A 51,848-nucleotide genomic window follows, 5' to 3' on the forward strand; every position below is an offset into this window, starting at 1 on the left:
GCCGTCCTGAAGGTGGACATGGCCGAGGTCAAGCAGGATGTGGCTGAGCTCAAGGTGGACATGGCCGAGGTCAAGCAGGATGTGGCCGTCCTGAAGGTGGACATGGCCGAGGTCAAGGAGGACGTGGCCGGTCTCAAGGTGGACGTCGGTGAGCTCAAGCAGGATGTGGCCGAGCTCAAGGTGGACATGGTCGAGGTCAAGCAGGACGTCGCCGGGCTCAAGCAGGACTTCGGGGTCATGGACGGGAAGCTCGACCGGATCATCCTCTTCCTGGGCATGCCCGCCGCCTGAGAGGTCTCAGGCCGGGCGGACCACCGGGGTGCCGGTGAGACGGGCTCCGGCGGAGCCGAGCTCGGCGAGGGCGGCCTCGGTGGTCGGGGCGGCAACCCCGGCGGTGAGGTCCAGCAGCACCTGGACGGAGAGGCCGTGTGCGACCGCGTCCAGGGCGGTGGCCCGGACGCAGTGGTCGGTGGCGATGCCGACGACGTCCACCGTGTCCACGCCGCGCTCGTCCAGCCAGTCGGCCAGGCTCGTGCCGTCGGGGGCGGCTCCCTCGAAGCCGCTGTAGGCGGCGGCGTGCGCCCCCTTGCTGAACACCTCCTCGACGCGTCCGACCTCCAGGGCGGGGTGGAAGTCCGAGCCGCGTGTCCCGACGACGCAGTGGACGGGCCAGGAGGTGACGTAGTCGGGCTCGGCGGCGAAGTGCGAGCCGGGGTCCACGTGATAGTCGCGGGTGGCCACGACGTGGTCGTAGCCGTGGGAGGCGGCGTGCCGGGAGATGGCGGCCGCCACCTCGGCGCCGCCGCCCACCGGCAGGCTGCCGCCCTCGCAGAAGTCGTTCTGGACGTCGACGATGATCAGTGCGGTTGGCATGGGGCTAGTCAAACACGGTCGGGATCGCGGCGTACCCCCGGGACAGCTGGTGGGCGTTGGGGGGCAGCTCGGCGAGGGACTCGCGGTGCCGCGCGCGGGCCGTCACCAGCCCCTCGCGGCCGACGACCTCGCCGTCCCTGACCAGCGGGACCTGGAGCGGGCGGGCGCCGTCCGGGTGCTCGCCGGAGACGGTGACCACCTCGGCGGCGGCGGTGCCGTCCGGTTCCAGCTCGCGGAAGGCGGTCTTGCGCCCGCCCTGGCTGGGCTTGCCCACCGACTTCTTGGCCACCGGCCGCATGACCCCCTCGGCGTCCTCGCGGGCCACCAGCTTGTACACCATGGCGGCGGTGGGGGAGCCGGAGCCGGTGACCAGCGAGGTGCCGACGCCGTAGCCGTCCACCGGCGCCGCGGACAGCGCCGCGATGGCGTACTCGTCGAGGTCGCTGGTGACGATGATCCTGGTCTTGTGGGCGCCGAGCCCGTCGAGCTGCTCGCGGACCTCGTGGGCCATCTGGGCGAGGTCGCCGGAGTCCAGGCGGATCGCGCCCAGCGTCGGTCCCGCCAGCTCCACCGCGGTCCGTACGGCCTCGGTCACGTCGTAGGTGTCCACCAGCAGCGTGGTGGCGGCGCCGAGGGAGTCGAGCTGGGCCCGGAAGGCCTGCTCCTCGGAGTCGTGCAGCAGGGTGAAGGCGTGGGCCGCGGTCCCGGCGGTCGGGACCCCGTACGTCCGGCCCGCCATGAGGTTGGAGGTGGCGGAGAACCCGCACAGGTACGCGGCCCGCGCGGCGGCCACGGCGGAGGACTCGTGGGTGCGCCGCGAGCCCATCTCGATGAGCGGCCTGGTCCCGGCGGCGTGGACCATCCGCGCGGCCGCGGAGGCGATCGCGCAGTCGTGGTTGAAGATGGACAGGATCACGGTCTCCAGCAGGACCGCCTCGGCGAACGTCCCCTCCACCGTCATGATCGGGGAGCCGGGAAAGTAGCACTCGCCCTCGGCGTAGCCGTCCACCCGCCCGGAGAAGCGGTACCCGGCGAGGAACTCCAGGGTGGGCTCGTCGACCACCTGGCTCGCGCGCAGGAACTCCAGCGTCTCCTCGTCGAAGCGGAAGGCCTCCAGGGCGTCCAGGAACCGGCCGGTCCCGGCGACGACGCCGTAGCGCCGCCCGTCCGGGAGATGGCGGGCGAACACCTCGAAGACCGCCCGCCTGCTCCAGGCGCCGCTTTTCAGGGCGGCCTCCAGCATCGTCAGCTCATAGTGATCGGTAAGCAACGCGGTGCTCATGCTCTTTGTCACGAGTCGAAGACTAAGCCCGGGGTAGGGCAGACTGGTGAATGTGGGTAGCACCGCTCCAACGGAGGTCGAGCGTCCGTCAATCGACGTACGACCCGATCTGCCATGGTTGACGATCGTCTGGAACGACCCGGTCAACCTGATGTCCTATGTGACGTACGTCTTCCAGTCCGTCTTCGGATACTCCAAGGAGAAGGCGGAGAAGCTGATGCTCGACGTGCACCACAAGGGCAGGGCCGTGGTCTCCAGCGGCACCCGCGAGGAGATGGAGCGCGACGCGCAGATCATGCACTCCTACGGGCTCTGGGCGACCGTCCAGCGGGATTCGTGAGCGGACGGCGGGGCCGGTGCCGTCCGTGCCCCCTGTGGCGGACGGGGTCCGAAGGGCGCACGGGATCCGGAGGGCGGACGGGGTCCCAGGGGCGGACGGGTCCTTGGCGCGGTCCGCGAGGAACGGTGGGCGGAAGATGAGTTCGGGATTCAGGCAGGGCCCGGAAGGCGGCGTGATCACGGTCTTCGACGCCGCCGAGGTGTCGATCCTGCGCTCGCTGGTCACGCAGATCCTGGGGCTCATCGAGCCGGGCGAGACCGGCGACGACCCCCTGGAGAAGGCCCTGGGCATCGGCTCCTCCGAGCAGTCCAACGACCCGGTGCTGGCCCGGCTGTTCCCCTCGGCGTACGAGGACGGGGAGGACGCCGCGGAGTTCCGCCGCTACACCGAGGCGACGCTGCGCGAGGGCAAGCGGGCCGACGCCAGGACCATGCTGGACAGCGCCGAGGCCGGCCGGGTCGAGCTGACCAGGGAGCAGGCGCAGGCGTGGATGCGGGCCCTGAACGACGTGCGTCTCGCGCTCGGCACCCGGCTGGAGGTGACCGAGGAGGTGCACGACGAGATCGCCGACATGTCGGAGAACGATCCTCGCTATCCGGCGTACGTCATCTACGACTGGCTGACCTACCTCCAGGACACCCTGGTCCGGGCCCTTTGGTAACTTCCCCCTATGCTCACGATCTCTCGGGAACTGGTCGACCGGATCATCGCGCACGCTCGGGCGGATCACCCCGACGAGGCCTGCGGGGTGATCGCCGGGCCGATCGGCTCCGACTCTCCCGAACGGTTCGTCGCGATGGAGAACGCCGAGCGGTCGCCGACGTTCTACCGGTTCGACTCGATGGAGCAGCTGCGCGTCTGGCGGGAGATGGACGACCGCGACGAGGAGCCGGTGGTGATCTACCACTCGCACACGTCCACCGAGGCCTACCCCTCGCGCACCGACATCTCCTACGCCTCCGAGCCGAACGCGCACTACGTGCTGGTCTCCACCCGTGAGGAGCTGGGCGAGGAGGCCGAGTTCCGCTCGTACCGGATCGTCGACGGGGTGGTGAGCGAGGAGGAGGTGACGATCACCCCCGCGGGGTCCTCACCCGGTACGGACGCGAGGTGAATCGTCCCTTTGGGTAAACTGGTCCTCATGTCGATCGCCGCCCCGAGCCAGGAGGACGTGGTGCTCTCGCGTCCCGGCTCCCGGGCACGGCACGCGGGCGTCGCACCCGTGCAGAACTTCCTGTTCGCGCACACGCCCTCCGTCGTCGTCTACGAGTGTCGCCGGCCGGTTCCGCTGGAATCCCCCGGTGCCCACCGGTGTTCTGATCCGATGGGCTGCACTCCCATGACGACACAAGGAGATTGACCCGCGATGGCCATCGAGGTTCGCATTCCGACCATCCTGCGCACCTACACCGACGGCGCCAAGGCCGTGGACGCCAAGGGCGCCACGCTCGAGGAGCTGATCGGTGACCTGGAGTCCCGCCACCCCGGCCTCAAGGAGCGCCTGATCGACAAGGGCGCGCTCCGCCGCTTCGTGAACGTCTACCTGAACGACGAGGACGTCCGGTTCCTGGGCGGGCTGGAGACCCCGGTCGCCGACGGCGACACGGTCACCGTGCTGCCCGCCGTGGCCGGCGGTTCCCGCTAGCGGAGCGCGACGCCGCCCGTCCCGCGCACCTCGCGGGCCGGTCGGCGCGTGCCGTAGGCCCCGGCCTGCACCACCAGGCATGTCACCCCGAGGCGGAAGCCGTACATCATGCGCTTTGACTCACTGATCGACTCGGTCGGCCGGACCCCTCTGGTCGGCCTGCCCCGGCTGTCCCCCTCGCAGGACGTGCGGGTCTGGGCCAAGCTCGAAGACCGCAACCCGACGGGTTCGATCAAGGACCGTCCGGCGCTGTGGATGATCGAGCAGGCCGAGAAGGACGGGCTGCTCCGGCCGGGCTGCACCATCCTCGAACCCACCAGCGGCAACACCGGCATCTCGCTGGCGATGTCGGCGCGGCTCAAGGGCTACCGGCTGATCTGCGTGATGCCGGAGAACACCTCCGAGGAGCGCCGCCAGCTGCTGCGGATGTGGGGGGCCAAGATCATCTCCTCGCCCGCGGCGGGCGGTTCCAACGAGGCGGTCAGGGTCGCCAAGGGCCTGGCCGCGGAGAACCCCGACTGGGTGATGCTCTACCAGTACGGCAACCCGGCCAACTGGCGTTCGCACTACGAGTCGACCGGGCCGGAGATCCTGGCGGACCTGCCGTCGGTCACCCACTTCGTGGCCGGCCTGGGCACCACCGGCACCCTGATGGGCGTCGGCCGGTTCCTGCGCGAGCACGTCCCCGACGTGAAGATCGTCGCCGCCGAGCCGCGGTACGGCGAGCTGGTGTACGGGCTGCGCAACGTGGACGAGGGCTTCATCCCCGAGCTGTACGACGCCGACGTGCTGACCACGCGGTTCTCCGTCTCCTCCGCCGACGCGCTGCGCCGCACCCGCGAGCTGCTGGACGGTGAGGGGATCTTCGCGGGCGTCTCCACCGGGGCCGCCCTGCACGCGGCGCTCGGCGTGGCGGCCAAGGTCGTCAAGGCGGGGGAGCGGGCCGACGTCGTGTTCGTGGTCGCGGACGGCGGCTGGAAGTACCTGTCCACCGGTGCCTACGAGGGGACGCTGGACGAGGCCGAGGAGCGGCTGGAGGGTCAGCTCTGGGCCTGATCCCGAGCCGGGTCGTCCCCTCCGGGGAGGCCCCGGGAGGACGGGTCCGAGGCCCGGAAGAACCGGAAAGGCCGGCCCCCGATCGGGGGCCGGCCTTTTTTCGTCCGCCGGTACCGGTGAGGGCTAGTTGAACAGCAGCCTCAGCGAGAAGCTGGCCTCGCTGCCGGACTGGGTGCCGCTCATGCCCACGGCGCGGAGCACCTGGAGGTTGGCCCGCTCCTCGCCCTGCAGGGTGCCGAGGTAGAGCTTCTCCACCTTGTCCAGGTCGACATAGGCGGCGAAGGTGGCCTTGTCGGCGTCGGGGACGGCGAGCTGGAAGGTCTCGCTGTCGCCCAGGCCGCCGTCCTTGCCGAGCTCGGCGGCGTAGTCCTGGGAGCCGGCCAGGACGAAGGTCCCGTCACCGGCGACCTTGGCGAGCTGCGGCGTGGCGGCCCCGGAGTCGACGAGGAACTTTTCGATCTTGCCGACGACCTCCTGGGCCTTGGCCGGGTCGGTGACGATCTTCGCGCCGAACCGGGGCTGGTTGCTCTCGATGCCGTTGGCGTCCACGGCCAGGGTGATGTTCTTGCCGAGCAGCGTCACCAGGTCGGCGGGGAGCTGCAGCCCGTACTTCTGCTGGGCCTGGTCGGCGAACTGCTGGAAGCCGGCGTTCCCGCCCGCGGCCTGGTCGGCCGACTTCATGATCTGCGCCCACTGCTTGCCGATCACCTCGCCGAGACCGGAGAAGGAGACCGCGCCCGCGGTGGAGGCCGGGAGCGTGCTGATCCGCGACGCCTCCGGGGTGCCCATGTCCAGGCTCTGGGCGCCGCGGCTGATGCCCGCGAGCTCGACGTACTCGCCGTCGAAGCGCAGGGCGCCCGCGACCCGGACGTTCTTGATCTGGTTCAGGGTGGCCGGGTCCTGGGTGGCCAGCTCGGGGGCCAGCGCCGCGATCTTGCCCGCGTCCATCCAGAAGGAGAGCACGCCGGTCTCGCCGAGGGCGCCCAGGTCGTCGGTGAAGGAGGCGTTCTCGCTCAGCGGCGCGGCCGCCGCGGCCTGGTCGGCCTCGGGCTGGGTGGCGGTGAGCAGCGCGTAGTCGTCGCGGAACGCGATGCCGTACTTCTCCTTGCCCATCAGCTTGGCGATGCCGGCCTTGGCCTGGTCCTGGTCCTTGACCTGGACCGCCACCACGACGCCGGGAACCGCCGCGCCCTTGCCCGAGGGCAGGGCGGCGAGGCCGATGCGGTCGCCGAGCCAGGGCTCGACGTCGGTGGCGTAGTCGATCGCGCCGAAGTCGTCGGCGTTGCCCTTCTTCAGCATGTCGAAGACGGCCTGGCGCGGGTCCTCGCCGGTGAAGGAGTCCTTGGTGACGGTGAACTTCCGGGCGATGCTGAACAGCGCCACCTTCTGGTTCGCCGCGGGGTCGAGGTCGAGCCGCACGTAGCCGATGGCGTTGGAGGGCAGGACGTCGTGCGGCTGCGTGCCGCCACCGCTGAGCATGCTGGCCGCGAAGACGCCGCCGCCGCCCACGAGGGCCACGACCACCGCGGCGATCACCGCGAACAGCCAGCCCCTGCGCTTCTTGGCGGCGGGAGGTCCGGCGGGCGGACCGGCGCTCAGGAAGTCGGGGCCCTGCTGCTGCCAGCCCCCGGCCTGTTGGCCGTAGTTGTTCTGCTGCCCGTACGGCTGGCCCGCCTGCTGCCCGTGCGTCTGCTGCCCGTAGGTCTGCTCGCCGTACGGCTGACCGGCCTGCTGACCGTAACCCTGCTGCTGGTGACCGGCCTGGCCGTAGGGCTGACCGGCCTGCTGGCCGTAGTTGTTCTGCTGCCCGTACGGCTGGCCCGCCTGCTGCCCGTACCCCTGCTGCCCGTAGGGCTGACCGGACTGGCCGGGGGTGTGCTGCCCGTAGGGCCCGCCCTGCTGCGGGTAGGGCTGCCCCTGCCGGCCGCCGGGCTGGGAGTATCCGGCCTGGCCCTGCGGGTGGGCCTGCGTGTGCGGCTGGTCGTTGTGCTGCGCACCCTCATTCCAGCGGTAGGCGATCGTCCTGTCGGGCTGCTGCCCCGGCGTGGGCGTCTGGTCGGGGGGATTGTTGGCAGGCATGCTCACTCACAATGTGGATTTCGCGGATATGGATGAAGTTAGTGCACTTTGCTAGCAGTCCGCTTGCATTGAACTAACTACACGTTTGGTCCGTCTAAATCGCCTCGCGGCCCGTCCCCGGGGCCCCGACCTGCCCGGCCGTCCCGCGCCGACGATCGGGAAGACGCTCCGTGCCGCCGTCCCCGCCGGTTCCGGTCGGGTCACGCTCTCGCCGATCCCGGTGGCCCGCCCGCGGGGCCGGGCCGGGGGGCCGGGGAGGCGGAGGGCGTACGGAATCGGTAAAGTGTCCCCTCTAGAACAAGGTTCGGGAGCGTGGATGACAAAGTTCGACGAGGCGACGGCGGCCATCCGGGTGGACGAGACCATGTACGACGTCTGTCTCGACCCCGGGTACTCGATCGGCGGGCCGATCAACGGCGGCTACCTGATGGCCGTGCTGCTGCGCGCGGTGGTGGACGCCTCCCCGCACGAGCACCCGGTGACCACCTCGGTCCAGTTCCTGCGCGCGGCCCGGCCCGGCCCCGCCCGGGTGCGGGTGGAGCAGATCAAGACCGGCCGTACCGCCACCATGGCGCGGGCGACCCTGCTGCAGGACGACGCGTCCTACATCGAGGCCCTCGTCACCACCGCGACCCTCACGGGCGCAGAACCGAGGTGGACGGACGGCCCGTCGGTGGCGATGCCGCCCGTCGAGGAGTGCGTCCGGCTGCCCGACCCCAGGCCCGAGTCCGGCATGACGCTCAACGCGCAGATGGAGATGGCCTTCGACCCGCCCACCGTCGGCTGGCTCACCGGCGAGCCCACCGGCCGGCCCGAGGCCCGTGCCCACTTCCGGATGGCCGAGCCGCAGGACCCGGACCCGTACGTGCTGGCGCTGGCCGTGGACGCCCTGCCGCCGGTGGTCTTCTCCGCGGGCGAGCGCGGCTGGGCCCCCACCGTGGACCTCACCTGGCACCTGCGCGCCCTGCCCGCCCCCGGCTGGCTGACCCTGATCGGGTCGGGCCGCCTGATCGGCGACGGCTGGTTCGACGAGGACGTGGAGGTCTGGGACTCGGCCGGTCGCCTGGTCGCCCAGTCCCGCCAGCTGGCCCGCGTCGGCCGCGGCTGACGGACCCCGTCCACCCGCGCGGGCCCTGACCTCGCCCGCGCGGCCTGGTCCCACCCGCGCAGAGCCCGGCCCGCGCGGAGCCCGGCCCGCGCGGAGCCGGCCTGCGCGCCCTGGGCCCGCCCCGCCCGCGCGGACCCGGAGGGACGCGCGGGGCAGGGGTTTCCCGCGGGGCGGCCGACGAAAGATGTCATGGAAAGTACACGTCTGCGTCGGTAATCAGCGTTGTGAGGATTCTTACCGTGATCGATCGTCCCAGGTCGCCTAGCCTTGGGAACTGTGTCGCAAGCGAGTATCGGAATCTTTGACAGCGGTGTCGGCGGGCTCACCGTGGCCAGGGCGATCATCGACCAGCTGCCCAGCGAGTCGATCTTCTATGTGGCCGACACGGCACGGCAGCCGTACGGTCCCAAGAGCATCGCGCAGGTACGCGCCTACGCGCTGGAGGTGATGGACCACCTCGTCGAGCACGACGTCAAGATGCTGGTGATCGCGTGCAACAGCGCCAGCGCCGCGGTGCTCCGCGACGCCCGGGAGCGCTACGACGTGCCGGTGGTCGAGGTGATCCAGCCGGCGACCCGCCGTGCCGTACGGGCGACCCGCAACGGCAGGGTCGGGGTGATCGGGACCAGGGCCACCATCGAGTCGATGGCGTACCAGGACGCCTTCGCCGCGGCCCCCGACGTCCGGCTCACCGGGGTGGCGGCGCCGCGCCTGGTGGAGTTCGTCGAGCGCGGGGAGACGATGAGCGACGAGCTCATCGACGTCGTCCGCGGCTACCTGGAGCCGGTGCTCGCCGACCGGTGCGACACGCTGATCCTGGGATGCACGCACTATCCACTGCTGACCGGACCGATCTCCTACGTGGTGGGGGACGGGGTCACGCTGGTGTCCAGCGCCGACGAGACGGCCAAGGACGTGTACCGCATCCTGCACGACCGGGGCCTGGCCGCCGTAGGGGGCGAGCCGGGTCACCGTTTCCGCGCCACCGGTGACGCGGGCCTCTTCGCCGACCTCGGCCGACGGTTCCTCGGGCCGGAGATCCAGGCGGTCGAAGTGGCGACAGTAGGGGATGTTCCGAGTAACGGGCATCGCGCGTGAGGGTGTCCCGGCGCTCCGTAGGGGGAGCGCCGGGCCTGGCGGACGAAGGAGGGCGGGCGGGCACCGGCCACCGGCGCCCGCGCCGTGACGCGCGGCCGTAATCACCGTAGGAGGCCGCCATGAAATTAACGATCGTCGGGTGCTCGGGGAGCTTTCCCGGCCCGGACAGCCCTTCCTCGTGCTACCTGCTGGAGGCCGAGGGGTTCCGCATGCTGCTCGACTTCGGGAACGGCGCTCTGGGCGCCCTCCAGAAGTACATAGGGCTGTACGACGTGGACGCGATCTGCCTGTCGCACCTGCACGCCGACCACTGCCTGGACATGTGCCCGTACCACGTGGTGCGCACCTACTCGCCGCACGGCCCGCTGCCCCGGATCCCGGTGTACGCGCCGTCCGACGCGCGCAGGCGGCTGAACTCGGCCTACGCGATGCCGGACGAGCCCGCGCTCGACACCGCCTTCGACTTCGTGGGCCTGACGCCCGGCGTGTTCGAGGCCGGCCCGTTCGAGGTGACGGCCGCGCCGATGAACCACCCGGTGGAGACCTACGGGTTCAGGGTCTCGTACGGGGGACGGTCGGTGGTCTACTCCGGTGACACCGGCGAGAGCGCCGAGCTGGTCAAGCTCGCCTCCGGCGCCGACGTGCTGCTGTGCGAGGCCTCCCACCTCGACCGGCCCGGCCTGCCCACCGGCCTGCACCTGAGCGGCCGCCAGGCCGCCGAGCACGCCGCCAGGGCGGACGTGGAGACCCTGGTCCTGACCCACCTGGTGCCCTGGAACGACCGCGACGACGTCCTCGCGGACGCCTCGCGCGGGGGGTACGGCGGGCGCATGGAACTGGCGCGGAGCGGGGCCCGGTATGACCTAGGGTGAACGGCATGGCCCGTGCAGATGGACGTTCTCCCGATCAGCTCCGCCCCGTCACGATCACCCGCGGCTGGCTCGCCCACGCCGAGGGTTCGGTGCTCGTCGAGTTCGGCGGCACCAAGGTGCTCTGCGCCGCCTCCGTGCAGGACAGCGTGCCGCGCTGGCGCCGGGGCAGCGGCCAGGGCTGGGTGACCGCCGAGTACGCCATGCTGCCGCGCGCCACCAACACCCGCAACGACCGCGAGTCGGTCCGCGGCAAGATCGGCGGACGGACGCACGAGATCTCCCGCCTGATCGGCCGCTCCCTGAGGGCCTGCGTCGACTACAAGACGCTCGGCGAGAACTCGATCGTCATCGACTGCGACGTGCTCCAGGCCGACGGCGGCACCCGCACCGCCGCCATCACCGGCGCGTACGTGGCGCTGGCCGACGCGGTCGCGTGGATGCGCAAGAAGAAGATGTGCGGCGGCGACCCGCTGATCGACTCGGTCGCGGCCGTCTCGGTGGGCGTCGTCGGCTCGACCGCGCTGCTCGACCTCTGCTACACCGAGGACGTCGCCGCCGAGACCGACATGAACGTGGTGATGACCGGCTCCGGCGAGTTCGTCGAGGTCCAGGGCACCGCCGAGGGCAAGCCCTTCGACCGGGCCGCCCTGGACGCGCTGCTCGACCTCGGCGTCGCCGGGTGCGCGGAACTCACCCGCCTGCAGCGGGAGGCGCTGGCGTGAGCGGCCGCAAGGTGGTGCTCGCCACCCGCAACGCCGGGAAGATCACCGAACTCCGCCGGATCCTGGCCGACGCCTCGGTCCCGGTCGAGATCGTCGGCCTGGAGGAGTTCCCCGAGATCGGCGACGTCGCCGAGACCGGCCTGACCTTCGCGGAGAACGCCCTGCTCAAGGCGCACGCCGTGGCCCGGCAGTCCGGGCTGCCCGCGATCGCCGACGACTCCGGCCTCTGCGTGGACGCGCTGAACGGCATGCCCGGCATCTTCTCCGCCCGCTGGTCGGGCAGGCACGGCGACGACCCGGCCAACCTCGCCCTGCTGCTCGCGCAGGTCTCCGACGTGCCCGAGGGCCACCGGGGCGCGCACTTCGCGTGCGCCGCGGCCCTGGCGCTGCCCTCGGGGCACGAACGGGTCACCGAGGGCGCGTTGCACGGCGTGATCATCGACGCCCCGCGCGGCACGAACGGCTTCGGCTACGACCCGATCTTCGTCCCTGAGGGCGAGAGCCGGACCACCGCCGAGCTGTCCGCGGCCGAGAAGGACGCCATCAGCCACCGGGGCCGCGCCTTCCGCGCGCTCGCCCCGATCCTGGCCGAGGAGATCGCCTGACCTTCGAGGCTCCGGCCTGTCCCGTACGGGCCGGGCGGAGAGGTCGCCCGCCTCGTACGGCCCCGGCCGGAGGGGGCGCGCCCGTGATCCCGGCGGGATCGTCCCCGTGATCCCGGCAGGGAAGGGCGCCCGGCCCGAAAGATCGTCCGACCCGCGTGTCCCGGCCGGGAAGATCGTCCGGCCCGTACGTAATCGGGGCGTAAGATCCGGCGGCCCGCCGAGGGCGTAGCGTCGGGGGTATGCAGAGCAACAGGCGTATGCCCTCGTGGGCCGCGGCGCTGATCGGCCTGGTCTCCGGGATGGTCGCGGTGGGCTTCTCCCTGCTCGTCGCGGGCCTGGTGAACCCCTCCGCCTTCCCGGTCGTCGCGGTCGGCGACTCCGCCGTCGACCTCACCCCGGCGCCGCTCAAGGAATGGGCGATCCGCACGTTCGGCGAGAACGACAAGGTCGTCCTGATCGGCGGGATCCTGGTGGTGATGGCGTTCCTCGCCGCCCTGCTGGGACTCGCCGCCGCCCGCGACGTCCGGTACGGCCTGGCGGGCCTGGCCGCGTTCGGCCTGCTCGGGGTCGTCGCCGTGCTGACCCGTCCCGGCGCGGGCGTGACCGACCTGCTGCCGACGGTGCTCGGTGTCGGCGCCGGCATGCTCGCCCTGCACCGGCTCGTCCGCCGCGCCCTGGTGCCCGCCGACGATCTCCACCACACCCTGCGGGAGAGCCCGCCCGCACTCCGCCCGGAGCCCTCCCCGGCCCTGCGGACCGTCCCGGCGGGGACCACGCCGGTCTCCGCCACGGGGACCGTGCCCCGGACCGGTGACCGGCCCGGCGTCCCCACCTCGCAGGACACGGGCGCCTTTGCGCCTCCGGTCGCGGGCGCGTCCGTCCCGCAGGCCGCGGGCCCGTCCGTCCCGCCGGTCATGCGGGCCGGGAACGACCTGCGCGCGTTCGACCGCCGCGGGCTGCTGACCGGCGTCCTCGGCGGTGTCGCCGTCGCCGGGGCGGCAGGGGCCGCCGGACGCCTGTTCTCCGGCCGGGCCGAGGTGACCGCGGCGCGCAGCGGCATCGCGCTGCCCAGGCCCGCCAAGCCCCTGGCCCCGCTCCCGGCGGGCGCCGACCTCAGGATCAAGGGCCTGTCGCCGTTCGTCACCCCGAACGACGACTTCTACCGGGTGGACACCGCCCTGGTCGTCCCCCAGGTGGACCCGCGGGACTGGACCCTCACGATCCACGGCCTGGTCGACCGGCCCGTCGAGCTCACCTTCGCCGACCTGATGAAGCGCGCCGTCACCGAGGCCGACGTCACGCTCTGCTGCGTCTCCAACGAGATCGGCGGCCCCTACATCGGCAACGCCCGCTGGCTGGGCGTCGGCCTCGCCGGGGTGCTGCGCGACGCGGGCGTCCAGAGGGGGGCGGACATGCTGCTCAGCACGTCGGCCGACGGCTGGACCGCCGGGACGCCGGCCGACGTCGTGATGGACGGCCGCGACGCCCTGCTGGCCTTCGCCATGAACGGTGAGGCGCTCCCGGTCGACCACGGCTTCCCGGTCCGTCAGGTGGTCCCGGGCCTGTACGGCTACGTCTCGGCCACCAAGTGGGTCACCGAGATCAAGGTCACCCGCTTCGACCGGGACGAGGGCTACTGGACGCCCCGGGGCTGGTCCGCGCGGGGGCCGATCAAGACCCAGTCCCGCATCGACCTGCCCGCGGCCGGCTCGTCCGTCCCGGCCGGCCGGACCGCCGTCGCGGGCGTCGCCTGGGCCCAGCACAAGGGCGTGGACGCCGTCGAGGTCCGCATCGACGCAGGGCCGTGGCGCCAGGCCCGCCTCGCCGAGGCCCCCACCGCCGACACCTGGCGCCAGTGGGTCCTCGACGACTGGGACGCCACCCCCGGCAGCCACACCATCGAGGTCCGCGCCACCGACGCCACCGGCTACACCCAGACCGCCGACCGGGCCCCCATCGCCCCGGACGGCGCCACCGGCCGGCACACCGTCCGGGTGGAGGTCACCTGACCGCCTGACCGAGACACCGGCGGGGTACCGGCCGTTGTCCCACGCCATGCCGGAGGCGGGCCTGTAAATGGTCAACTCCTCGTCGCCCCGGTGAGCCCCGTCCTACGATCTGGCTCGCAGGTGACGGGTGACGGGGGAGCCGTGAACGAGTGGAGTGTGCCCGCGGGGGTCTACAACCCCGTGGTGACCGCGGACGGGCAGCGGTGGCGGGACTTCGAGCTGGAGGTCCAGGTGTCGGCCGTGGTGGCGGCGCCGCGCGAACGCGAGCCGATGCGCTGGGGGCCGGCGCGGCTGGACCAGTGCCGGCCGTACGGGCTGGCGGGCGGGCTGGCCAGGCCGGACCCGCAGACCGAGGAGGACATGCTCAAGGCGGTCCCGGTCACCGATCAGGGCACCCCGCGCCGCTTCCCCGACCCGCGCGGCATGTGGATCAGGCTGATCAACGGGAGCGGGTCCGGTGACGACCCGTTCCGCGCCACCAACGCGATCGACTGCGCGCTGTCGGTGCTCTCCACCTGGTACGGCGTCCCGGCGGTGGCCGCGCCCAGGAGGCCCGAGTACGACCGGGTCGGCAAGCCGCTGCTGAGCGGGGAGGCCGGGGGAGTGGCCAGGGCGGAACGCTGGCTGGGGCAGCGCTTCCAGTACGTGGGGCAGGGCAGGCACTCCTACATCCCGATCGCGCAGGCGCTGCTGGCCGGGGGGCACGGCTCGGCCGCGCTGATCGTCAACCGCTGGCCGGCCGGGGGCAGCCACGCGTGGAACGCGGTCAACTTCGACGGCGAGGTGATCTGGATCGACGCGCAGCGGGGGCACATGGCGGTGGAGCCGCCGTACGAATCGGTGACCGGCGTGTTCTGCGTCGTGATCGACAGGGAGGGGCGGCGGCTGTGAACCCGGAGCAGGCCAGGGCGGTGGCGGAGGAGTACTTCAGCGGGGTCCGCGGCACGGGCGCCAACTCCGACATCCGTATTTATGCCTTCAAAGAGGGCTATGTCGCCTGGGCGAACGAGCCGGAGCCGGACGATCCCGGCGTGCTGCCCGACACCGTGGGCGCCGGGTGCGTGGTCATCGACAAGGCCACCGGAGAGATCGTCATCCGGCCGTTGCTCAACCCCGAGACCGTGGCCGAGCAGTGGCCGGGACGCCGCCCCCGATAGGAGACGTCCCGGCCGTACCCGCCCGTCACCCCGCCCGCCGGTCCTCCGGCTCCCGTCCGGCTCCCGTCCGGCTCCCGTCCGGCTCTGCCGGGACGTGCCGGGACGTGCCGGACCGGTTCGGGGTCAGCCGCTCGCGAGCGAGCCCGTCACCGAGGCGCGGGCCGCGCGCCGGGCGGGCAGCACCGCGGCCACCACCCCGGCCAGCCCGGACAGCGCCACGAACGCCAGGATCTGCCCCACCGGCAGTCGGAACAGGACGTTCGTGGTCATCGTCTGCGCCGCGGCCCAGCCGAACACGACGCCCAGCGCCACGCCCACCAGCGCCCCGATCAGGCCCAGGACCAGCGCCTCGACCGAGAGCATCCGCCGCAGCTGCGGCCGGGTCAGGCCGAGCGCCCGCAGCAGCGCCGACTCGCGGGTGCGCTCGTGCACCGAGAGCGAGAGCGTGTTCGCGATGCCCAGCAGGGAGATGAGCACCGCCAGGCCCAGCAGGCCCGTGATGATCATCAACATCATGTCGAGCGTCTCGTCGAACTCGCCCCGGACCTCGGTCGAGCTGATCACCTTCGCCGTCGGGTACGCCTGGGTCGCCCCCTCGACCACCGCGAGCGCCTTGTCGGGGTTCACACCGTCCCGGTAGTTGACCATCACCCGGGAGTCGTCCACCCCCGGGAAGTAGCGGTCGAACTCCCCGGCCGGCACCGTCACGTCGAACAGGTTCGACTCCGCGCCGGACACGCCCGCGATCGACAGGGCGACCGGACCGGCCTCCTTCGTCCGTACGGTGATCCGGCCCCCGACGCCCACCTTGAGGCGCTCGGCGAGGTGCTCGGCGACGAACGCGGTCCCCGGCGTGAGCCGGTCGATCGAGCCCGCGTCGAGCTTCGGGGCGAACCCCGGGGCCGGGGTGAACGTACCCACCTGGTACGTGCCGTCCCCGGACTCCAGGGGGGCGGTGGTCGAGCGGAACGCGACGACCGAGGCGAACTCCGGCCGGACGCGCAGCTCGTCGGCGATCGAGCGGGGCAGGACCGAATCGCGTCCCTGGCTCTGCACCATGTAGTCGACGGGGAACTGCTCGTCGAGCTGCTGGGTGTACGTCGCCCGCACGGTGCCCGTGACGACCGAGATGACCGTCATCAGCGTCACGCCCACGGTGAGCGCCACCGTGGTGGTCGCCGACCGCTTCGGGTTGCGCCGGGAGTTGTCCAGGGCGAGCCTGCCGGGCACGCCGAAGAGCCTGGCGGGGACCCACCCGGCGAAGGTGGAGAGCGGCCTGACGATCACCGGGCCCAGGACCAGCACGCCCAGGAACACCAGCGAGGCGCCCACCATGACCACGAGGAGCGCGGTCTGGCCCGGGTCCATCGTCACCGCCAGCGTCATCACCGCCGCCCCCGCGACCAGCAGCAGCGTCGCGGAGACCGTCCGCAGCACACCGGCCCGGAAGGCGGGCTCCTCCACCTGGGCGCCCAGTGCGGCGACCGGCGCCACCCGCGTCGCCGTCCGGGCGGGCAGCAGGGCCGCGCCGACCGTCACGACCAGGCCGACGACCAGGCCCAGCACGATCGTGCGCGGCGCCAGCGAGGCGCTCGCCATGGGCAGTGGCGCGTCGAGCGCGGCGAGCACGGCCAGTGCTCCGGTGCCCAGGCCGTAGCCGAGCAGCAGGCCCATCACCGACGAGAGCAGGCCGACCACGGCCGACTCCAGCAGGATCGAGCCGAAGACCTGGCCGCGGGTGGCGCCGATGCACCGCAGCAGCGCCATCTCCCGGGTCCGCTGCACCACCAGGATGGTGAAGGTGTTGTAGATGACCAGCGCGGCCACGAACATCGCCACCACGCCGAACATCAGCAGCCCCACGCCGATGATCTCGTTGTCGCCGCCGTTGACCCTGGCCAGGTCCGCGGCGTACGTCTCACCGGTCTTGACCAGGTGGCCCTTCCCGGCCGCCGCGGCGACCGAGGCGCGCAGCGTCTCCTGGGAGACCCCCTCGGCGGCGGCGACGTCGACCTCGGTGAATCCCCGCGTCCCGGTCATCTCGCGGGCCGTGGCGGTGGTGTAGCCCACCGCCCCCATGTACCCGATCTCCTGGTCCAGGCCGCCGTCGAACAGTCCCACCAGGGCGAACGTGTGCCGCCTGTCACCGGCGTCCAGCACGGTGACGGTGTCGCCGACCCGGAACCCCCGCTTCCTGGCGGTGCCCTCGTCGAGCACGGCCTCCCGCCCGTTGCGAGGGACCCGCCCCTCGACGACGACGGTACGGTTCAGCGTCCCCTCGGGGAGCGAGATCCCCAGCGTCGGGTAGTCGCCGGCGGCCTTGCCGTCCTTGCCGATCAGGGCGGACGTCCCCCGCACCAGTCCCTGGGCGTCGGCGACGCCGTCCACGGCGCGGATCCTCCTCAGGGTCGCGTCGGAGACGAGCGCCTCCTCGTCGCCCTTGGCGGTCGCGGGGAGGACGGCGACGTCCAGCCGGTCGGCCGCCGCGGAGAACCTCTGGGTGTAGCCCGCGTCGATGGTGTCGGTCAGCACGAACGTGCCGGCGATGAACCCCACGCCCAGCGCGATCGCCAGTGCCGTCAGCGCCAGGCGCAGCCGGTGCGCGCGCAGTCCGGCCAGCGTGGTCCTCAGCACCTCACGCCTCCAGCTTCATCAGCGTGTCCAGCACCGACTGCGGCGTCGGCCCGGCCAGCTCGTCGACCAGCAGGCCGTCCCGCAGGAAGATCACCCGGTCGGCGTAGGAGGCGGCCACCGGGTCGTGGGTGACCATCACGATCGTCTGGTCGAGTTCGCGTACCGACGTGCGCAGGAACGACAGCACCTCGGCGCCGCTGCGCGAGTCGAGGTTGCCGGTGGGCTCGTCGGCGAAGATGACCTGTGGCGCGCTGATCAGGGCGCGGGCGACCGCGACGCGCTGCTGCTGCCCGCCCGAGAGCTCCGACGGCCGGTGCCCCAGCCGGTCGCGCAGGCCCACGGTGTCCACCACCTGGTCGAACAGGGCGGGGTCGGCGAGCCGCCCGGCGATGTCCAGCGGCAGCCGGATGTTCTGCTCGGCCGTGAGCGTCGGCAGCAGGTTGAACGCCTGGAAGATGAAGCCGATCCGCTCGCGGCGGAGCAGGGTGAGCTTCTTGTCGTCGAGCCCGGTGAGCTCCACGTCCCCGATGCACACCTGCCCGCCGCTCACCGTGTCCAGCCCGGCCAGGCAGTGCATCAGCGTGGACTTGCCCGACCCCGACGGCCCCATGATGGCGGTGAAGGCGCCCGTGGAGAACGTGACGTCCACACCCCGAAGCGCGTGCACGGCGGTGTCCCCCCGGCCGTACACCTTGGTCAGCCCCCTGGCCGTCACGGCCGGTGTCACGCCTCTTCGGGTGCCCCGCGCGCCGGCCTCTCCGGTGATGGTCATGTCAGTTCTCCTCGACAACGTACGACGTCATGACACGGAAGACGCTATTGACCTGGAAGAACGGATCCATCAGACATTAGGCCCGACCTGCGGTCGTGCGGAGAGCACCCGGGGGAGGAGCGGCGCCACTTTCGTCGTACCGCGGCCTCGGCCGTTCGGCCGAGGCGCGCGAGGCGATCGGGGCGGGCAGGGCAGGTCGGGACCGGGACCGGGACGATCGGGACGATCGGAACGGCCGAGGCGATCGGGGCGGACAGGGCAGGGCCGGAGCGGGGGTCAGTCGGCCGAGTGAGGGGTCACCAGGCCGGACTCGTAGGCGTACACGATCACCTGCGCCCGGTCCCGCAGGTTCAGCTTGGCCAGCACCCGGCCCAGGTGCGTCTTGACCGTCGCCTCCGCCAGCTGCAGCCGACCGGCGATCTCCGTGTTCGACAGCCCCCTGGCCACCAGCACCATCACCTCCCGCTCCCGCGCGGTCACCCCGGCCAGCGCCGTCGGTTCCGCCGTTCCCGCCGGGCCCGACGCCGGAAGGTGCACGACGAAACGTTCCAGCAACCGCCGCGTCGTGCTGGGAGCCACCACCGCGTCCCCGCTGTGCACCGAGCGGATCGCGCTCACCAGGTCCGAGGGGGGCACGTCCTTGAGCAGGAACCCCGACGCGCCCGCCTTCAGCGCCGCGAACGCGTACTCGTCCAGGTCGAACGTGGTCAGGATCAGCACCCGGGGCCCTGCGGGCACCGAGCAGATCAGGCGCGTGGCCTCCACCCCGTCCATGACCGGCATCCGCACGTCCATCAGCACCACGTCGACCGCGACCCTCCGCGCGGCCTCCACCGCCTCCGCGCCGTTGCCGGCCTCCGCGACGATCTCGACGTCGGGGTGGGAACCGAGCACCATCCGGAACCCGGTACGGAGCAGTTCCTGGTCGTCGACCAGCATGACCCGGATCACCTGGTCGCTCACCGCCCGCCACCCGCGCCGCCGCCCCGCGGGCGATCCGGCCCGCCCGCCGGACGGCGACCCGGGCCGTCGCCCCGGCCGTGCTCTCCCGCGCCGCCGGCCCCGTCCGCGCCGTGCTCCCTCATGCCGCCCGCTCCGCCCCGGCTCCGATCGGCAGCCGCGCCACCACCCGGAACCCGCCGCCCGTCTCGGGCCGGGCCTCCAGGCTCCCGCCGAACATCGCCACCCGCTCGCGCATCCCCACCAGGCCGTGCCCGCCCTCGCGTTCGGGCGCGGAGGCGCCGCGGCCGTCGTCGGTCACCCGCAGCAGCAGCTCCCGCACGCCGTACTCCATCTCGACCCAGGCCCTGCTGGACGGGCCGCCGTGCTTGAGGGTATTGGTCAGCGCCTCTTGGACGATCCGGTAGACCGTGAGCTGTTCCCCCTCGGGAAGCTCCCTGGGGACGCCGGAGACCCGCAGATCCACCGGCAGGCCGGACGCCCGTACCTGCGCCACCAGCTCGTCGAGCTGCGACAGGCTCGGCTGCGGCGCGTACTCCCCCTGCACGCCGTCGTCCCGCAGCACCCCCACCATCCGGCGCATCTCCGCCAGCGCCCTGCGCCCGGTGGCCGAGACCGCCTGCATCGCCTGGCGCGCCTGCTCGGCGTCGTGGCCGATCACATGGTCGGCCCCGTCGGCCTGAACGATCATCACGCTCACGTTGTGCGCGACCACGTCGTGCAGCTCGCGGGCGATCCTGGCCCGCTCCGCCGCCGCGGCCAGCCTGGCCTGCTGGTCACGCTCCCGCTCGGCCCGCTCGGCCCGCTCCTCCAGCCCTTCCAGGTAGCGGCGCCGGGTGTTGGCGTAGATCCCTCCCATCCAGACCGTGCCCGAGAACGCCGACGCGGAGGCGAAGGCGGCTCCGAACCCGGCCTCCGAGGGCGGCGACTGGAGGAACGCCAGGAGCAGCCCCAGCTCCACCACCAGGCCCGCCCCGACCGCCCAGCGCAACGAACGCCGTGACGCCACCCCGTACAGGGCGATGAGCACCGAGACGTTGAAGAACAGCGGCTGCACCCCGAGCAGCCACTGCAGGAAGCAGGTCATCGAGATGATCGTGAAGACCGTGAGCGGGCGCTCGCGCAGCCAGAACAGCGGCGCGAACAGCAGGACCCCCAGCCCCGCGAACCACCACACGTCCAGGCCCGCCGCCTCCCAGGCGGTGCTCCCGACGCCCGCGGACATCACGTTCTGCAGGGAGAACAGCAGGAACGGGACCAGCCAGAGGGCGTCGGTGATCCTGGGATGGCGCCCGCTCCAGGCGCGTAGTCTGCCGAACACACCACCACGATACGTACGGCCCGGTCCCCGCCCTTCCCCCTGAGGGGGGAACCCGGCGTACGACCCAGGTCGCAGACCCGGCACCGCTTACACCGGCCTTACGGCCGCTACGGCACGATGGTTTCCGGGAGCACCTTCCGGGGTGAGTAAAGGGAGCAGTTTGTGGTGATCAGTCACGACGGCGACAGGTCGCGCGGCCATGAGGACGGGCCGCGCGACCTTTCGTTCTTCCCCTTTGGAAATGTTCTGTGAAGAACGGATTCCGGGACGGCATCGTCACACCCGCGCCGGTCGAATCCGCCTCGGCGGAATGAACGTGATTCTTCTGTAGGGCCGTCGGGATTCGAACCCGAACTGGCACGGACCTAAACCGTGTGTCTCTGCCATTGGACTACGGCCCCTTGACGCTCCCGCGGAATCCCCGTTCCCATGAACGACGGACCGGGTGGACGAAACGCGGGTCTTCTTTTCTGTTGTCGAGCCGGTCGCCATTGACGTGACCGCCGTGCGATACCGATGCCCGGCCCCGCCGGACGTCCCCGATCCTACATCCCGGCCGGACGTACGGCATCCCGATTGTGATCAGGGCCCCTCTGAGCTGCCCGGAAACCGGAAGAGGCCACCTTCGGGACGTATCCCGGGAACCCCTTCCGGGCGACGGCGTCGCGACGGGGGTTTCACCGGACGGGGACGGCGCGCGAAAGCGGGACATGTCATTCCGGAAAGCTTCGGCGGGCGTCCGATGAGGACAATGGGCGCCACCCGTGCCGACGACGCCAGGGCGGCACGGGACGCGGACGACGCGGGAGAGAGGACGCCCGCCTTCGCGGGCGTTTCCTGGATGCGTTCCCATGCGCCCGGCACGCCCGGGAAAGGAAACGCGCGGCGACTCCCGGGGCACGCCCGCGTTTCCCCGGCGTGTTCCCGCGACCGCGTTTCCTGCGTCCGTGTCCCGGCGAACGGCCGCGGGAGCCCTCAGTCGAGGCCGAGCTCGCGGCGCAGGCGGGCCACGTGGCCGGTCGCCTTCACGTTGTAGAGGGCCTTCTCGATCTTGCCGTCGGCGTCGATGACGAAGGTGGAGCGGATGACCCCCATGGTGGTCTTCCCGTACATCGTCTTCTCGCCGTAGACGTCGTAGGCCCTGTGCACCTCCAGGCCGGGGTCCGACAGGAGCGGGAAGGTCAGGGCGTCGTGCTCGGCGAACTTCGCGAGCTTGGCCGGGGTGTCCTTCGACACGCCGAGGACGGCGACCCCGGCCGAGGTCAGGGAGTCGAGGCTGTCGCGGAAGTCGCAGGCCTGCTTGGTGCAGCCCGGGGTCATCGCGGCGGGGTAGAAGTAGAGGATCACGCGCCTGCCGCGGTAGGTCTCCAGCGACACGGTGGTGCCGTCGGCGGCGGGAAGCGTGAAGTCCGGGGCGGCGTCGCCCGGCTCGAGTTTCATGGTGTTCCTCCGAGGAATGGTTCCCGGGTCAACTTACCGGCCTGCCCGAAGTGCCGCGGGTGGACCGGACCTGACAGACTGATCGACATCGAGGTGTAGGGGAGGATAGCCATGGCGGACACCGATCCCGCGGAATTGGAACGGCAGATCGAGCGCACGCGCGCGGAGTTGGCCCAGACGGTGGACGCCATCGCGGACCGGGTGAGCCCGAAGCGGGTCGCGGAGCGTGGCGTGGCCAAGGTCAGGGCGAACGCGGAGCACCTGGTCGCCCAGGTCGGCGACCTGGTGGGCGGTGTCGCCGGGCCGAAGCCGGTGCGGGCCGCCGGTGAGCCGGACGACCTGTGGGAGGACGACCGGCCGGACCTGGCGCCGGTCCTGATCGGCGTGGGGGCGGTGCTGGCGCTCAGCGCGATGGTCATGCTGTGGAGGCGGCGCCACCGGTAGGGCGCCACCGGTAAGGCGTCCCGATAAGGCACTAAGGCGTCGCGGTAGGGAGCCTGAGGCGTCCCGGCAAGGCGCCACCGGCCAAGGCGTGGTCGTGGTCCCGGCGCGGGAGGCCGGGGCCCGCAGGTCAGAGAAAGGCGTGACCCTCGCCCCGGTAGGTGGGGACCTCGTCCACGACCTCGTCCCCCTCGATCAGGTGCAGGCTGGTGAAGCGCTCGCAGAGCTCGCCGGCCTTGGCGTGCCGGAACCACACCCGGTCGCCGGGGCGCAGGTCCTCGGCGGCCTGGCCGATCAGGGGGGTCTGCACCTCGCCCGCCCCCTCGTCCGGGTCGTAGCGCAGCCCGCACGGCAGGTAGGGCTGGGGCAGGCGGTCGGCGCCGGGGGGACCGGAGGCGGTGTAGCCGCCGCCGAGGACGGTGACCACCCCCGGGGACGGGCGGCGCACCACCGGCAGGGCGAACAGCGCGGCGGGCCGGCCGGTGAAGCCGCGGTAGAAGTCGAACAGCCGGGGATGGAAGAAGCCGGAGCCCGCGGCGATCTCGGTGACGGCCCGTTCCCGGGTGGTCTTCTCGATGCTGCCGGTGCCGCCGCCGTTGACGAACTCCAGGTCGCTGATCTGCCGTACGGCCTGGACGATCCGCCCCCTGCGCGTTGTCAGCTCGCGCCGGGAGCGGGCCTGCATCCAGCGGACGGCCCGGGTGCGGACCGACCTGCCGGGAAGGTCGTCCCCGACCCCGGCGATCTGCGCCTCGTACGCCATCAGGCCCACCAGGCGGAAGCCCGGCCGTTTCGCGATCTCGGTGGCCAGGTCGGCGGCCTGGACGGCGTCCCGGACGGGGGAGCGGCGGACGCCCGCCCGGAACCGGCCGCCGAAGGCGAGGTAGCCCGCGTCGACGTCCAGGCAGAGGCGGATCTCCTGGCGGTCGCGGACACCGGCGACGGCGGACTCGACGAGGTCCAGCTGCTCGGCCCGGTCCACCATGACGGTGATCTCCTGGGCGGCGCGGGGGGTGGCGGCCAGCTCGGCGAGCGCGGCGCGGTCGGCGGTGGGGTAGGCGACCAGGACGTCCCGCATCCCGCCGGAGACCAGCCAGAGGGCCTCGGGAAGGGTGAAGGCCATGATCCCGTCGAAGCCGTCCATGGCGAGGATCCGTTCGAGCAGGGCCCGGGAACGGACGGACTTGCTGGCGACCCTGATCGGCTTGCCCGCGGCCCGCCGGACCATCGCCGCCGCGTTGGCGCGCAGGGCGGGCAGGTCGACGACGGCGAAGGGGGGATCGAGGTGGGCGGTGGCCCGGTCGTAGCGCTGGCGGTCGTCCATGTCCGCAGGATAACCCGGTCGCATCGAATATGAGCCATATTCACATTGCTTCGGGGGACGGTCAACGCTCCCGCCGGTGACAGCACAAGATCGGGCAAGTGGGCGGGGGAGGGCCCGTCCGGGATCCCGGGGACGCGTACACCTGAACGAATGACGACTACTCTCCAGGACATCCTGGCGGGCTCGGGAAGCGGTGGCGGCTCGGGGAGCGGCGGTTCGGGAGGCGGCGGTTCGCCGGGCAAGGCCGCGGGCGAGCAGTTCCAGGAGGTCCGCCGCAGGTCGCTGCGGCTGCTGCGGCCGGGCAGGACCCCGGCGGGCGTCCCGGTGGCCCTGGCGGTGTCCGTGCTGCTGTCGGCCGCGGCCTCGACGACGGTGGGCCTGCTGATGGAGTCACCGGTCGCGCGCGAGCCCTACCGCCTGCTCGTCGACGGCGTGGGCTCGTGGAGATGGTCCGATCCCGCCGTCTTCGCGGTCGCGGCGCTCGCCATGCTGGCGGGCGCGACGATGGTCGCGCTCGCCGCCCTGCCGGGACGGCCCCGGCTGGTCCCGCTGGAGCCCGGCGATCCGCACCTGGTCATCGGCATCACCCGCTCCGGGCTCCGCCGTACGCTGCGCGAGGCCGCCGAGTCGGTGGAGGAGGTGAACCGGGCGCGGGTCCGGCTCGCCTCGCGGGTCGTCGAGGTCACGGTCTTCACCGACGCCGAGCGGACCGGGCCGGTCCTGCGCCGGGTGGGCACCGCGGTGGGCGACCGCCTGGCGGGCCTGGGCTCGATGTACGGCGGCGACGTCATGGTGCGCCTGTGCAGGCGGAGGGGCCGGTGAGGCCGTACACGGGGAACCGGATCGGCCTGGCCGTCACCGGCACCGTGCTCGGCTGCACCGGGCTGTACGCCTTCCTGCGGGGACGCGGCGACCTCCCCGGTCACCGGCCGGGCGCCCGGCTCGTGCACCGCGGCCTTCCGGGGTGGCTGGCCGAGCATCCCTGGCAGGGCTGGACGGCCGCGCTGGTCCTGACGGTGCTGGCGGTCCTGGCGGTGCGGTGGCTGCTACACGCCCTGGGACGGGGGCGGTGCGGCAGGCGGGCCGGGACGGGGACGGCCGTGCTCGCCGTTGCCCTTAAAGAAGTCGAAGGGCTCACCCGGGTCGGGGTCAGGCATGTACGGGACGAGCGGCTGCGCGTCACGGTGGTCTGCGCCCCAGGGACCGATGTCGGCAAGCTGGTGGCGCGGCTCAACCGGGACGCCGTGGGGAAGGTCCGACGGGCGCTCGGGGAGGTAGAACTCGGCGTGCTGGTGCGGCTGCACGTCCGGCGTCGCTGACCCGCCGTGGCCCTGCCGCCCGAAGAGCGGCATCCCGGCCGCGTCGTCGTGACGCGGCGCACGGTCCCGGGGGTCGGGGACGGGGCTGGCGTACACCGGCCGCCCGGACGCCCAGCGGTGGTCCTCCTCGCTCTCCCCGTACGGCGGCTCCCCGTGGGGGGCCCGGCCGTGATCGTCCGCCGGGTCGTCCACCGGGCCGTTCGCTGGGTCGTCGGCGGGACCGCCGTCCCCGGGGCGCACCTCGCCCAGGACGCGCTCCTCGTGCCGCCGGGAGCCGAAGGCGAGCCCGGCGGCCAGGCAGACCAGCGGGAGGGCGGGGACGACGTAGCGGTGGTCGAAGGCCGCGATGAAGGGGGGCAGCACCAGCAGCACGGTCCCGGCCGCCCACGGCAGCAGCACCGCGCCACCGAACCGGCGCAGCCGCATCAGCACGCCGATCAGCCCGATCAGGCAGATGACCGCGAGGTAGGGCCCCCGCACGTAGCCGTACTCCTGGTAGCCGCGCAGCAGCCCCGCGTACGGCTCGACCAGGACGGGCGCCCCGGAGGCGCCCTGGTAGGCCGTGGTCAGCTCCTCTGCGGTCCTGCCCTGCGAGGCGGTCCCGGCGGGGAAGGGGCGGGCGGTGTCGGGGAAGACGTAGGCGCTCTGCGGCCCGGGGGTCGGGTAGACGCGCCGCGTCCAGTCGAAGATGTGGGCCACGTCCTGCAGGCCGGTCCGCAGGAAGTCCACCGGCTGGGCCGTGATGGCCCGGGTCGCGAAGGCCCCGGCGAGGGCGTCGCGCTCGGCCCAGCTCCCCTTGATCCTGTTCAGCGGCGAGTCGCCGTCCCAGATGTAGACCGGCGGTGCCTTGCGCGCCCCCGCGGGCTCGACCGGGCACAGGGCGGCCTCGGGGCCGGGAGGCCGGATGACGGAGCAGTCGGCGAAGGTCATCGTCCGCGCCCACAGGAACGCGTTCCCCCGGGTCAGCCCGTAGGTGCCGTGCTCGGACGCGAACCAGGCCGCGTACCCGCCCAGGCCGATCGCGGCGGTCAGCGTGGCCGCGACGACCGCCCGCCACCCGGCGCGGCGGACCAGCAGGCAGACCAGGACGACGGCGATCAGGGGCAGCCCGACGGTCCGGGTGACGGTCGCCGCTGCCAGCAGCGCGCCGGCCAGCGCCGCGACCCATGTCGCCGGGCGCCGCCGCCACAGCAGCAGCGTCACCGCCAGCACCGCCAGGAACTGGAAGAGCAGATCGGCCATGACGAGGTGTTCGAGCTGGACCTGGTGGACGTCCAGCAGCGCGGGCAGCGCGGCCAGCGTCGCCCCCCACCCCGGCAGCCCGCCCAGCCTGCGCAGCAGCAGGTAGACACAGACCGCCACGGCCAGCCCGAGGAGGTGCTGGACGACGACCACGGCCTGGACGCTGGAGAGCGGCTTGAGGATCCACAGGAACAGCGCGTATCCGGCGGGGCGCGACTCCAGGGGACGCGGGGAGAGCCCGGCGTTCAGGTAGACGAAGGAGTCGGCCCAGAACCACAGGGCCGGGCGGTAGCCGAGTACGGCCAGCGCGCGCAGCCCGCCACCGGCCAGCAGGGCGAGCGCGAAGACCCAGTGCGAGGCCAGGAGGCGCAGCGCCCGCCGGCCACGGGAGGGGGCGGCCGGGCCGGGACGGCGGGAAGGGCTCACCGCGTGCGTTCCCGTCCCCACCACGACCTCCCGAGTCCTGCGGCTGAGGCCACCCAGCATAGGCGCGGGATCACGGCATCCCGTCCGGGATACGAGATTTGGTGTCGATCGGGCCATATGTCGCGGCCGGGACGCGGGGCGACGACCGCCCCCGGCCGAGGCGTCACCGGACGCGCCGCCGCCCCCGCCGGTGGAGGCGGTGGGGACGACGGGGGAGCACGGAGACGGTGGGCCGGCCCGGGTTCAGCACTCGATGACGTTCACCGCGAGCCCGCCGCGGCTGGTCTCCTTGTACTTGTCGAGCATGTCGCGGCCGGTGTCGCGCATCGTCTTGATGGCCTTGTCCAGCGAGACGAAGTGGCGGCCGTCGCCGCGCAGCGCCATCCGGGCCGCGGCGATGGCCTTGATCGAGGCCAGCGCGTTGCGCTCGATGCACGGGATCTGCACCAGCCCGCCGATCGGGTCGCAGGTCAGCCCCAGGTTGTGCTCGATGCCGATCTCGGCGGCGTTCTCCACCTGTTCGGGGGTGCCGCCCATCACCTCGGTGAGCCCGGCGGCGGCCATCGAGCAGGCCGAGCCGACCTCGCCCTGGCAGCCGACCTCGGCGCCGGAGATCGAGGCGTTCTCCTTGAAGAGCACGCCGACCGCCCCCGCGGTCAGCAGGAAGCGGATCACGCCCTCGTCGTCGGCGTCGGGCGTGAAGCGGTCGTAGTAGGTGAGGACCGCCGGGATGATGCCGGCGGCGCCGTTGGTGGGGGCGGTGACGATCCGGCCGCCCGCGGCGTTCTCCTCGTTGACGGCCAGCGCGAACAGCGAGACCCAGTCCATGGTCTGCAGCGAGTCCTTCTCCTGCGTCTCGCTCCGCAGCTGCCGGTGGAGCTGGTGGGCGCGGCGGCGCACCTTCAGGCCGCCGGGCAGCACGCCCTCCTTGCCGATGCCCCGGTTCACGCACTCGGTCATGACCCGCCACAGCACGAGCAGCCGCTCGCGGATCTCGGCCTCGCTGCGGCCGAAGGCCTGCTCGTTCTCCAGCATCAGCCCCGAGATCGACAGCCCGGTCTCGGCGCACTGGGCGAGCAGCTCGGCGGCCGTGCCGAACGGGTACGGGACGACCGTGTCGTCGGGCTTGATCCGGTCGGCACCGGTGGCGTTCTCGTCGACCACGAAGCCGCCGCCCACCGAGTAGTAGACCCGCTCGCGCAGCGTCTCGCCGGACTCCGCCAGCGCGGTGAAGCGCATGCCGTTCGGATGGCCGGGCAGGGAGATCTTGCGTTCGAAGACGAGGTCCTCGCCGATGACGAACGGGATCTCGCGGGAGCCGTAGAGCGAGACCGTGCCGGACCCGCGCATGGCGGCCAGCCGCTCGTCCACGGTGTCGACGTCGACCAGCTCGGGCTTCTCGCCGGACAGGCCGAGCAGCACGGCCTTGTCGCTGCCGTGTCCCTTGCCGGTCAGCCCGAGCGAGCCGTACAGGACGGCGCTCACCCGGGCGGTCTTCTCCAGGAGGCCGTCGCGGTGCAGGCCGCGGGCGAACCTGTGGGCCGCGGCCATCGGGCCGCCCGTGTGCGAGCTGGACGGGCCGATTCCGATCTTGAAGAGATCGAAGACGCTGATCGTCATCTGAATCCTCCCAGCGAGGGCGGCCACGCGCGCCCGGGGACGCGCGTGGCCCGGGTACCGGTGAGCCGGAGGCTCAGGACTCACCCGAGGTGAGCGAGGTGTACTCCTCCGGCGACAGCAGGTCGTCGGCGGAGCCCTCCAGTCGGATGCGGAACAGCCATCCCTCCCCGTAGGGGTCGCCGTTGACCAGCGAGGGGTCGTCCACGACGGCCTGGTTGACCTCGACGACCTCACCGCCGACCGGCGCGAAGATGTCGCTCACCGACTTGGTCGACTCCACCTCGCCGACGGTGTCGCCGGCGGTGACCGTGCTGCCGACCTCGGGGAGGATCTGCACGTAGACCACGTCCCCCAGCGCCTCGGCCGCGTAGGCGGTGATCCCCACGGTGAGGGTCAGGCCGTCATCCACTCCGGAGACCCACTCGTGTTCCTTGGTGTAGTGCAGGTCCTCGGGAATGCTGCTCATTTTGTCCTCCTGTAGAAAGGCAGTGCGACGACCTCGACCGGTTCGCGGCTGCCCCGGATGTCGACGGCCAGTCCCGACGCCAGGCCGTTGTCCACGTAGGCCATGGCGATGGGCCTGCCCAGCGACTGCGAGGGGGCCCCGCTGGTGACCTCCCCGACGACCGTGCCGTCGGCGGCGACCACCACCGGGTACCCGTGCCGGGGCACCCTGCGGCCGCTCGTGACCAGGCCGACCAGGCGGCGGCCCGGCGGGACGTCCCTGAGGGGTTCGAGGGCGGCCCGGCCGACGAAGTCGCCCGGCTTGTCAAACCTCACCACACGGCCCAGCCCGGCGTCGAACGGAGTCAGCTCGGCCGACAGCTCGTTGCCGTAGAGCGGCATGCCCGCCTCCAGACGGAGGGTGTCGCGCGCGGACAGGCCCGCCGGGACCAGCCCGTGCGGCGCGCCCGCCTCGCTGAGGGCGCACCAGATCGCCTCGGCGTCCTCGGCCGCGACGAACAGCTCGAACCCGTCCTCGCCGGTGTACCCGGTACGGGCGATGAGGGCCTCGTGGCCCGCGACCACGGCGGGCAGACCCGCGTAGTACTTCAGCCCGTCCAGGTCGGCCTCGGTGAGACCGGCCAGGATCTCCGCCGAGCGCGGGCCCTGGATCGCGACCAGCGCGTACCGTTCGGAACGGTCGTCGACCGCGGCGTCGAAGCCCTTGGCGCGGCCGGTCAGCTCGGCGGCCACCCGCGGGTAGTTGGACGCGTTGGCGACGACCATGAACTCGGCGGGGGCCAGCCGGTAGACGATCAGGTCGTCCAGCACGCCGCCCCCGGCGTCGACGATCATCGTGTAGCGGGCGCGGCCGGGCTCCAGCGCGGACAGGTGGCCGACCAGCGCGTAGTCGAGGGCCTCGGCGGCCTGCGGACCGGTCACGAAGATCTCGCCCATGTGGGAGAGGTCGAACAGGCCGGCCGCCCGGCGGACCGCGTTGTGCTCGGTGGACTCACTGCCGTAGCGGAGCGGCATCAGCCATCCCGCGAAGTCGGTCAGCGTCGCGCCGAGGGCCTCGTGGACGCCGCGCAACGGCGTAGGTCGGGACATGTGCGCACCTCAGGCAGGGGACAGATGAGATCATCCTCCCCCTCTGTCATGGGTGCCTGAGAGTTTCATCCGGTTTTTGCCGGACTTTCACCTTCGGCGAGGCCACGGGGCCTGCTTTCCAGAGAGCACCTACCCGCACGGTCCTTTGCCTTGAGAGGTTCGCGGGGAGGGCTTGCTCCTTCAGGGGTCCTGGCCTGGATGTCAGGACGCTCTCCCGCACGGGATTCATCGGTGTCACCGCCAGCCTAACCGCCCGCACCGGCCGAGCGGAATCCCCCGCCGCCCTCGCCGGTGGGCCCGGCTCGAAGGCCGGTCAGGCGGTGTGCCGGACCAGGGCCTCGAACAGGGCCGACTCGTCGTCGGCCTCGGGGTGCCACTGGACGGCGACGGCGAACGGGTGCTCGTCCAGCTCCACGGCCTCGATCGTGCCGTCCTCGGAGTGGGCGGTCACGGTCAGGCCCTCGCCCGGCCGGTCCAGGGCCTGGTGGTGGTAGTGGGCCACGTCCACGGTCTCGGTGCCGAAGATCTTCGAGGTCCGGCTGCCGGGGGCCAGGCGCACCGGCATCCTGCCGTGGCTCCCGGGGGCCGGGGCGTGCCCGGAGTGACCGACCACGTCGGGCAGGTGCTGGTGCAGGGTGCCGCCCAGGGCGACGTTGAGGATCTGCATGCCCCGGCAGACCCCCAGGAAGGGCAGCCCCCGCTCCAGCGCCGCCCGGACCAGGCCCAGCTCGGCGTCGTCGCGGAACGGCCGCACGTATCCGGTCCTCGCGTGCGGCTCCTGGCCGTACCGCTCCGGGCCGACGTCACCGCCACCGGCCAGGATCAGCCCGTCCAGCCGCTCCACCAGCGGCGCGGGGTCACCGGCCGGGGGCACGATCACCGGCTGCCCGCCCGCGCGGGCCACATGGTCGACGTAGTCGTAGGGCAGCAGCGCCGTCGTCACCTCCCAGACGGTGAACCGGGCGGGCTCGACGTAGCAGGTGATGCCGATGACGGGACGGGACATGATCTCTTGCCTTGCCTTGCCTTGCCTTGCCTTGCCTTGCTCTCACGGGGCCGGGCCCGGTGGCTGCGGGCCCGGCCGGGACTCCCCTACAGCGGGGTGACGTACGCGCCGGAGATGCCTCCGTCCACCAGGAACTCCGAGCCGGTGATGAAGCTGGCGTCGTCCGAGGCCAGGAACGCCACCGCGGCGGCGATCTCCGACGCCTCGGCGAAGCGCCCCAGCGGGACGTGCACCAGGCGGCGCTGGGCCCGCTCGGGGTCCTTGGCGAACAGCTCCCGCAGCAGCGGCGTGTTCACCGGCCCCGGGCAGAGCGCGTTGACCCGGATGCCCTCGCGGGCGAACTGCACGCCCAGCTCGCGCGACATGGCCAGCACCCCGCCCTTGGAGGCGGTGTAGGAGATCTGGCTGGTCGCCGAGCCCATCACGGCCACGAACGACGCGGTGTTGACGATCGAGCCCTTGCCCTGGCGCCGCATGTACGGGATGACGTGCTTGCAGCACAGGTAGACCGAGGTGAGGTTGACCTCCTGGACCCGGCGCCAGGCGTCGATGCCGGTCTCCAGGATCGAGTCGTCGTCCGGCGGCGAGATGCCCGCGTTGTTGAACGCGACGTCCACGCTGCCGTAGGTGTCGAACGCGGTGGCGAACACCCGGGCGACGTCGTCCTCGTCGGTCACGTCGGCCCTCACGAACAGCCCGCCGACCTCGGCGGCGGCGGCCCGGCCGGTCTCCTCGTCCAGGTCCACGCAGACGACGCGGGCGCCCTCCTCGGCGAACCGGCGCGCGGTGGCCAGGCCGATCCCGCTTCCGGCGCCGGTGATCACGGTCACCCGGTCCTGCAGACGCTGCATCGTTCTACTCCTCCTCGGAGATGAAGACGTTCTTGGTCTCGGTGAACGCCGCCAGCGCGTCCGGCCCCAGCTCACGGCCGAGCCCCGACTGCTTGAAGCCACCGAACGGCGTCCAGTAGCGGACGCTGGAGTGCGAGTTCACGCTGAGGTTGCCCGCCTCGACGGCCCTGGCCACCCGCAGCGCCCGGCCGACGTCACGGGTCCAGACGGACCCGCTCAGCCCGTACGGGGTGTCGTTGGCGATCCGTACCGCGTCGGCCTCGTCGTCGAACGGCACCACCGACACCACCGGCCCGAAGATCTCCTCGGTGAACGCCCGGTCGCCGGTCGAGCGCGGCGTCAGGACGGTCGCCGGGTACCAGAACCCCGGCCCGTCGGGGCAGGAGCCCCGCAGGTGGGGCTCCTCGGTGACGTAGGAGGCGACCCGCTCGCGGTGCTCGGAACTGATCAGCGGGCCCATCTCGGTGCCCTCGTCGCGCGGGTCGCCGACCCGCACGCCCAGCACCGCCTCGCCGAACCGGGCCAGGAACTCCTCGTACGCGCTCCGCTCGACCAGGATCCGGGAGCGCGCGCAGCAGTCCTGGCCGGCGTTGTCGAACACCGCGTACGGCGCGGTCGCCGCGGCCCGCTCCAGGTCGGCGTCGGCGAAGACCACGTTGGCGCTCTTGCCGCCCATCTCCAGCGTGAGCCTCTTGACCTGACCGGCGCAGACGGCGGCGATCTCCTTGCCCACCTCGGTCGACCCGGTGAACACGATCTTCGACACGCCGGGGTGCTCGACCAGCCGGGCGCCCGCGACCTCCCCGGCGCCGGGCAGGACCTGCAGCACCCCCTCGGGCAGGCCCGCGGCCAGCGCCAGCTCGGCCACCCGCAGCGCGGTCAGCGGCGTCCACTCGGCGGGCTTGACGATCACCGTGTTGCCCGCGGCCAGTGCCGGGGCGACGCCCCAGGTCATGATGACCATCGGGAAGTTCCACGGCACGATCACGCCGACCACGCCCAGCGGCTCCCTGAACGTGACGTCCAGCCCGCCGGGCACCGGGATCTGCAGGCCGTGGTTGCGTTCCGGCGCCCCGGCGTAGAAGTCGAGCACGTCGGCGACGTTGCCCGCCTCCCAGCGGGCGTTGCCGATCGTGTGCCCGGAGTTGGCGACCTCCAGCCCGGCCAGTTCCTCGGCGTGCTCGCGCACCAGCGCGGCGAAGCGGCGCAGCAGCCGGGCACGGTCGGAGGGGGAGACCCTCCGCCAGTCCGCGTAGGCGCGACCGGCGCGCTCCACCGCCCTGTCGATCTCCGCGGCGTCCGCGGGCTCGATGTCGGCGAGCACCTCTTCGGTCGCCGGATTGATGATCTTCACGTTCACATCCGTTCGAATCCCCGGAACAGCTCCCAGTCGGTCACGGCCGCGTCGAAGGCGGCCAGCTCGACCCGGGCGTTGTTCGCGTAGTGGGACACCACGTCCTCCCCGAAGGCGTCCCGGGCGAAGGAGGAGCCCTCCCAGAGCCCCAGCGCGTCCCGCAGCGTGTGCGGGACCGTCTCCGCCCCTGAGGAGTAGGCGTTCCCCTCGAACGCGTCCTCAAGCGGCAGCTCGTTCTCGATGCCGTGCAGCCCGGCCGCGATCAGCGCCGAGACGGCCAGGTAGGGGTTGACGTCGCCGCCGGGCACCCGGTTCTCGATCCGCAGCGACGGGCCGTGGCCGACCAGGCGGAGCGCGCAGGTCCTGTTGTCCACCCCCCACTTGACCGCGGTGGGGGCGAAGCTGCCGGGGACGTAGCGCTTGTAGGAGTTGACGTTCGGCGCGTACAGCAGGGTCAGCTCGCGCATCAGGGCCAGCTGGCCCGCGATGAAGTGCTCACCGACGGCCGACAGGCCGTGCCGCCCCGACCCGGCCATGACCGGCTCCCCGCCCTCGTCCCGCAGCGAGATGTGGATGTGGCAGGAGTTGCCCTCGCGGTGGTTGGGCTTGGCCATGAAGGTGATCGACATGCCCTCCTGGGAGGCGATCTCCTTGGCCCCGTTCTTGTAGATCGAGTGGTCGTCACAGGCGGCCAGGGCGTCGCCGAAGCGGAAGGCGATCTCGTGCTGGCCCAGGTTGCACTCGCCCTTGGCGGACTCGACGTACATCCCGGCGCCCTCCATGCCGAGCCTGATCCGGCGCAGCAGCGGCTCGACGCGGGCGGTGCCGAGGAGGGAGTAGTCGACGTTGTAGAGGTTGGCGGGGGTCAGGTCCCGGTACCCGCGGCGCCAGGCGTCCTCGTAGGTGTCGGCGAAGACGACGAACTCCAGCTCGGTCCCGACGAACGCGCCCCAGCCCCGCCCGGCCAGCCGGTCGAGCTGGCGGCGCAGGATCTGACGCGGCGAGGCGGTCACGTCGGAGCCGTCCTCCCAGAGCAGGTCGGCCATCACCAGGGCCGTCCCGTCCTGCCACGGCACGCGGCGCAGGGTGGGCAGGTCGGGCTTCATGGTGAAGTCCCCGTACCCCCGCTCCCAGGAGGACATCGCGTAACCGTCGACCGTGTTCATGTCCACGTCGACCGCCAGCAGGTAGTTGCACCCCTCCGAGGCGTGCCCCAGCACCTCCTCCAGGAAGTAACGGGCCGAGAGCCGCTTGCCCTGCAGGCGCCCCTGCATGTCGGCGACCGCCAGCAGCACGGTGTCGATCCGTCCCGCCCGCACCTCGTCGTGAAGCTCGTCGATGTCCACGCGCCCTCCTCGCCGGAGTCTTATTGGGCTAGTGTTAGACCATTGACGTGCAGCGGGGGGAGCCTTGTCAAGGCCCGGAGGTGAGATTTGGACGAGGTGTCGCGGCTGGTGACCGTGCTTCGGCCGGTACGCGCCGGAAACGCGTTCGAGGAGACCGTGGAGCGGCTGCTCCAGGTCATCAAACTGGGTCTGGTGACCGAGAAACTGCCGCCCGAGCGGGAACTCGCCGCCCAGCTGGGCATCAGCAGGGTCACCCTGCGCGAGGCCATCCGGGCGCTGCAGGACGCCGGCTATCTCAGCGTACGCCGTGGCAGGTACGGCGGCGCGTTCCTCACCTACGCCCCGCCGCGCCCGCGCCAGGAGGACGAGCTGCGCCGGGCCGTCGTGGACATGGGCACCGACGACCTGGAGGACGCCCTGACCTTCAGGATGGCCGTGGAGTGCGGAGCCGCCCAGGTGCTCGCCACCACCGAGCTGACCCGGGAGCGCCGCGACACCCTGCGGGAGCGGCTGCAGGCGGTCAACTCGGCCGGCCCCGACGACTACCGCCACCTCGACACGGCCTTCCACCTGGCCATCGCCGAGCTGACCGGCTCGGCCCTGCTGACCGCCTCCTGCGCCGACGCTCGGCTGCGGATCACCGACCTGCTCGACGCGATCCCGATCCTGCAGCGCAACATCGAGCACGCCGGGGTCCAGCACGCGGCGATCGTGGCCGCCATCCTGGCCCGGGACCCCGAGGCCGCGCGCCGGGCCGTGGCCGAGCACCTGGAGGGCACCGGCGCCCTGCTGCGCGGTTTCCTCTCCTGACGCGAGAGTTTCTCGCATAGCCTGATGAGTCGGTGGGAGATTTGTTCCAAGAAAGGATCATGGACACAGGACGGCTGCCGCTGTTCTGTTTCTTCGTCGCGCTGATCGCCGTCTTCCTGTTCACCAGGGCCAACGTCCGGCTCATCCGGGCCAGGGTCGGCTGGTTCCGCAACGTGAGCGTCGGCGAGATGCACATCCACCACGTGGTGTTCGGCGTGGTGCTGACCCTGCTGGGCGGGGTCGCGGGCCTCATCGTCTCGGGGGTGTCCGACGGCTGGTACGCGGTGACCGCGGCCGTCTTCGGCGCCGGGGCCGCCCTGATCCTCGACGAGTTCGCGCTCATCCTGCACCTGCGCGACGTCTACTGGGAGGAGGAGGGCCGCGCCTCGGTCGACGCGGTGTTCATGGCCGTCGCGATCACCGGCCTGCTCCTGGTCGGCCTGCGCCCCCTGGGCTGGGGGGACTCCGACGGCACCACGCCGGACGCCTGGCTGACCGCCGGCCTCATCGTGGTCAATCTCGGGCTCGCCGTGATCACCCTGCTCAAGGGCAAGCTCTGGACGGGGCTGGCCGGGTTGTTCGTGCCGATCCTGCTGGTGCCCGGAGCCGTGCGGCTGGCCCGGCCCGGGTCGCCCTGGGCCCACTGGTTCCTCGCCCCCGGCGCCCGGCACCCGCGCCCGGCCAAGATGGCCAGGGCCGAGCGCCGCGAGGAACGCTGGCGCCGCCCGGTGATCCGGGCCAAGATCTCCTTTCAGGAGTTCCTCTCCGGCCGCCATGACCTGCCCTCCACCCGCCGCCGCTCCCGCCGCTGAACCGCGCACGGACGCGTGAGCGCGGGACGGCGCGTGAGCGCGGGACGGCGCGGGACGGCTCGGGGGCGCGGGACGGCGCGCTTGCCGGTACCCGCGCGCCGAGGACGGGCATACTGGGGAACGTGAGTACGCTTCCTTCCCGCTGGGACGGCGTGGAACAGCGCGTCCCCGAATCGCTGGCCGACCTGCGCGGCCCGGCGACCGGGAAGGTCGCCCTGCCCGGGCACCTGGGCTGGTCCGGGCTGACGGAGTACGACCTGGTCAACCCGCTGTTGCGGATGAGCCTGTATCGCACGGTCATCACCGGGGGCGGCCGTTCCGACGCCGAGTCCTACCTCAACGCCGACCTGCTGCTGGCCGACTGGCCGACCCTGCGCCGGGGCATCGGGCCGAGCTACCGCAGGGCCTGGGAGACCAAGATCAGCGCTCTGGGGTACGGGACCGGGGCGCCGGGGTGGCCGCGGTGATCCTGCCCCCCTTCCAGCAGCGGATGCTGGAGGCCGCGCTCCCCGCCTGTGCCCGGTTCGGGCTGGTCCTGGCAGGCGGTTACGCGATGAACGCCCACGGGTTCACCGAACGGCCGAGCAACGACCTCGACTTCGCCACCGCCGCCGAGACGCCGCTTCCCGAGGTCGCCGAGGGCATGGCCGAGGCGTTCCGGCAGGCCGGGCTGGAGGTCACCCTGACGGAGGTGACGCCCAGGATGGGCCGCCTCGTGGTCAGCGACCCGGTGACCGAGCAGAGCTGCGAGTTCGACCTGCTCAGGGAGGCGTTCCAGCAGCAGCCCGTGATCGTCGGCGACGTCTCCGTCGTCTCCCTGGACGACGCGGTCGGCCTGAAGATGCGGGCCCTGCACGAGCGCAGCCTGGCCCGCGACGTCATCGACATCGCCTCGGTCTCCCACCTGTACGGCTTCCGCGAGCTGGAGCACCTCGCCCGGCTGCACAACGAGGAGTTCTCGATCGCCGAGCTGGTGATGCGGCTGGAGTTCGTCGACCTCATCGCCGACGAGGACTTCGAGGCCTACGGCGTGGACGGCGAGCGGATCGCCGAGATCCGCCGGTTCGTCCGTGCCTGGGTGGAGGACATCGGCCTGCGCCGCGCCGAGGAGGGCGACGTGGAGTACGACGACGTTCCCGACCCGGACTGAGGCGCGCTCCCCGGCCGGGGGCGCGGAGCGGGCCCGGGACGCCGCGTCACCGCATCACCGCATCGGCGGATCGGCGGATCGGCGGTGAGTTCTGGGACCCGGGTGAGAGGGGAAGGTTCGTGTGACGCATACTCGGTCCCGTTCCGGGCAGTCGAAGGTCCTCTCTGCCGAAGGAGTGCTGATCATGGGTCTCATGGAGAAGCTCAACCTGCGCGAAATGAAGGCCAAGGCCAAGCGGAAGCTGGGCAGCCGGACGGGGAACCGTCGTCTGGTGGCCGAGGCGAGGACCGAAGAGGCCGAGGCGAAGCTTCTGAAGACCCAGGACGAGATCCTGGACACCGTCGCGGAGATGCGTAAGGAGTACGGCGCCCGCCGCCGCTGACCCCCGCCCGCCGCACCGGCCACCGGTGTCCCGCCGACGGGCTCATCTCGGAGCCGACTCCGCGTCGGCGGGACACCGGCATCAGGCGGCCACCGGGCGGCCCGGGTCGTGATCCGGCCCGCCCGCCCTTCACGAGCCCCGGCCGTCCTTCACGAGCCCCGGCCGTCCTTCACGAGCCCCGGCCGCCCCGAGCCCGCCTTTCCCGGGTGTGTCCCGGACGCCGCGACGGCCCACGGGACCCGCGAACCCACGGGACCGCGACGGTCCACGGGCCACCGTCATGCTCAGGGCCCGCGAGGGCCCGGTTCCACCGACATCACCGGTGACCTCACCGGCGGCCCGCTCCGGTCTCACGAACCGCGACCCCCGGCCTCCTCCACCGCGAGCTCTGGCCTCTCCACCACGAGCCCCGGCCGTTCCGGCCGCGCCCGCCCGGCCCCTCCCGCGCCCGGCCTCGCCCATGCCCCCGGCTTCTTCGGCGTCAGGCCGGTGAGCCCCTCCCGCTCTGGCCTCCGCGCCGGACGCCCGGCCTTTCGTGGATCACGCCGTTCCGGCGGACCACCGCCCCCGCACACCTCGCCCTGCCGCATCCCCGACCCGTGCCGACCCGTGCCGATCTGTACCGATCCGTGCTGGCCCGTATCGATCCGTATCGACCCGTGCCGATCCGGCGAGCACCGGGCACCGGGCACCGCGCCTCCTCTCACCCTCTCCCGTCAACCCAAATTGACAGCGATCGCTCCGTCAACTTATGTTGACATCATCGATTCCCGATCACGGGACAGCGACGAGACGCCCGGAGTGAGCGCATGCGCGGTAGACAAGAAGAACGGCCAAAGACCGATCATGTCGTTTCGGAGGGGATCGCATTGCCCACGACCGCGTCCTGGCGGCTGCTGTTCGCCTACGTACGGCCGCACCGCGGGGCACTGCTGCTGGGCGGGACGCTCACCCTGGTCGGCTCGCTGGCCGGGCTCGCGATGCCGCTGCTGGCCAAGGCGGTCATCGACGCCTTCGGCGAGCAGGGCTCCCTGCTCGGCCCGGTGCTGGGCCTGACCGCCGCCGTGCTCGCGGGCGCGGCCATCGGCGCGCTGGGCAACTACGTGATGGAACGGATGGGCGAGGGCATCGTCTTCTCGGCCCGCCGCCGCCTGGTCGACCGGATCCTGCGGCTGCGGGTGCCGGAGGTCGACCGGCTCAAACCGGGGGACCTGATGTCCCGGGTGACCTCCGACACCACGCTGATGCGGGCGGTGTTCACCAACGGCGTGGTCGAGATGATCAGCTCGGTGTTCATGCTGGTCGGCGCCATCGTGCTGATGGCGATCATGGACGGGATGCTGCTCCTCATCACGCTCGGCGTGCTGGTCGTGGTCGGCGGGATGGTCGGCCTGATCATGCCCCGTATCCGGGAGGCGTCCGTCCAGGCGCAGGCCGCGGTCGGTGAGATGGGCGCGGTCCTGGACCGGGTGCTCCAGGCGTTCCGCACGGTCAAGGCCAGCGGCGCCGAGGCGCGGGAGATCGCCACGGTCGGCGTGGCGGCCCGGGAGGCGCGCGACCGGGGGATCGCCGTCGCCTGGCTGAACTCCATCGCCGGCATCTCGGCGTGGGTCTCCGCGCAGCTCGCCTTCGTGGCCGTGCTCGGCGTGGGCGGCGCCCGGGTGGCCTCCGGCTCGCTGGAGGTCTCCTCCCTGATCGCCTTCCTGCTCTACCTGTTCTACCTGGTGGCCCCCATCGGGCAGCTCGTCCAGGGCGTCACGCAGCTGCAGAACGGCCTGGCCGCGGCCGAGCGGATCCGCGAGATCGAGGAGCTTCCCGGCGAGGTGGCCGACGGTGCCGTCTACCGGGCCGGGGGCAGTCCCGCCGGGGTCGTCTTCGAGAACGTGGCCTTCCGCTACGGCGACGACAGGCCGGTCGTGCACGACGACGTCTCCTTCGAGGTGCCCGCGGGCGGCCTGACCGCCCTGGTGGGACCGTCCGGGGCGGGCAAGTCCACGGTCTTCTCCCTGCTGGAGAGGTTCTACGAGCGCCAGGCCGGGTCGATCAGGATCGACGGCCGCGACATCGACGACTGGCCGCTGGCCGAGCTGCGCGCCTGCCTCGGCTACGTCGAGCAGGACGCGCCGGTCCTGGACGGCACGCTCAGGGAGAACCTCGTCTTCGCCGCGCCGGACGTGGACGAGGCCGACATCTGGCGGGTGCTCGCCCGCACCCACCTGGAGGACCTGGTGTCCCGCCTCCCCGAGGGGCTGGACACCCGGGTCGGGCATCGCGGGATCATGCTCTCCGGCGGTGAGCGGCAGCGGGTCGCGATCGCCCGGGCCCTGCTGCGCGGCCCCCGGCTGCTCCTGCTGGACGAGGCCACCTCCCAGCTCGACGCGGTCAACGAGCTGCGGCTGCGCGAGGTGATCGCGGAGGTGGCGGCGGAGACGACCGTGCTGGTGATCGCCCACCGCCTCTCCACGGTGACCGGCGCCGGCCGGATCGTGGTCATGGAGGCGGGCCGGGTGCGGGCCGTGGGCACCCACGACGAGCTGCTCGCCGACGACGCCCTGTACCGCGAGCTGGCCGCCACCCAGTTCCTGCTGCCCACCTGACCGCGCCCACGGCGGGTGAACGCATCGCACGGTCACCGGCTCGATTGGGCAAATTCATATCCTTCCCAAGGAATAACGCTCGTGTGGGCCCGGTGGACTGATTCGCCGTCCGGTGAATCGGGCATCCCGCCAGTGCGAAGCCTCTCCTTCGCACCGGGGCGCCCATCGGGCGCGCGCCGCATTCGATCTCCCGACCCCGTCCGTGCGGGACGAGAGCCGGGGCGTGACGATCGTTACGGCCACCACCAGGGGTGTCGTGGGCGCGCTGCCCGCGGCACCCCGTCCTCCGGGTTGACCCGCGGTCCCCGCGTGGCCAAGTATGAATGCGTTCATTCATCTCCGATGGGGAGGTCGGGCATGACCGGCAGCAGGGTTGTGCGCGCGCCGCGCGGTACCACGCTCACCGCCAAGGGGTGGCCGCAGGAGGCCGCGCTCCGCATGATCCAGAACAACCTGGACCCCGAGGTCGCCGAGCATCCCGAGGAGCTCGTCGTCTACGGCGGCTCGGGCAAGGCCGCCCGTGACTGGCGGTCCTTCGACGCGATCACACGAACCCTGACCACCCTGGAGGGCGACGAGACGCTGCTGGTGCAGTCCGGCCGTCCCGTCGGCGTGTTCCGTACCCACGAGTGGGCCCCGCGGGTGCTCATCGCCAACTCCAACCTGGTGCCCGACTGGGCGAACTGGGAGGAGTTCCGGCGGCTGGAGGTCGCCGGGCTCACCATGTACGGGCAGATGACCGCGGGTTCGTGGATCTACATCGGCACCCAGGGCATCCTGCAGGGCACCTACGAGACCTTCGGCGCCGTCGCCGCCAAGCGGTTCGGCGGCAGCCTGGCCGGGACGATCACGCTGACCGCCGGGCTGGGCGGCATGGGCGGCGCCCAGCCGCTGGCCGTGACCATGAACGGCGGCGTGGTGATCTGCGTCGACTGCGACCCCCGGTCGATCGACCGGCGTATCGAGCACCGCTACCTGGACGTCCGCGCCGCCGACCTGGACGAGGCGCTGCGCCTGGCGTACGACGCCCGCGACCGGCGCGAGCCGCTGAGCATCGGGGTGGAGGGCAACGCGGCCGAGATCGTGCCCGAGCTGCTGCGCAGGGGCGCCGAGATCGACGTCGTCACCGACCAGACCTCGGCCCACGACCCGCTGATGTACCTGCCGGCCGGGATCGCCTTCGAGGACATGGCCGACGAGCGCGCCAAGGACCCGGCCGGTTTCACCCTCCGGGCCCGCGAGTCGATGGCCGCGCACGTGGAGGCCATGGTCGGCTTCCAGGACGCCGGGGCCGAGGTCTTCGACTACGGCAACTCGATCCGGGGGGAGGCGCGGCTCGCGGGCTACACCCGCGCGTTCGACTTCCCCGGCTTCGTGCCCGCCTACATCCGGCCGCTGTTCTGCGAGGGCAAGGGGCCGTTCCGCTGGGCCGCGCTGTCGGGGTCGGCCTCCGACATCGCCAGGACCGACCGGGCGATCCTGGAGCTGTTCCCCGACAACGAGCCGCTCGCCCGGTGGATCCGGCTCGCGGGGGAGAAGGTGCACTTCCAGGGCCTGCCCGCCCGCATCTGCTGGCTCGGCTACGGCGAGCGCCACCTGGCCGGGGAGCGGTTCAACGACATGGTCGCCTCCGGGGAGATCGAGGCCCCGCTGGTCATCGGCCGCGACCACCTCGACTGCGGGAGCGTCGCGAGCCCGTACCGGGAGACCGAGGGCATGGCCGACGGCTCCGACGCGATCGCCGACTGGCCGCTGCTGAACGCCATGCTCAACGTCGCCTCCGGTGCCGCGTGGGTCTCCATCCACCACGGCGGCGGGGTCGGCATCGGCCGCTCCATCCACGCCGGCCAGGTCACCGTCGCCGATGGCACCCGGCTCGGCGCGGAGAAGCTGGAGCGGGTCCTCACCAACGACCCCGGCACCGGCGTCGTCCGCCACGTCGACGCCGGGTACGACGAGGCCGTCACCGTGGCCTCCGAGCGGGGCGTGCGCGTCCCGATGCGCGAGTCCTGACCGTCCTGCCGGGGTGCCGCGTGCCCGGGGCCGGGCACACGGTGCCCCTCCGGCGTCCCGGCCGGGGACGGACGACGGCGGGACGGGGGAATGCCCGTGGTGCGTCGAGCGGTTGGAGGGGGCGTGGCGGACGGACTCGATCGGTTTCTGGAGGGGCGGCGGCTCTCGCCCGCGCAGCGGAGGATCGCGCGCTACCTGGGCGACCACCTGTCCGAGGCCATCTTCCTGTCCAGCGTGGAGCTGGCCGAGCGCGCCGGGGTGAGCCAGCCCTCGGTGACCAGGTTCGCGATGGTGCTCGGTTTCGCGGGCTACCCCGAGCTCAGGCAGGCGCTGCGCCCCCTGGTCGTGGGAGGGCGGAGCACGTCGCGGGCCAACGACCTGCAGGCCGCGATCGACGCGGAGATCGACAACCTGCGGAACGTACGCGAGACGCTGGGCGACCCCTCGGCCCTGGTGGAGCTGGGCACCCGGCTGGCCGGATGCGAGCCCCTGCCCGTGCTGGGCCTGCGGGTCTCCAGCGGGCTGGCCACCACGTTCGCCTACTTCGCCCGCAGGATCCATCCCGACGTCCGCCTGCTCACTCACGGCGGATCGGAACTGGCCGACGGCCTGCACGCCGCGCGCCGGGCGGGGGCGGGCTGGCTGCTCGCGGTGATCCTGCCCCGCTACCCGGCCGAGGCCGTGCAGGCCCTGCGCGACGCCCGTGACCTGGGCCTGCGGGTCGCCGTGATCACCGACCGGCCGGACGTGCCCTTCGAGGCCGACGTGATCCTGGCCGCCCCGGTGGGCGAGCGGCTCGTCTTCGACTCGCACGCCGCGCCGCTGGCCCTGGCCATGGTGCTGGTCGAGGCCATGGCCGACGCCGCGCCGCTGCGCACGCAGGCCCGGCTGGAGGAGTACGAGCGGATGACCGATCGGGCCGGGGTCTTCACCGAGCAGCTCGACTGATGGCGCGTCCCGGTGAGGATCCGCGCCGCTACCCCGCGAGCCGCTTCATCGAGGCGACCGACCAGCGCAGGCCGGCCGCGGACAGGACCAGGATGAGGCCGAACGCCAGCGGGATCGAGCCGTCGGCGAAGTCGCCGTCGAACAGAGCCCGGCCGGCCTCGACCGCGTGGTAGAGCGGGTTGAACTGCGCGACCACCCGCATCCAGTCGGGGGCCAGCGACATGGGCAGCATGATGCCGGTGAGCAGCATCAGCGGCATCGCGAAGAACTGCATGATCTGCGACATGCCGTTCTCGTCGCGCAACGCCAGCGCCGTGCCGTACGACAGGCCGGAGGCGAGCAGCCCGGTGGCGGCCATCAGCACCAGCATGAGCGCCAGCCCCGGCAGGCTGGCCCGCATGCCCATCAGCGTGGCCAGCGCGATCACCAGCAGGGCCTGGAGCACCAGCACGATCACGTCGCGCAGGGTGCGGCCGAGCACGATCGCGGGACGCCAGGCGGAGCTGACCGCGAGGCGTTCCAGATAGCCGTTGCGGATCTCGTTGATCATGCCGAAGCCCACGAAGAGCGAGCCGAACAGGGCGATCATCATCATCACGCCGGGGGTGAACATCCGCAGCGTGTCGGCCATGGTGCCGCCCGCGGTGGTGTTGGCCACCAGCGGTGCGAACAGGAGCAGGTACAGGACGGGCTGCATCAGGCCGAACAGCGGCCAGACCGGATTGCGCAGGGTGGTCCTGAGCTCATGACCCAGGAACAGCATCGTGTGTCGGAACATGGGGGTCCTCGTCGTTCAGTTCTCGTCGCGCAGAAAGCGGCCGGTGTGACGCAGGAACACGTCGTCGAGCGTGGCCCGGTCCAGGGAGATCGACCGGATCGGCAGCCCGGCGCCCTCCAGGAGGCGGAGCAGGGCGGGCAGGTTGTGCTCGCCGTCGTCGAGGTAGGCGCGCAGGACGTCGTCCTCCTCATGGATCTCCCTGACGTACGGCTCGGCGTCGAGGAGGACCCGCGCCTCGGGGGCCCGGTCGAGGCGCAGGGTGACGACGTCGCCCGCCACCTCCTTCTTGAGCTCGGCGGGGGTGCCCTCCGCGACGACGCGGCCGTGGTCGATGATGACGAGCCGGTCGCAGAGCGCGTCGGCCTCCTCCAGGTAGTGGGTGGTCAGCAGCACGCTGGTGCCCCGTTCGCGCAGGGCGCGCACCTCGTCCCACAGGTGGGCGCGGTTCTGCGGGTCCAGGCCGGTGGTGGGCTCGTCGAGGAAGAACAGCGGCGGGTGGTTGACCAGGCCGAGGGCGAGGGCGAACCTGCGCTTCTGGCCGCCGGACAGCGTCCGCACGGGGCGGTCGGCCAGCTCGGCCAGGTCGAAGGCGGCCAGGAGTTCCTCGCTGCGCGCCTTCGCCCGCGCGCGGGACATGCCGCCGATCCGGGCGGCGAGGATCAGGCCCTCGCGGCCGGGGGCGCTCTCGTCCACGCCGCCTCCCTGGCCGACGTAGCCGATCCTCTCCCGGACCCGGGCCGCCTCGGTGACCACGTCGTGGCCCGCCACCCGGGCGGTGCCGGAGGTGGGGGCCACGAGGGTGGCGAGCATCCGGATCGTGGTGGTCTTGCCCGCGCCGTTGGGGCCGAGGAAGGCGAAGATCTCGCCCTCGGCGACGGACAGGTCGACGCCCTTGACGGCCTCGACCTCCTGGGTGCCGCCCCTGCCGCGTCGAGCGGTGAAGGTCTTGCGCAGGTCGTGCGCTTCGATGATCATGAATCTCCGTCGTGGGGGATGTGGGAGGGGCCCGGGAACGGGCGCGCGGACCCGGCCGGTTCTCCGGGCAGGCGGTCTTCCGGTCGTTCCGGTGGCGCGGGCGGGGCTCAGGGCAGCTTGCCGGACCTGACGTCGCCGACGGTCTCCTCGATCCAGTCGAGTTGTGCCTGGAACTGGCGGATGTTGAGCCGCAGGCACTCGTCGACGTGCCGGGGGGCTCCGTAGGCCTGCTTGCCGCCGAGGGCCCGTTCCATCATCGCGATGGACGCCCGCAGTTGCTCGATCCTCGCCTCCATGGCGTTGACCAGGTCGGCGGGGGGGAGCCGGTCCATGAAGGTGAGCGCGACCTGGAAGGGGTCGACGATCGGCTTCACGAACCACCAGCTGTTCATCAGCTGCTGGTGGAAGTCGGCCCGTCCGGCCTCGGTGACGCCGTAGACGGTCCTGCCGCCCCTGCCCTGCTCGACGACCTCCAGGAGTCCTTCCTCGGCCATCTTGGCCAGGCCGTGGTAGATCGAGCCGTAGGCCACGTTGGCCCAGGTGTCGGCGCCCCACAGTTCGAGGCGGCGCCGTACCTCGTAGCCGTGCAGCGGGCCGTCGAGCAGTACGCCGAGCAGCAGGGTCCGGGTGGAAGACATGCTCAAATTTGTATTCAAGTTTGAGTATGCTGTCAACATGCGAGAGATCAGACGTGACGATGACGGCGCCCTGCTGGGCTTCATCCGCCCCTCGGGCGAGGGGTGGGAGCCCCTGACCGTGTTCGGCTACCCGCTCGGAGAGCCCCGTCCTGAGGCCGACGCGCTGGAGGAGGTCCACCGGTCCGGGCTGGAGGTGCTGATGCGCCCCTGGCTGTTCCTGGAGGAGGGGGAGTGGTACCGGTGTGTGATCGTCGAGGCGGCGGCCGGCGTGGTCAGGGTCCGCCCCAACGACATCGGGTACCCGCGCGAGAACGTCCTCGCGGTGACGCTGGAGCGCCCGGGGCCCGAGACGTTCCGCCCCGAGTGATCCGGGCGGCCGGAGAGGACGACCGGTGGTCCGAGTAGGGTGATCGTCATGTCCGAACGCCCCGTCGCGCTGGTCACCGGCGCCTCCCGGGGGGTCGGCGCCGCGATCGCCCGCGCCCTGGCCCCCACCCACGACCTGCTGCTCGGCGGCCGTGACACCGGGGCGCTGGCCGCGGTGGCCTCCGGCCTGCCCGGCGCGCGTCCCTGGCCGGTGGAGCTCACCGCCGTCACCGAGGCCGACGTCGCCGACGTCGACCGGCTCGACGTCCTCGTGCACAGCGCGGGAGTGGTGACCCTGGGCCGCGTCGAGGAGACCCCGGCCGAGGTGTGGCGACGCACCATGGAGATCAACCTGATCGCGGTGGCCGAGCTGACCCGGCTGCTGCTCCCCGCGCTCCGCGCCACGGGCGGTCACGTGGTGCTGATCAACTCCGGGTCGGGGCAGCGGACCAGCCCCGGCTGGGGGTCGTACTCGGCCAGCAAGTACGCGCTGCGCGCCTTCGCCGACGTGCTCCGCCTGGAGGAGCCGGGCCTGCGGGTGACGACGATCTACCCGGGGCGGGTCGACACCGACATGCAGCGCGGGGTGCGCGACCAGGAGGGCGGCCCCTACCAGCCGGAGAAGTACCTGGACGCGGACTCGGTGGCCCGGGCGGCGCTGGCGGCCCTGACCGCGTCCCCCGACGCCCACGTCACCGAGATCACCGTCCGTCCCGCCGCGGGCCCGCCGAGCTGAGGGCGGCTCCCGGCCGTCGCGGCCTGTCCTGGCTCGTCCTGGCCGGGTACGGGCGGGACGAGCCGGGGCGGACGTCTTGCGGGCTCGCCAATGAATGAGTTCATTCACATAATGGGAGGGTGTTCGACGAGATGTGGGGTGCCATCGAGCACCTCGGACGTGACGACCGGACCCAGGGCTACCTGCGGGACGCGTGGTCGCCCGCCGATCTGGAGCTCCGCCTCTGGTTCGAGCAGGAGGCGGCCAGGCGCGGCCTCGACACCGCGCAGGACCGCAACGGCAACCTGTGGGCCTGGTGGGGCGACCCGTCGGCCCGGCCGGGAGTGGTCACCGGCAGCCATCTCGACTCGGTACGCCAGGGCGGCGCCTTCGACGGCCCCCTCGGCGTGGTGTCGGCCTTCGCCGCGCTCGACCTGCTGCGGGCCAAGGGCTTCCGGCCCGCCCGCCCGCTGGGGATCGCCTGCTTCACCGACGAGGAGGGCGCCCGCTTCGGCGTCCCGTGCATCGGCTCCCGCCTGCTGACCGGCGTCCTCGACCCCGACAGGGCCCGCTCACTGACCGACGACGAGGGCGACTCGCTGGCCGAGGTGCTGCGCCGTGCCGGGCGCGACCCCGCCGAGCTGGGCCGCGACGACGAGACCCTGCGGCACATCGGCGTCTTCGTCGAACTCCACGTCGAGCAGGGCCGGGACCTGGTCCACCGGGACGCGCCGGTCGGCGTCGCCTCGGCCATCTGGCCGCACGGCCGCTGGCGCTTCGACTTCCACGGCCAGGCCAACCACGCGGGCACCACCCGCCTGGCCGACCGCGACGACCCGATGCTGCCCTTCGCCCGTACCGTGCTGCACGCCCGCCAGGCCGCCGAGCGCGACGGCGGCGTCGTCGCCACCTTCGGCAGGACGCGCGTGTCGCCCAACAACGCCAACGCCGTCCCCGGCCTGGTGAGCGCCTGGCTGGACGCCAGGGGCGGCGACGAGGACGCGGTCAGGGCGCTGGTCGCCGAGGTCACCGAGTTCTCCGGGGCCGAGGTGACCGTCGAGTCCTGGACCCCGCTCGTCGACTTCGACGCGGCCCTGCGGGACCGGATCGCCGCCGTCGCCGGAGACGCCCCCGTCCTGGCGACCGGCGCCGGACACGACGCCGGGATCCTCGCGTCCGCGGGTGTGCCCAGCGCGATGGTGTTCGTCCGTAACCCGACGGGCATCTCCCACTCTCCGGAAGAACACGCCGAGAGGACGGACTGCCACGCCGGGGTCACCGTCCTCGCCGCCGTCCTGGAGGATCTGTGCGGGAACTGACCTACTGGTGCGAGCTGGCCTGGCTGCCACCGGGACGGGCGGTCGCGGGAGTGCTCGTCGCGGTCCGGGACACGGTGATCACCCGGATCGACACCGGCGTGCCGTCCCCGCCCCGCGGAGCCGTCCGGCTGGCGGGGCTGACCCTGCCGGGCCTGGCGAACGCCCACTCCCACGCCTTCCACCGCGCCCTGCGCGGGGTGACGCAGCGCGAGAGGGGCACCTTCTGGACCTGGCGCGAGCGCATGTACGCCGTGGCCGGGACGCTCGACCCCGACTCCTACCTCACCCTCGCCAGGGCGGTCTTCGCCGAGATGGCACTGGCCGGGATCACCTGCGTGGGGGAGTTCCACTACCTTCACCACGCCCCGGGCGGCAGGCCGTACGACGACCCGAACGTCATGGGACACGCCCTGATCCAGGCTGCGCGCGAGGCCGGGCTGCGCATCGCGCTGCTGGACGCCTGCTACCTGACCGGGGGCGCCGGCGTCCCGCTGAGCGGCGTCCAGCTCCGGTTCGGCGACGGCGACGCCGACCGGTGGGCCGCGCGGGTGGAGGAGCTCACGTCCCGCCACCGCGGGGAGCGGGACGTGGAGATCGGTGTGGCCGTGCACTCGGTCCGCGCCGTCCCGGCCGACCGGATCCACGTGGTGGCCGACGTCTCCAGGCGCCACGCCGTACCGCTGCACGCCCACGTCTCCGAGCAGCGGGCCGAGAACACCGCCTGCGAGGAGGCGTACGGGATGAGCCCGGTGCGGCTGCTGGAGACCCAGGGCGCCCTGGGGCCCCGCACGACCGCGGTGCACGCCACGCACCTGTCGGAGGCCGACATCGCGCTGCTCGCAGGCTCCGGCACCCGCGTGTGCATGTGCCCGACGACCGAGCGCGACCTCGCCGACGGCATCGGGCCCGCCAGGACGCTGTTCGACGCGGGATCGCCGATCACGCTCGGCTCGGACAGCCACTCGGTCGTCGACCTGTTCGAGGAGGCCCGCGCGGTCGAGCTGAACGAGCGGCTGGCCAGCGAGCGGCGCGGCCACTGGCCGGCCGCGGAGCTGCTGCACGCCGCCACGGCCGCCGGGCACGACTCGCTCGGCTTCCCCGGCGCGGGCGTGCTCGTCCCCGGCGCCTGGGCCGACCTGGTCTCGGTACGCCTGGACTCGCCCCGCACGGCCGGCGCCGACCCCGGGCACCTCGCCGAGACCGTGGTCTTCGCCGCCACCGCCGCCGACGTGCACTCCGTGGTCTCGGGCGGCCGTCACGTGGTCTCGGACGGACGGCACGTCCTGGGCGACGTCGGAGCCCTGCTCGCCGAGGCGATCGCCACGACACGACAGGAGAGCGCGTCATGAGGAGCGTCACAGACGGGGAACGGCCGTCCGGGAGCACGCTGTTCGACCGCATCGGGCTGCTCTACACGGGCGACCCCGCGCGGGAGGAGATCCACGACGCCGCACTGGTCGTCGAGGACGGCCACGTGGCATGGGTCGGGCACGCCGGATCGGCGCCCGAGGCCGACGAGCGGATCGACGTGGACGGCCGCTGCGTGATCCCGGGCTTCGTCGACAGCCACGCCCACCTCGTCTTCGCGGGCGACCGTACGGCCGAGTTCGCCGCCCGCATGACCGGCCGCCCCTACACCGCGGGCGGGATCCGCACCACGGTGTCGGCGACCCGCGCCGCCTCCGACGCCGAGCTGGTGGCGCGCACCGCCACGCTGGTCGCCGAGATGCTCGCGCAGGGGACGACCACGGTCGAGATCAAGAGCGGGTACGGCCTCACGGTCGAGGACGAGCGCCGCTGTCTGGAGATCGCGAGCGGGTTCACCCCGGAGACCACCTACCTGGGCGCGCACGTCGTCCCGCCGGACGCCCCCTCGGCCGAGGAGTACGTCCGCCTCGTCACCGGGGAGATGCTCAAGGCGTGCGCGCCGCACGCCCGCTGGGTCGACGTGTTCTGCGAGCGCGGCGCCTTCGACGCCGACCAGTCCGCGGAGATCCTGCGGGCCGGGATGCAGGCGGGGCTGATGCCGCGCGTCCACGCCAACCAGCTCGGCCCCGGGCCCGGGGTGCGCCTCGCCGCAGAGCTGGGCGCCGCCTCGGCCGACCACTGCACCCACCTGACCGACGACGACGTCTCGATCCTGGCCTCCTCGGGCGTGGTGGCCACCCTGCTCCCCGGTGCCGAGTTCTCCACCCGCTCCCCCTACCCGGACGCCCGCCGCCTGCTGGACGCCGGGGTGACGGTCGCGCTGGCCACCGACTGCAACCCGGGCTCCTCCTTCACCTCCTCCATGCCGTTCTGCGTGGCGCTGGCCGTCCGCGAGATGGGCATGACGCCGGTGGAGGCGATCAGGGCCGCCACCCACGGCGGAGCCGGGGCGCTGCGCCGCGGCGACGTCGGCACGCTGCGGGTCGGGACCCGGGGGGACCTGGTGATCCTGGACGCCCCGACGTACGTCCACCTCGCCTACCGGCCGGGAGTGCCGCTGGTGACGCAGGTGTGGAAAGAAGGCCGGCGCCTGGTCTGATCGACTTTCCCGGAGTGTCGGGGTATGGCGGGCATCCTCCCTGAGGAGGAAATCCAAAACCATTCTCCAGGCGTACTTCTTGAGGGAATCTTTGCCATGATCCGCCCGTTGAAAAGACAAGCGATGTGTCTTGACGCACGGGGCGTTGAACGAGCGGGTGGGCACGTCATAAGCAGGCGGAGCGAGGTGCCATCGGATGGCAAGGCCGACGGGGAATCGGACGCAGGATCAGCACGTCTCGGATCGGGACCTGCTCGGGACCTACCTGGCAGAGATCGGACGGGTGCCCCTGCTCACCGCGGAGCAGGAGGTCGAGCTCGCCAAGCGGATCGAGGCGGGCCTGTTCGCGGAGCAGTTGCTGGACGGTGGGTCGACGGAGCCGCGGATCGCGGACGCCGCCGATGAGGAGCTCGAACGGCTGGCGGTTTCCGGGCGACGGGCCAAGGACGAATTCATCCAGGCCAATCTACGTCTCGTGGTGGCCGTCGCGCGCAAATATTCCGGCCGGGGAATGCCGCTGATCGATCTGGTCCAGGAGGGGAACCTGGGGCTGGTCCGCGCCGTCGAGAAGTTCGACTACCGGCGCGGCTACAAGTTCTCGACCTACGCCACCTGGTGGATCCGGCAGTCCGTGGGGCGTGCCATCCACGAGCAGGCCCGCCCGGTGCGCCTGCCCACCCACGCCGGGGAGCAGATGACCAGGCTGATGCGGGTCCGGCGGGACATGCTGGCCGAGTTCGACCAGGAGCCGACCGACGCCGACCTCGCGGCGGTGCTGGAGCTGCCCATCGAGCGGGTGCGCGAGCTCCGGCGCTGGGCCTCCGACCCCGTCTCGCTGCAGCTGGGCGTGGGGGACGAGGACGAGACCGAGCTCGGGGACATGATCGCCGACGACACGTGGGCCGACCCCGAGCAGCAGGCCATGGACATCCTGGAGCGCGAGCGCCTGGAGGAGTGGCTGACCGGGCTGGAGGGGCAGACCCGGGAGATGCTCCGCTGGCGGTACGGCCTGATGGACGGTCGCGAGCACACGCTCACCGAGGTCGGCGAGCGCTATGGCATCGGCCGTGACCGCGCCCGGCGCATCGAGCGCGACGCGCTGGCCCGGCTGCGCAAGATGGCCACGGCCGCCTGAGCGGTTCCTGATCCGGCACGGTTCCTGTGGACCGTGCCGGATCTTTTTGTCTTACGGCTCTTGGGGTGGTCGTCGTTCTTGCGGTGCTGCGCTTGGGGGGCGTCGTTCTCGCGGTGCCGTTTCGCGATCGTGGTGGCCGGTGTTCGTGGCCGCTGCGGTGGGCGGGTGTTCCGGCCGGCCGTTCGGGTGGGGCTCTGGTGGTCTCGGCCTTCGGCCGTTCGGGCGCG

51 protein-coding genes, 1 tRNA gene and 2 riboswitches (1 of these 54 only partly in view) are annotated in these 51,848 nt (G+C 72.4%); of the genes, 31 read left to right on the top strand and 21 right to left on the bottom strand.

Going from position 1 to position 51,848, the window contains the following annotated elements:
• Nucleotides 1-291, top strand: partial view of a hypothetical protein gene (locus ACZ6RT_RS13090; protein ID WP_470153557.1) — the end only. Its footprint begins 417 nt before the window's first position; only the last 291 of its 708 coding nucleotides appear in the window; its start codon lies beyond the left edge, outside the window; the stop codon is at nucleotides 289-291.
• 6 nt (nucleotides 292-297) lie between these two features.
• Here the strand turns inward: ACZ6RT_RS13090 and ACZ6RT_RS13095 are convergent, their stop codons facing one another.
• Nucleotides 298-873, bottom strand: coding sequence for a nicotinamidase (locus ACZ6RT_RS13095; RefSeq protein ID WP_470153559.1), 576 nt, complete (start codon nucleotides 871-873; stop codon nucleotides 298-300).
• A gap of 4 nt (nucleotides 874-877) precedes the next feature.
• On the bottom strand, nucleotides 878-2,167 hold the full coding sequence (locus ACZ6RT_RS13100) for a nicotinate phosphoribosyltransferase (protein ID WP_399187403.1): 1,290 nt from the start codon (nucleotides 2,165-2,167) through the stop codon (nucleotides 878-880).
• A 40-nt stretch (nucleotides 2,168-2,207) separates the two neighbouring features.
• On the opposite strand from ACZ6RT_RS13100, the gene clpS reads away from it, so the two are divergent.
• The 6 genes from clpS (at nucleotide 2,208) to ACZ6RT_RS13130 (ending at nucleotide 5,196) form a co-directional block, all read left to right on the top strand.
• A complete protein-coding gene (clpS, locus tag ACZ6RT_RS13105) occupies nucleotides 2,208-2,495 on the top strand; it encodes an ATP-dependent Clp protease adapter ClpS (RefSeq protein ID WP_344888582.1) in 288 nt (95 codons plus the stop codon).
• Between the two features lie 136 nt (nucleotides 2,496-2,631).
• Nucleotides 2,632-3,156 (top strand): DUF2017 domain-containing protein, encoded by a 525-nt coding sequence (locus tag ACZ6RT_RS13110; RefSeq protein ID WP_344888056.1) that lies wholly within the window; start codon nucleotides 2,632-2,634, stop codon nucleotides 3,154-3,156.
• Between the two features lie 9 nt (nucleotides 3,157-3,165).
• Nucleotides 3,166-3,609, top strand: coding sequence for a M67 family metallopeptidase (locus tag ACZ6RT_RS13115; protein ID WP_344888059.1), 444 nt, complete (start codon nucleotides 3,166-3,168; stop codon nucleotides 3,607-3,609).
• Between the two features lie 27 nt (nucleotides 3,610-3,636).
• Nucleotides 3,637-3,855, top strand: coding sequence for a hypothetical protein (locus ACZ6RT_RS13120; RefSeq protein WP_470153561.1), 219 nt, complete (start codon nucleotides 3,637-3,639; stop codon nucleotides 3,853-3,855).
• A 6-nt stretch (nucleotides 3,856-3,861) separates the two neighbouring features.
• Complete coding sequence (locus ACZ6RT_RS13125; RefSeq protein WP_344888062.1) at nucleotides 3,862-4,140, top strand: MoaD/ThiS family protein; 279 nt, start codon at nucleotides 3,862-3,864, stop codon at nucleotides 4,138-4,140.
• A gap of 108 nt (nucleotides 4,141-4,248) precedes the next feature.
• Nucleotides 4,249-5,196, top strand: a complete 948-nt coding sequence (locus ACZ6RT_RS13130; RefSeq protein WP_470153563.1) for a PLP-dependent cysteine synthase family protein — start codon at nucleotides 4,249-4,251, stop codon at nucleotides 5,194-5,196.
• A 123-nt stretch (nucleotides 5,197-5,319) separates the two neighbouring features.
• Here the strand turns inward: ACZ6RT_RS13130 and ACZ6RT_RS13135 are convergent, their stop codons facing one another.
• Nucleotides 5,320-7,275: a DUF3352 domain-containing protein gene (locus ACZ6RT_RS13135; RefSeq protein ID WP_470153565.1), complete on the bottom strand. Its 1,956-nt coding sequence runs from the start codon at nucleotides 7,273-7,275 to the stop codon at nucleotides 5,320-5,322.
• A 316-nt stretch (nucleotides 7,276-7,591) separates the two neighbouring features.
• Between ACZ6RT_RS13135 and ACZ6RT_RS13140 the strand changes: the two genes are divergently transcribed.
• From ACZ6RT_RS13140 to ACZ6RT_RS13175, 8 genes are all read left to right on the top strand, one after another.
• The gene (locus ACZ6RT_RS13140) at nucleotides 7,592-8,383 is read left to right on the top strand and encodes a thioesterase family protein (protein WP_399187395.1); all 792 of its coding nucleotides are present in this window, start codon (nucleotides 7,592-7,594) and stop codon (nucleotides 8,381-8,383) included.
• A 276-nt stretch (nucleotides 8,384-8,659) separates the two neighbouring features.
• On the top strand, nucleotides 8,660-9,481 hold the full coding sequence (murI, locus tag ACZ6RT_RS13145; protein ID WP_399187393.1) for a glutamate racemase: 822 nt from the start codon (nucleotides 8,660-8,662) through the stop codon (nucleotides 9,479-9,481).
• A gap of 119 nt (nucleotides 9,482-9,600) precedes the next feature.
• Nucleotides 9,601-10,353: an MBL fold metallo-hydrolase gene (locus ACZ6RT_RS13150; protein WP_399187390.1), complete on the top strand. Its 753-nt coding sequence runs from the start codon at nucleotides 9,601-9,603 to the stop codon at nucleotides 10,351-10,353.
• 5 nt (nucleotides 10,354-10,358) lie between these two features.
• Nucleotides 10,359-11,075 (top strand): ribonuclease PH, encoded by a 717-nt coding sequence (gene rph, locus ACZ6RT_RS13155; protein ID WP_344888079.1) that lies wholly within the window; start codon nucleotides 10,359-10,361, stop codon nucleotides 11,073-11,075.
• The gene (locus tag ACZ6RT_RS13160; protein WP_470153569.1) at nucleotides 11,072-11,680 is read left to right on the top strand and encodes an XTP/dITP diphosphatase; all 609 of its coding nucleotides are present in this window, start codon (nucleotides 11,072-11,074) and stop codon (nucleotides 11,678-11,680) included. The genes rph and ACZ6RT_RS13160 overlap by 4 nt, the downstream gene beginning before the upstream one ends.
• Before the next feature lie 239 nt (nucleotides 11,681-11,919).
• Entirely contained in the window at nucleotides 11,920-13,689 is a 1,770-nt protein-coding gene (locus ACZ6RT_RS13165) for a molybdopterin-dependent oxidoreductase (RefSeq protein ID WP_470153571.1), read from the top strand.
• A 141-nt stretch (nucleotides 13,690-13,830) separates the two neighbouring features.
• The gene (locus ACZ6RT_RS13170) at nucleotides 13,831-14,580 is read left to right on the top strand and encodes a toxin glutamine deamidase domain-containing protein (RefSeq protein ID WP_344888088.1); all 750 of its coding nucleotides are present in this window, start codon (nucleotides 13,831-13,833) and stop codon (nucleotides 14,578-14,580) included.
• Nucleotides 14,577-14,846 carry a hypothetical protein gene (locus ACZ6RT_RS13175; RefSeq protein WP_344888091.1) on the top strand — a complete coding sequence of 90 codons (270 nt, stop codon included), beginning with the start codon at nucleotides 14,577-14,579 and terminating at the stop codon, nucleotides 14,844-14,846. Before ACZ6RT_RS13170 ends, ACZ6RT_RS13175 begins: the two co-directional genes overlap by 4 nt.
• Nucleotides 14,847-14,969: 123 nt before the next feature.
• On the opposite strand, the gene ACZ6RT_RS13180 is transcribed toward ACZ6RT_RS13175, so the two are convergent.
• From ACZ6RT_RS13180 to bcp, 6 genes are all read right to left on the bottom strand, one after another.
• Complete coding sequence (locus ACZ6RT_RS13180) at nucleotides 14,970-17,480, bottom strand: ABC transporter permease (protein ID WP_470153572.1); 2,511 nt, start codon at nucleotides 17,478-17,480, stop codon at nucleotides 14,970-14,972.
• A gap of 1 nt (nucleotide 17,481) precedes the next feature.
• Nucleotides 17,482-18,252 (bottom strand): ABC transporter ATP-binding protein, encoded by a 771-nt coding sequence (locus ACZ6RT_RS13185; protein WP_399187381.1) that lies wholly within the window; start codon nucleotides 18,250-18,252, stop codon nucleotides 17,482-17,484.
• A gap of 276 nt (nucleotides 18,253-18,528) precedes the next feature.
• Nucleotides 18,529-19,203 carry a response regulator transcription factor gene (locus ACZ6RT_RS13190; RefSeq protein WP_399187764.1) on the bottom strand — a complete coding sequence of 225 codons (675 nt, stop codon included), beginning with the start codon at nucleotides 19,201-19,203 and terminating at the stop codon, nucleotides 18,529-18,531.
• A 130-nt stretch (nucleotides 19,204-19,333) separates the two neighbouring features.
• Nucleotides 19,334-20,533 (bottom strand): sensor histidine kinase, encoded by a 1,200-nt coding sequence (locus ACZ6RT_RS13195; protein WP_399187379.1) that lies wholly within the window; start codon nucleotides 20,531-20,533, stop codon nucleotides 19,334-19,336.
• Nucleotides 20,534-20,861: 328 nt separating this feature from the next.
• A tRNA-Leu gene (locus ACZ6RT_RS13200) sits at nucleotides 20,862-20,934 on the bottom strand.
• Between the two features lie 574 nt (nucleotides 20,935-21,508).
• A complete protein-coding gene (bcp, locus tag ACZ6RT_RS13205) occupies nucleotides 21,509-21,973 on the bottom strand; it encodes a thioredoxin-dependent thiol peroxidase (RefSeq protein WP_399187377.1) in 465 nt (154 codons plus the stop codon).
• A 111-nt stretch (nucleotides 21,974-22,084) separates the two neighbouring features.
• Here bcp and ACZ6RT_RS13210 point away from each other — a divergent pair, with 111 nt between their 5' ends.
• Nucleotides 22,085-22,417: a DUF3618 domain-containing protein gene (locus tag ACZ6RT_RS13210; protein WP_470153574.1), complete on the top strand. Its 333-nt coding sequence runs from the start codon at nucleotides 22,085-22,087 to the stop codon at nucleotides 22,415-22,417.
• A gap of 127 nt (nucleotides 22,418-22,544) precedes the next feature.
• Here the strand turns inward: ACZ6RT_RS13210 and ACZ6RT_RS13215 are convergent, their stop codons facing one another.
• Nucleotides 22,545-23,738 (bottom strand): amino acid deaminase/aldolase, encoded by a 1,194-nt coding sequence (locus tag ACZ6RT_RS13215; protein WP_470153576.1) that lies wholly within the window; start codon nucleotides 23,736-23,738, stop codon nucleotides 22,545-22,547.
• 150 nt (nucleotides 23,739-23,888) lie between these two features.
• Between ACZ6RT_RS13215 and ACZ6RT_RS13220 the strand changes: the two genes are divergently transcribed.
• A complete protein-coding gene (locus tag ACZ6RT_RS13220) occupies nucleotides 23,889-24,560 on the top strand; it encodes a DUF6286 domain-containing protein (protein WP_399187371.1) in 672 nt (223 codons plus the stop codon).
• 224 nt (nucleotides 24,561-24,784) lie between these two features.
• Here ACZ6RT_RS13220 and ACZ6RT_RS13225 read toward each other — a convergent pair whose 3' ends face one another.
• The 8 genes from ACZ6RT_RS13225 to ACZ6RT_RS13260 all read right to left on the bottom strand — a co-directional run bounded on the left by ACZ6RT_RS13225 (nucleotide 24,785) and on the right by ACZ6RT_RS13260 (nucleotide 34,456).
• On the bottom strand, nucleotides 24,785-26,746 hold the full coding sequence (locus ACZ6RT_RS13225) for a hypothetical protein (protein ID WP_470153578.1): 1,962 nt from the start codon (nucleotides 26,744-26,746) through the stop codon (nucleotides 24,785-24,787).
• Nucleotides 26,747-26,968: 222 nt separating this feature from the next.
• On the bottom strand, nucleotides 26,969-28,345 hold the full coding sequence (locus ACZ6RT_RS13230) for an L-serine ammonia-lyase (RefSeq protein ID WP_470153580.1): 1,377 nt from the start codon (nucleotides 28,343-28,345) through the stop codon (nucleotides 26,969-26,971).
• 73 nt (nucleotides 28,346-28,418) lie between these two features.
• The gene (gene gcvH / locus ACZ6RT_RS13235) at nucleotides 28,419-28,811 is read right to left on the bottom strand and encodes a glycine cleavage system protein GcvH (RefSeq protein ID WP_399187364.1); all 393 of its coding nucleotides are present in this window, start codon (nucleotides 28,809-28,811) and stop codon (nucleotides 28,419-28,421) included.
• The gene (gene gcvT / locus ACZ6RT_RS13240) at nucleotides 28,808-29,899 is read right to left on the bottom strand and encodes a glycine cleavage system aminomethyltransferase GcvT (RefSeq protein ID WP_399187363.1); all 1,092 of its coding nucleotides are present in this window, start codon (nucleotides 29,897-29,899) and stop codon (nucleotides 28,808-28,810) included. The genes gcvH and gcvT overlap by 4 nt, the downstream gene beginning before the upstream one ends.
• Nucleotides 29,900-29,932: 33 nt before the next feature.
• Nucleotides 29,933-30,027: riboswitch (glycine riboswitch) on the bottom strand.
• A riboswitch (glycine riboswitch) is annotated at nucleotides 30,028-30,126 on the bottom strand.
• An 86-nt stretch (nucleotides 30,127-30,212) separates the two neighbouring features.
• Complete coding sequence (locus tag ACZ6RT_RS13245; RefSeq protein ID WP_470153582.1) at nucleotides 30,213-30,905, bottom strand: gamma-glutamyl-gamma-aminobutyrate hydrolase family protein; 693 nt, start codon at nucleotides 30,903-30,905, stop codon at nucleotides 30,213-30,215.
• Nucleotides 30,906-30,991: 86 nt separating this feature from the next.
• Entirely contained in the window at nucleotides 30,992-31,756 is a 765-nt protein-coding gene (locus tag ACZ6RT_RS13250) for a 3-oxoacyl-ACP reductase (protein ID WP_344888134.1), read from the bottom strand.
• Nucleotides 31,757-31,760: 4 nt separating this feature from the next.
• Nucleotides 31,761-33,110 (bottom strand): aldehyde dehydrogenase family protein, encoded by a 1,350-nt coding sequence (locus tag ACZ6RT_RS13255; RefSeq protein ID WP_399187359.1) that lies wholly within the window; start codon nucleotides 33,108-33,110, stop codon nucleotides 31,761-31,763.
• A 2-nt stretch (nucleotides 33,111-33,112) separates the two neighbouring features.
• Nucleotides 33,113-34,456, bottom strand: a complete 1,344-nt coding sequence (locus ACZ6RT_RS13260) for a glutamine synthetase family protein (protein ID WP_399187357.1) — start codon at nucleotides 34,454-34,456, stop codon at nucleotides 33,113-33,115.
• Nucleotides 34,457-34,543: 87 nt separating this feature from the next.
• Here ACZ6RT_RS13260 and ACZ6RT_RS13265 point away from each other — a divergent pair, with 87 nt between their 5' ends.
• From ACZ6RT_RS13265 to ACZ6RT_RS13300, 8 genes are all read left to right on the top strand, one after another.
• Nucleotides 34,544-35,266 carry a FadR/GntR family transcriptional regulator gene (locus ACZ6RT_RS13265; RefSeq protein ID WP_470153584.1) on the top strand — a complete coding sequence of 241 codons (723 nt, stop codon included), beginning with the start codon at nucleotides 34,544-34,546 and terminating at the stop codon, nucleotides 35,264-35,266.
• A 59-nt stretch (nucleotides 35,267-35,325) separates the two neighbouring features.
• Nucleotides 35,326-36,078, top strand: coding sequence for a hypothetical protein (locus tag ACZ6RT_RS13270; protein ID WP_470153586.1), 753 nt, complete (start codon nucleotides 35,326-35,328; stop codon nucleotides 36,076-36,078).
• Nucleotides 36,079-36,200: 122 nt separating this feature from the next.
• Nucleotides 36,201-36,545, top strand: a complete 345-nt coding sequence (locus tag ACZ6RT_RS13275; RefSeq protein ID WP_399187351.1) for a hypothetical protein — start codon at nucleotides 36,201-36,203, stop codon at nucleotides 36,543-36,545.
• Nucleotides 36,542-37,228, top strand: coding sequence for a nucleotidyl transferase AbiEii/AbiGii toxin family protein (locus ACZ6RT_RS13280; protein WP_399187349.1), 687 nt, complete (start codon nucleotides 36,542-36,544; stop codon nucleotides 37,226-37,228). Before ACZ6RT_RS13275 ends, ACZ6RT_RS13280 begins: the two co-directional genes overlap by 4 nt.
• 193 nt (nucleotides 37,229-37,421) lie before the next feature.
• The gene (locus tag ACZ6RT_RS13285; RefSeq protein ID WP_399187347.1) at nucleotides 37,422-37,610 is read left to right on the top strand and encodes a hypothetical protein; all 189 of its coding nucleotides are present in this window, start codon (nucleotides 37,422-37,424) and stop codon (nucleotides 37,608-37,610) included.
• An 809-nt stretch (nucleotides 37,611-38,419) separates the two neighbouring features.
• Nucleotides 38,420-40,207, top strand: coding sequence for an ABC transporter ATP-binding protein (locus ACZ6RT_RS13290; RefSeq protein ID WP_399187345.1), 1,788 nt, complete (start codon nucleotides 38,420-38,422; stop codon nucleotides 40,205-40,207).
• Nucleotides 40,208-40,564: 357 nt separating this feature from the next.
• Nucleotides 40,565-42,220: a urocanate hydratase gene (hutU, locus tag ACZ6RT_RS13295; protein WP_470153589.1), complete on the top strand. Its 1,656-nt coding sequence runs from the start codon at nucleotides 40,565-40,567 to the stop codon at nucleotides 42,218-42,220.
• Nucleotides 42,221-42,343: 123 nt separating this feature from the next.
• Nucleotides 42,344-43,168, top strand: coding sequence for a MurR/RpiR family transcriptional regulator (locus ACZ6RT_RS13300; protein ID WP_470153591.1), 825 nt, complete (start codon nucleotides 42,344-42,346; stop codon nucleotides 43,166-43,168).
• Between the two features lie 28 nt (nucleotides 43,169-43,196).
• Here ACZ6RT_RS13300 and ACZ6RT_RS13305 read toward each other — a convergent pair whose 3' ends face one another.
• The 3 genes from ACZ6RT_RS13305 to ACZ6RT_RS13315 form a co-directional block, all read right to left on the bottom strand.
• Nucleotides 43,197-43,946: an ABC transporter permease gene (locus ACZ6RT_RS13305; RefSeq protein ID WP_399187339.1), complete on the bottom strand. Its 750-nt coding sequence runs from the start codon at nucleotides 43,944-43,946 to the stop codon at nucleotides 43,197-43,199.
• Nucleotides 43,947-43,961: 15 nt separating this feature from the next.
• Entirely contained in the window at nucleotides 43,962-44,921 is a 960-nt protein-coding gene (locus ACZ6RT_RS13310; protein WP_470153593.1) for an ATP-binding cassette domain-containing protein, read from the bottom strand.
• Between the two features lie 107 nt (nucleotides 44,922-45,028).
• Nucleotides 45,029-45,559, bottom strand: a complete 531-nt coding sequence (locus ACZ6RT_RS13315; RefSeq protein ID WP_470153594.1) for a PadR family transcriptional regulator — start codon at nucleotides 45,557-45,559, stop codon at nucleotides 45,029-45,031.
• A gap of 37 nt (nucleotides 45,560-45,596) precedes the next feature.
• Between ACZ6RT_RS13315 and ACZ6RT_RS13320 the strand changes: the two genes are divergently transcribed.
• From ACZ6RT_RS13320 to ACZ6RT_RS13345, 6 genes are all read left to right on the top strand, one after another.
• A complete protein-coding gene (locus ACZ6RT_RS13320; RefSeq protein ID WP_470153596.1) occupies nucleotides 45,597-45,926 on the top strand; it encodes a hypothetical protein in 330 nt (109 codons plus the stop codon).
• A gap of 48 nt (nucleotides 45,927-45,974) precedes the next feature.
• A complete protein-coding gene (locus ACZ6RT_RS13325) occupies nucleotides 45,975-46,661 on the top strand; it encodes an SDR family oxidoreductase (protein ID WP_399187331.1) in 687 nt (228 codons plus the stop codon).
• A 131-nt stretch (nucleotides 46,662-46,792) separates the two neighbouring features.
• On the top strand, nucleotides 46,793-47,959 hold the full coding sequence (locus ACZ6RT_RS13330; RefSeq protein WP_470153609.1) for an allantoate amidohydrolase: 1,167 nt from the start codon (nucleotides 46,793-46,795) through the stop codon (nucleotides 47,957-47,959).
• Nucleotides 47,947-49,308: a formimidoylglutamate deiminase gene (locus tag ACZ6RT_RS13335; RefSeq protein ID WP_470153598.1), complete on the top strand. Its 1,362-nt coding sequence runs from the start codon at nucleotides 47,947-47,949 to the stop codon at nucleotides 49,306-49,308. The genes ACZ6RT_RS13330 and ACZ6RT_RS13335 overlap by 13 nt, the downstream gene beginning before the upstream one ends.
• The gene (gene hutI, locus ACZ6RT_RS13340) at nucleotides 49,305-50,486 is read left to right on the top strand and encodes an imidazolonepropionase (RefSeq protein ID WP_470153600.1); all 1,182 of its coding nucleotides are present in this window, start codon (nucleotides 49,305-49,307) and stop codon (nucleotides 50,484-50,486) included. The genes ACZ6RT_RS13335 and hutI overlap by 4 nt, the downstream gene beginning before the upstream one ends.
• A 196-nt stretch (nucleotides 50,487-50,682) precedes the next feature.
• Nucleotides 50,683-51,621: a sigma-70 family RNA polymerase sigma factor gene (locus ACZ6RT_RS13345; RefSeq protein ID WP_344888185.1), complete on the top strand. Its 939-nt coding sequence runs from the start codon at nucleotides 50,683-50,685 to the stop codon at nucleotides 51,619-51,621.
• Nucleotides 51,622-51,848 lie beyond the last annotated feature (227 nt).

Source organism: Streptosporangium sp. NPDC050148, from assembly GCF_055586505.1.

Bases quoted from the DNA above. Each gene is read 5' to 3' on its own strand.
- gcvT (WP_399187363.1), bottom strand. From the start codon at position 29,899: ATGTCCCGACCTACGCCGTTGCGCGGCGTCCACGAGGCCCTCGGCGCG.
- ACZ6RT_RS13125 (WP_344888062.1), top strand. From the start codon at position 3,862: ATGGCCATCGAGGTTCGCATTCCGACCATCCTGCGCACCTACACCGAC.
- ACZ6RT_RS13320 (WP_470153596.1), top strand. From the start codon at position 45,597: ATGCGAGAGATCAGACGTGACGATGACGGCGCCCTGCTGGGCTTCATC.
- bcp (WP_399187377.1), bottom strand. From the start codon at position 21,973: ATGAAACTCGAGCCGGGCGACGCCGCCCCGGACTTCACGCTTCCCGCC.
- ACZ6RT_RS13230 (WP_470153580.1), bottom strand. From the start codon at position 28,345: ATGACGATCAGCGTCTTCGATCTCTTCAAGATCGGAATCGGCCCGTCC.
- ACZ6RT_RS13185 (WP_399187381.1), bottom strand. From the start codon at position 18,252: ATGACCATCACCGGAGAGGCCGGCGCGCGGGGCACCCGAAGAGGCGTG.
- ACZ6RT_RS13245 (WP_470153582.1), bottom strand. From the start codon at position 30,905: ATGTCCCGTCCCGTCATCGGCATCACCTGCTACGTCGAGCCCGCCCGG.
- ACZ6RT_RS13150 (WP_399187390.1), top strand. From the start codon at position 9,601: ATGAAATTAACGATCGTCGGGTGCTCGGGGAGCTTTCCCGGCCCGGAC.
- ACZ6RT_RS13270 (WP_470153586.1), top strand. From the start codon at position 35,326: ATGGACACAGGACGGCTGCCGCTGTTCTGTTTCTTCGTCGCGCTGATC.
- ACZ6RT_RS13250 (WP_344888134.1), bottom strand. From the start codon at position 31,756: ATGCAGCGTCTGCAGGACCGGGTGACCGTGATCACCGGCGCCGGAAGC.
- ACZ6RT_RS13140 (WP_399187395.1), top strand. From the start codon at position 7,592: ATGACAAAGTTCGACGAGGCGACGGCGGCCATCCGGGTGGACGAGACC.
- gcvH (WP_399187364.1), bottom strand. From the start codon at position 28,811: ATGAGCAGCATTCCCGAGGACCTGCACTACACCAAGGAACACGAGTGG.
- ACZ6RT_RS13120 (WP_470153561.1), top strand. From the start codon at position 3,637: ATGTCGATCGCCGCCCCGAGCCAGGAGGACGTGGTGCTCTCGCGTCCC.
- ACZ6RT_RS13285 (WP_399187347.1), top strand. From the start codon at position 37,422: ATGGAGAAGCTCAACCTGCGCGAAATGAAGGCCAAGGCCAAGCGGAAG.
- ACZ6RT_RS13305 (WP_399187339.1), bottom strand. From the start codon at position 43,946: ATGTTCCGACACACGATGCTGTTCCTGGGTCATGAGCTCAGGACCACC.
- hutI (WP_470153600.1), top strand. From the start codon at position 49,305: ATGAGGAGCGTCACAGACGGGGAACGGCCGTCCGGGAGCACGCTGTTC.
- ACZ6RT_RS13220 (WP_399187371.1), top strand. From the start codon at position 23,889: ATGACGACTACTCTCCAGGACATCCTGGCGGGCTCGGGAAGCGGTGGC.
- ACZ6RT_RS13310 (WP_470153593.1), bottom strand. From the start codon at position 44,921: ATGATCATCGAAGCGCACGACCTGCGCAAGACCTTCACCGCTCGACGC.
- ACZ6RT_RS13135 (WP_470153565.1), bottom strand. From the start codon at position 7,275: ATGCCTGCCAACAATCCCCCCGACCAGACGCCCACGCCGGGGCAGCAG.
- ACZ6RT_RS13115 (WP_344888059.1), top strand. From the start codon at position 3,166: ATGCTCACGATCTCTCGGGAACTGGTCGACCGGATCATCGCGCACGCT.
- ACZ6RT_RS13215 (WP_470153576.1), bottom strand. From the start codon at position 23,738: ATGGACGACCGCCAGCGCTACGACCGGGCCACCGCCCACCTCGATCCC.
- ACZ6RT_RS13095 (WP_470153559.1), bottom strand. From the start codon at position 873: ATGCCAACCGCACTGATCATCGTCGACGTCCAGAACGACTTCTGCGAG.
- hutU (WP_470153589.1), top strand. From the start codon at position 40,565: ATGACCGGCAGCAGGGTTGTGCGCGCGCCGCGCGGTACCACGCTCACC.
- ACZ6RT_RS13325 (WP_399187331.1), top strand. From the start codon at position 45,975: ATGTCCGAACGCCCCGTCGCGCTGGTCACCGGCGCCTCCCGGGGGGTC.
- ACZ6RT_RS13290 (WP_399187345.1), top strand. From the start codon at position 38,420: ATGCGCGGTAGACAAGAAGAACGGCCAAAGACCGATCATGTCGTTTCG.
- ACZ6RT_RS13130 (WP_470153563.1), top strand. From the start codon at position 4,249: ATGCGCTTTGACTCACTGATCGACTCGGTCGGCCGGACCCCTCTGGTC.
- rph (WP_344888079.1), top strand. From the start codon at position 10,359: ATGGCCCGTGCAGATGGACGTTCTCCCGATCAGCTCCGCCCCGTCACG.
- ACZ6RT_RS13210 (WP_470153574.1), top strand. From the start codon at position 22,085: ATGGCGGACACCGATCCCGCGGAATTGGAACGGCAGATCGAGCGCACG.
- ACZ6RT_RS13345 (WP_344888185.1), top strand. From the start codon at position 50,683: ATGGCAAGGCCGACGGGGAATCGGACGCAGGATCAGCACGTCTCGGAT.
- ACZ6RT_RS13330 (WP_470153609.1), top strand. From the start codon at position 46,793: ATGTGGGGTGCCATCGAGCACCTCGGACGTGACGACCGGACCCAGGGC.
- ACZ6RT_RS13165 (WP_470153571.1), top strand. From the start codon at position 11,920: ATGCAGAGCAACAGGCGTATGCCCTCGTGGGCCGCGGCGCTGATCGGC.
- ACZ6RT_RS13110 (WP_344888056.1), top strand. From the start codon at position 2,632: ATGAGTTCGGGATTCAGGCAGGGCCCGGAAGGCGGCGTGATCACGGTC.
- ACZ6RT_RS13315 (WP_470153594.1), bottom strand. From the start codon at position 45,559: ATGTCTTCCACCCGGACCCTGCTGCTCGGCGTACTGCTCGACGGCCCG.